Origin of the sequence: Mycobacterium sp. TKK-01-0059, assembly GCF_000709305.1 — a bacterium.
Classification (GTDB): Bacteria; Actinomycetota; Actinomycetes; order Mycobacteriales; family Mycobacteriaceae; genus Mycobacterium; species Mycobacterium intracellulare.
Genome location: NZ_KL446995.1, coordinates 403,699 through 461,369, shown reverse-complemented (window position 1 = coordinate 461,369; position 57,671 = coordinate 403,699). Strand labels below are relative to the sequence as shown.

General features: G+C 66.4%; 54 protein-coding genes and 2 pseudogenes (1 of these 56 running past the window's edge). 30 read left to right on the top strand and 26 right to left on the bottom strand.

The window, feature by feature from the left end; all coding sequences use genetic code 11:
- The first annotated feature begins 9 nt into the window (after nt 1-9).
- The gene (locus tag K883_RS23980) at nt 10-471 is read left to right on the top strand and encodes a hypothetical protein (protein ID WP_036456043.1); all 462 of its coding nucleotides are present in this window, start codon (nt 10-12) and stop codon (nt 469-471) included.
- Between the two features lie 14 nt (nt 472-485).
- Here the strand turns inward: K883_RS23980 and K883_RS23975 are convergent, their stop codons facing one another.
- From K883_RS23975 to K883_RS23890, 19 genes are all read right to left on the bottom strand, one after another.
- Nucleotides 486-1,436: an NAD(P)/FAD-dependent oxidoreductase gene (locus K883_RS23975; RefSeq protein WP_020822935.1), complete on the bottom strand. Its 951-nt coding sequence runs from the start codon at nt 1,434-1,436 to the stop codon at nt 486-488.
- A gap of 62 nt (nt 1,437-1,498) precedes the next feature.
- Nucleotides 1,499-3,205: an aa3-type cytochrome oxidase subunit I gene (gene ctaD / locus K883_RS23970; protein WP_008258078.1), complete on the bottom strand. Its 1,707-nt coding sequence runs from the start codon at nt 3,203-3,205 to the stop codon at nt 1,499-1,501.
- Between the two features lie 70 nt (nt 3,206-3,275).
- Complete coding sequence (gene msrA / locus K883_RS23965) at nt 3,276-3,824, bottom strand: peptide-methionine (S)-S-oxide reductase MsrA (RefSeq protein WP_036429001.1); 549 nt, start codon at nt 3,822-3,824, stop codon at nt 3,276-3,278.
- Nucleotides 3,821-4,315, bottom strand: a complete 495-nt coding sequence (msrB, locus tag K883_RS23960) for a peptide-methionine (R)-S-oxide reductase MsrB (RefSeq protein ID WP_008258068.1) — start codon at nt 4,313-4,315, stop codon at nt 3,821-3,823. Before msrB ends, msrA begins: the two co-directional genes overlap by 4 nt.
- Nucleotides 4,316-4,349: 34 nt before the next feature.
- The gene (locus tag K883_RS23955; protein WP_008258067.1) at nt 4,350-5,120 is read right to left on the bottom strand and encodes an SDR family NAD(P)-dependent oxidoreductase; all 771 of its coding nucleotides are present in this window, start codon (nt 5,118-5,120) and stop codon (nt 4,350-4,352) included.
- A gap of 172 nt (nt 5,121-5,292) precedes the next feature.
- Complete coding sequence (locus K883_RS23950) at nt 5,293-5,808, bottom strand: YkgB family protein (RefSeq protein ID WP_008258066.1); 516 nt, start codon at nt 5,806-5,808, stop codon at nt 5,293-5,295.
- A 133-nt stretch (nt 5,809-5,941) separates the two neighbouring features.
- Nucleotides 5,942-6,532: a GNAT family N-acetyltransferase gene (locus K883_RS23945; protein ID WP_008258065.1), complete on the bottom strand. Its 591-nt coding sequence runs from the start codon at nt 6,530-6,532 to the stop codon at nt 5,942-5,944.
- 58 nt (nt 6,533-6,590) lie between these two features.
- Nucleotides 6,591-7,211 carry an RraA family protein gene (locus K883_RS23940; protein WP_020822933.1) on the bottom strand — a complete coding sequence of 207 codons (621 nt, stop codon included), beginning with the start codon at nt 7,209-7,211 and terminating at the stop codon, nt 6,591-6,593.
- Nucleotides 7,212-7,240: 29 nt separating this feature from the next.
- Nucleotides 7,241-7,516 (bottom strand): DUF6510 family protein, encoded by a 276-nt coding sequence (locus K883_RS23935; RefSeq protein ID WP_020822932.1) that lies wholly within the window; start codon nt 7,514-7,516, stop codon nt 7,241-7,243.
- A 14-nt stretch (nt 7,517-7,530) separates the two neighbouring features.
- Nucleotides 7,531-8,271, bottom strand: a complete 741-nt coding sequence (locus tag K883_RS23930; RefSeq protein ID WP_008258060.1) for a ferredoxin reductase — start codon at nt 8,269-8,271, stop codon at nt 7,531-7,533.
- Nucleotides 8,272-8,279: 8 nt separating this feature from the next.
- Nucleotides 8,280-8,879 carry a sulfite oxidase-like oxidoreductase gene (locus K883_RS23925; RefSeq protein WP_008258058.1) on the bottom strand — a complete coding sequence of 200 codons (600 nt, stop codon included), beginning with the start codon at nt 8,877-8,879 and terminating at the stop codon, nt 8,280-8,282.
- Nucleotides 8,876-10,003, bottom strand: coding sequence for a transaldolase (tal, locus tag K883_RS23920; RefSeq protein ID WP_020822931.1), 1,128 nt, complete (start codon nt 10,001-10,003; stop codon nt 8,876-8,878). Before tal ends, K883_RS23925 begins: the two co-directional genes overlap by 4 nt.
- A 797-nt stretch (nt 10,004-10,800) precedes the next feature.
- Entirely contained in the window at nt 10,801-12,213 is a 1,413-nt protein-coding gene (locus K883_RS23915; RefSeq protein ID WP_036456041.1) for an NAD(P)H-quinone dehydrogenase, read from the bottom strand.
- Between the two features lie 36 nt (nt 12,214-12,249).
- The gene (locus K883_RS23910) at nt 12,250-12,717 is read right to left on the bottom strand and encodes a DUF5709 domain-containing protein (RefSeq protein WP_020822928.1); all 468 of its coding nucleotides are present in this window, start codon (nt 12,715-12,717) and stop codon (nt 12,250-12,252) included.
- Nucleotides 12,718-12,775: 58 nt separating this feature from the next.
- The gene (locus K883_RS27275; protein WP_197095524.1) at nt 12,776-13,165 is read right to left on the bottom strand and encodes a four-helix bundle copper-binding protein; all 390 of its coding nucleotides are present in this window, start codon (nt 13,163-13,165) and stop codon (nt 12,776-12,778) included.
- A gap of 237 nt (nt 13,166-13,402) precedes the next feature.
- Nucleotides 13,403-13,717 carry a hypothetical protein gene (locus K883_RS23905; RefSeq protein ID WP_020822927.1) on the bottom strand — a complete coding sequence of 105 codons (315 nt, stop codon included), beginning with the start codon at nt 13,715-13,717 and terminating at the stop codon, nt 13,403-13,405.
- Between the two features lie 186 nt (nt 13,718-13,903).
- Nucleotides 13,904-16,174, bottom strand: coding sequence for a LuxR C-terminal-related transcriptional regulator (locus K883_RS23900; protein WP_020822926.1), 2,271 nt, complete (start codon nt 16,172-16,174; stop codon nt 13,904-13,906).
- A gap of 691 nt (nt 16,175-16,865) precedes the next feature.
- Complete coding sequence (locus K883_RS23895) at nt 16,866-19,679, bottom strand: ATP-binding protein (protein WP_036456039.1); 2,814 nt, start codon at nt 19,677-19,679, stop codon at nt 16,866-16,868.
- A 91-nt stretch (nt 19,680-19,770) separates the two neighbouring features.
- Nucleotides 19,771-22,563 carry a helix-turn-helix transcriptional regulator gene (locus K883_RS23890; protein WP_020822923.1) on the bottom strand — a complete coding sequence of 931 codons (2,793 nt, stop codon included), beginning with the start codon at nt 22,561-22,563 and terminating at the stop codon, nt 19,771-19,773.
- Between the two features lie 565 nt (nt 22,564-23,128).
- Here K883_RS23890 and K883_RS23885 point away from each other — a divergent pair.
- The 16 genes from K883_RS23885 to K883_RS23810 all read left to right on the top strand — a co-directional run bounded on the left by K883_RS23885 (nt 23,129) and on the right by K883_RS23810 (nt 40,423).
- Complete coding sequence (locus K883_RS23885; RefSeq protein WP_020822922.1) at nt 23,129-24,913, top strand: sigma-54-dependent Fis family transcriptional regulator; 1,785 nt, start codon at nt 23,129-23,131, stop codon at nt 24,911-24,913.
- 500 nt (nt 24,914-25,413) lie between these two features.
- Complete coding sequence (locus tag K883_RS23880; RefSeq protein ID WP_020822921.1) at nt 25,414-25,902, top strand: hypothetical protein; 489 nt, start codon at nt 25,414-25,416, stop codon at nt 25,900-25,902.
- 448 nt (nt 25,903-26,350) lie between these two features.
- Nucleotides 26,351-27,403, top strand: a complete 1,053-nt coding sequence (locus K883_RS23875) for an alpha/beta hydrolase fold domain-containing protein (protein WP_036456037.1) — start codon at nt 26,351-26,353, stop codon at nt 27,401-27,403.
- Nucleotides 27,404-27,428: 25 nt separating this feature from the next.
- Nucleotides 27,429-28,664 carry a PPE family protein gene (locus K883_RS23870; protein ID WP_020822919.1) on the top strand — a complete coding sequence of 412 codons (1,236 nt, stop codon included), beginning with the start codon at nt 27,429-27,431 and terminating at the stop codon, nt 28,662-28,664.
- Nucleotides 28,665-28,762: 98 nt separating this feature from the next.
- Nucleotides 28,763-29,008, top strand: coding sequence for a hypothetical protein (locus tag K883_RS23865; RefSeq protein WP_020822918.1), 246 nt, complete (start codon nt 28,763-28,765; stop codon nt 29,006-29,008).
- Nucleotides 29,008-29,928: an NADP-dependent oxidoreductase gene (locus K883_RS23860; RefSeq protein ID WP_014385215.1), complete on the top strand. Its 921-nt coding sequence runs from the start codon at nt 29,008-29,010 to the stop codon at nt 29,926-29,928. Before K883_RS23865 ends, K883_RS23860 begins: the two co-directional genes overlap by 1 nt.
- Nucleotides 29,929-29,946: 18 nt before the next feature.
- Nucleotides 29,947-30,387: a cupin domain-containing protein gene (locus tag K883_RS23855; protein WP_020822917.1), complete on the top strand. Its 441-nt coding sequence runs from the start codon at nt 29,947-29,949 to the stop codon at nt 30,385-30,387.
- A complete protein-coding gene (locus K883_RS23850) occupies nt 30,374-30,856 on the top strand; it encodes a hypothetical protein (RefSeq protein ID WP_051197744.1) in 483 nt (160 codons plus the stop codon). The genes K883_RS23855 and K883_RS23850 overlap by 14 nt, the downstream gene beginning before the upstream one ends.
- A 5-nt stretch (nt 30,857-30,861) precedes the next feature.
- Nucleotides 30,862-32,340 carry a dihydrolipoyl dehydrogenase family protein gene (locus K883_RS23845; RefSeq protein WP_036456183.1) on the top strand — a complete coding sequence of 493 codons (1,479 nt, stop codon included), beginning with the start codon at nt 30,862-30,864 and terminating at the stop codon, nt 32,338-32,340.
- 53 nt (nt 32,341-32,393) lie between these two features.
- Nucleotides 32,394-33,332, top strand: coding sequence for an NADP-dependent oxidoreductase (locus K883_RS23840; RefSeq protein WP_231504896.1), 939 nt, complete (start codon nt 32,394-32,396; stop codon nt 33,330-33,332).
- A gap of 31 nt (nt 33,333-33,363) precedes the next feature.
- A complete protein-coding gene (locus K883_RS23835) occupies nt 33,364-33,753 on the top strand; it encodes a Rid family hydrolase (RefSeq protein ID WP_008258020.1) in 390 nt (129 codons plus the stop codon).
- On the top strand, nt 33,750-34,403 hold the full coding sequence (locus K883_RS23830; RefSeq protein ID WP_020822913.1) for a nitroreductase family protein: 654 nt from the start codon (nt 33,750-33,752) through the stop codon (nt 34,401-34,403). The genes K883_RS23835 and K883_RS23830 overlap by 4 nt, the downstream gene beginning before the upstream one ends.
- Before the next feature lie 88 nt (nt 34,404-34,491).
- On the top strand, nt 34,492-35,916 hold the full coding sequence (locus K883_RS23825) for an MFS transporter (protein ID WP_051197742.1): 1,425 nt from the start codon (nt 34,492-34,494) through the stop codon (nt 35,914-35,916).
- Nucleotides 35,913-36,941, top strand: a complete 1,029-nt coding sequence (locus K883_RS23820) for a methyltransferase (protein ID WP_036456033.1) — start codon at nt 35,913-35,915, stop codon at nt 36,939-36,941. The genes K883_RS23825 and K883_RS23820 overlap by 4 nt, the downstream gene beginning before the upstream one ends.
- 117 nt (nt 36,942-37,058) lie before the next feature.
- Nucleotides 37,059-37,481 (top strand): MmpS family transport accessory protein, encoded by a 423-nt coding sequence (locus K883_RS23815; RefSeq protein ID WP_170320597.1) that lies wholly within the window; start codon nt 37,059-37,061, stop codon nt 37,479-37,481.
- Nucleotides 37,478-40,423: an MMPL/RND family transporter gene (locus tag K883_RS23810; RefSeq protein WP_020822910.1), complete on the top strand. Its 2,946-nt coding sequence runs from the start codon at nt 37,478-37,480 to the stop codon at nt 40,421-40,423. The genes K883_RS23815 and K883_RS23810 overlap by 4 nt, the downstream gene beginning before the upstream one ends.
- Before the next feature lie 20 nt (nt 40,424-40,443).
- On the opposite strand, the gene K883_RS23805 is transcribed toward K883_RS23810, so the two are convergent.
- A complete protein-coding gene (locus K883_RS23805) occupies nt 40,444-40,662 on the bottom strand; it encodes a hypothetical protein (RefSeq protein WP_008258009.1) in 219 nt (72 codons plus the stop codon).
- A gap of 305 nt (nt 40,663-40,967) precedes the next feature.
- Here K883_RS23805 and K883_RS23800 point away from each other — a divergent pair, with 305 nt between their 5' ends.
- The 3 genes from K883_RS23800 to K883_RS23795 all read left to right on the top strand — a co-directional run bounded on the left by K883_RS23800 (nt 40,968) and on the right by K883_RS23795 (nt 42,365).
- Nucleotides 40,968-41,738 (top strand): SDR family NAD(P)-dependent oxidoreductase, encoded by a 771-nt coding sequence (locus K883_RS23800; RefSeq protein WP_020822909.1) that lies wholly within the window; start codon nt 40,968-40,970, stop codon nt 41,736-41,738.
- Complete coding sequence (locus K883_RS28655) at nt 41,681-41,911, top strand: hypothetical protein (RefSeq protein ID WP_226057882.1); 231 nt, start codon at nt 41,681-41,683, stop codon at nt 41,909-41,911. The genes K883_RS23800 and K883_RS28655 overlap by 58 nt, the downstream gene beginning before the upstream one ends.
- A 67-nt stretch (nt 41,912-41,978) precedes the next feature.
- The gene (locus K883_RS23795; protein WP_036456031.1) at nt 41,979-42,365 is read left to right on the top strand and encodes a GNAT family N-acetyltransferase; all 387 of its coding nucleotides are present in this window, start codon (nt 41,979-41,981) and stop codon (nt 42,363-42,365) included.
- Here the strand turns inward: K883_RS23795 and K883_RS27705 are convergent.
- Nucleotides 42,350-42,520 (bottom strand): annotated as a pseudogene (locus K883_RS27705) (NAD(P)/FAD-dependent oxidoreductase); the annotation flags it as partial. The gene K883_RS23795 and the pseudogene K883_RS27705 overlap by 16 nt on opposite strands.
- 246 nt (nt 42,521-42,766) lie before the next feature.
- On the opposite strand from K883_RS27705, the gene K883_RS23790 reads away from it, so the two are divergent.
- From K883_RS23790 to K883_RS28440, 4 genes and pseudogenes are all read left to right on the top strand, one after another.
- Nucleotides 42,767-43,297, top strand: a complete 531-nt coding sequence (locus K883_RS23790; RefSeq protein WP_225336669.1) for a cupin domain-containing protein — start codon at nt 42,767-42,769, stop codon at nt 43,295-43,297.
- A 17-nt stretch (nt 43,298-43,314) separates the two neighbouring features.
- Complete coding sequence (locus K883_RS23785) at nt 43,315-43,743, top strand: Rid family hydrolase (protein WP_020822905.1); 429 nt, start codon at nt 43,315-43,317, stop codon at nt 43,741-43,743.
- Nucleotides 43,744-43,779: 36 nt separating this feature from the next.
- Nucleotides 43,780-44,532 carry an SDR family oxidoreductase gene (locus tag K883_RS23780; RefSeq protein WP_020822904.1) on the top strand — a complete coding sequence of 251 codons (753 nt, stop codon included), beginning with the start codon at nt 43,780-43,782 and terminating at the stop codon, nt 44,530-44,532.
- Nucleotides 44,533-44,552: 20 nt separating this feature from the next.
- Nucleotides 44,553-44,957: pseudogene (locus K883_RS28440) on the top strand (cupin domain-containing protein); the annotation flags it as partial.
- Nucleotides 44,958-44,973: 16 nt separating this feature from the next.
- On the opposite strand, the gene K883_RS23775 reads toward K883_RS28440, so the two are convergent.
- The 3 genes from K883_RS23775 to K883_RS23760 all read right to left on the bottom strand — a co-directional run bounded on the left by K883_RS23775 (nt 44,974) and on the right by K883_RS23760 (nt 48,522).
- Complete coding sequence (locus tag K883_RS23775) at nt 44,974-45,705, bottom strand: DUF5666 domain-containing protein (RefSeq protein WP_036456180.1); 732 nt, start codon at nt 45,703-45,705, stop codon at nt 44,974-44,976.
- A gap of 125 nt (nt 45,706-45,830) precedes the next feature.
- A complete protein-coding gene (locus K883_RS23770; RefSeq protein WP_179945127.1) occupies nt 45,831-46,619 on the bottom strand; it encodes a DUF5666 domain-containing protein in 789 nt (262 codons plus the stop codon).
- Between the two features lie 73 nt (nt 46,620-46,692).
- Nucleotides 46,693-48,522 carry an acyl-CoA dehydrogenase gene (locus tag K883_RS23760; RefSeq protein ID WP_020822901.1) on the bottom strand — a complete coding sequence of 610 codons (1,830 nt, stop codon included), beginning with the start codon at nt 48,520-48,522 and terminating at the stop codon, nt 46,693-46,695.
- A gap of 139 nt (nt 48,523-48,661) precedes the next feature.
- Here K883_RS23760 and trxA point away from each other — a divergent pair, with 139 nt between their 5' ends.
- The 4 genes from trxA to K883_RS23740 all read left to right on the top strand — a co-directional run bounded on the left by trxA (nt 48,662) and on the right by K883_RS23740 (nt 51,848).
- Complete coding sequence (gene trxA, locus K883_RS23755; RefSeq protein ID WP_014382817.1) at nt 48,662-49,015, top strand: thioredoxin; 354 nt, start codon at nt 48,662-48,664, stop codon at nt 49,013-49,015.
- A 43-nt stretch (nt 49,016-49,058) separates the two neighbouring features.
- Complete coding sequence (locus tag K883_RS23750; RefSeq protein WP_008257990.1) at nt 49,059-49,868, top strand: enoyl-CoA hydratase; 810 nt, start codon at nt 49,059-49,061, stop codon at nt 49,866-49,868.
- A 27-nt stretch (nt 49,869-49,895) separates the two neighbouring features.
- Complete coding sequence (locus K883_RS23745; protein WP_020822899.1) at nt 49,896-51,533, top strand: ABC-F family ATP-binding cassette domain-containing protein; 1,638 nt, start codon at nt 49,896-49,898, stop codon at nt 51,531-51,533.
- 105 nt (nt 51,534-51,638) lie between these two features.
- The gene (locus tag K883_RS23740) at nt 51,639-51,848 is read left to right on the top strand and encodes a helix-turn-helix domain-containing protein (protein WP_014711979.1); all 210 of its coding nucleotides are present in this window, start codon (nt 51,639-51,641) and stop codon (nt 51,846-51,848) included.
- On the opposite strand, the gene K883_RS23735 is transcribed toward K883_RS23740, so the two are convergent.
- Both K883_RS23735 and K883_RS23730 read right to left on the bottom strand, forming a co-directional pair.
- The gene (locus tag K883_RS23735) at nt 51,845-52,429 is read right to left on the bottom strand and encodes a TetR/AcrR family transcriptional regulator (RefSeq protein WP_014711978.1); all 585 of its coding nucleotides are present in this window, start codon (nt 52,427-52,429) and stop codon (nt 51,845-51,847) included. The two genes, K883_RS23740 and K883_RS23735, sit on opposite strands and share 4 nt — an antisense overlap.
- Before the next feature lie 22 nt (nt 52,430-52,451).
- Nucleotides 52,452-55,292, bottom strand: a complete 2,841-nt coding sequence (locus K883_RS23730) for an aconitate hydratase (RefSeq protein WP_036456027.1) — start codon at nt 55,290-55,292, stop codon at nt 52,452-52,454.
- Between the two features lie 241 nt (nt 55,293-55,533).
- Here K883_RS23730 and K883_RS23725 point away from each other — a divergent pair, with 241 nt between their 5' ends.
- Together K883_RS23725 and ripA are read left to right on the top strand one after the other, a co-directional pair.
- Nucleotides 55,534-56,106: an Rv1476 family membrane protein gene (locus tag K883_RS23725; RefSeq protein ID WP_020822897.1), complete on the top strand. Its 573-nt coding sequence runs from the start codon at nt 55,534-55,536 to the stop codon at nt 56,104-56,106.
- Nucleotides 56,107-56,308: 202 nt separating this feature from the next.
- Nucleotides 56,309-57,671, top strand: the 5' portion of a protein-coding gene (ripA, locus tag K883_RS23720; RefSeq protein WP_051197740.1) for an NlpC/P60 family peptidoglycan endopeptidase RipA. 74 nt of this gene lie beyond the right edge of the window; 1,363 of the gene's 1,437 nt are visible here — the first part of the coding sequence; it begins with the start codon at nt 56,309-56,311; its stop codon lies off the right edge, out of view.

The following is a 57,671-nucleotide window of genomic DNA, read 5'->3' as shown; positions in this document are numbered from 1 at the left end:
GCGGGGGTGATGACGGTTAACCCCGCCGCGCGTCACGCTCACTGTATGAGCAGACCTGCGGAGGCCCAGGATGTCGCGCCGAGATCCACCGCCGCGATCACAAACTCCCCGGTTCGGACGCACAGCCCGATCGCCGCTCCCTGCGGCATCGAACATCTCGATTTCTCGCCACAGTGTCAGCTGGCGTTCCTCGACAACGGTTTTCGGTGTGCGCGCCCGGCGGCGGCGTATGTGGAGTTTCACATGGTCGGTTACTGCAAACGCGACGATTGTGACGAGGATGGCAATGCCTGCGGTTTCGTGTGCGCGGACCATCTCGATGCGTTGGAGTACACGGCCGAGTGCACCGCACGGGAGCTACCCCCCGCGAGTCCCGCGCGGCGGCTGTCCCGGCGCGTCGTTCGATGCCCGTCCTGCGATAGACCGATCCGATCTGCCGCCGACATTCTGCAGGTCGTGGTGATGCTCTAGCCCGGCCCCCGGTGTCACCGGCACTGTGTCAGAGCAGATTTCGTTAACCAGCGTTCGGCGTCGAGGGAGGATGCGCAACCGCTGGCGGCCGCGGTGATGGCCTGCCGGTAGCGGCGGTCAACCAGGTCGCCGGCGGCGAATACGCCGTCGACCGAGGTGCGGCTGGTCCCTTCTCGAGTGAGGACATACCCGTGGGGATCGAGATCGACGATGCCCACGAGCAGCTCCGAACGAGGGCCGTGCCCGATGGCCACGATCACCACGGAAACCGGCAGATCGCGCTCGGCGCCGTCCACGTGCTGTCGCAGCCGCAGGCCGGTCACCCACCGCCGCCCCTGGACGGCGAGGACCGAGGTGTTGGTCAGGACGGTGACCTTGTCGTGCGCGCGCACCCGAGCGGTCGTGAGCGGCGATGCGCGAAAGGTATCGCGGTGATGAATGATGGTGATGCTGTGCGCGATCCCCGTCAGGAAGAGCGCCTCCTCCATGGCGGCGTCCCCTCCGCCGACGACGGCGACATCCTTGCCGCGCAACATCAACCCGGCATCCTTGGCGGTGGTACTGACGCCTCGGCCCCATAGCCTCTTCTCGCCGGGGATGCCCAGGGCCCGCGGGGCCGAACCCATGGCGAGGATGACGGCGCGGGAACGCCAGACCTTTCCGGCCGCCGCCACGGTCTTGACGCCACCGTCTAGCCGGAAATCATCGACATCGTCGGGGCGCAGCTGGGCGCCGAACCGTTTGGCCTGGGCACACATGTCCTGTACGAGAAGTGGCCCGCTGGTGCCCTCGCGGAAGCCTGGATAGTTCTCGACGACCGTGGTGGTCATCAGCGCCCCGCCACGCGAAGTCCCTTCGATCAGCACCGTGTCGAGCTGCGCTCGCGCCGCATAGATGCCTGCGGTGTACCCCGCCGGGCCCGATCCGACGATGACGACGTCATGGATGCGGGCCGGTGCCGGCACTGCGGGAGCGGACGGGAGAAACGTGCTAAAAGGTCTAAGCGACAACGACTCCGGCGTCGCGCTCACCGCGCACCCATATTCCCGTACCGCACGTGGGATTCAGCGCGCAACCGGTCGACCATGTGCGGGTAGTGCAGTTCGAAGGCGGGCCGCTCGGAGCGGATCCGGGGGAGTTCGGTGAAGTTGTGTCGTGGCGGCGGGCTCGAGGTGGCCCATTCCAGCGAGTTGCCGTGTCCCCATGGATCGTCGACGGTGACCGGTTCGCCGTACCGCCAGCTCTTGAACACATTCCACACGAACGGCAGCATCGAGAAGCCGAGGATGAACGCCCCGATCGTCGAGACGATGTTGAGCGGCTGGAAGCCGTCGGTGGGCAGGTAGTCGGAGTACCGGCGCGGCATGCCCATGCTGCCCAGCCAGTGCTGCACCAGGAACGTCGTGTGAAAGCCGATCAGCGTCAGCCAGAAATGAAGCTTGCCGAACCGCTCGTCGAGCAGCCGTCCGGTCATCTTCGGGAACCAGAAGTACACCCCGGCATAGGTGGCGAACACGATCGTGCCGAACAACACGTAGTGGAAGTGGGCGACCACGAAATAGGTGTCGGTGACGTGGAAGTCGATCGGAGGGCTGGCCAGCAGCACCCCGGACAACCCGCCCAGCAGGAACGTGACCAGGAAGCCCATCGCGAACAGCATCGGGGTCTCGAAGGTCAGCTGGCCCCTCCACATGGTGCCGATCCAGTTGACGAACTTGATCCCGGTGGGGACCGCGATCAAGAACGTCGTGAACGAGAAGAACGGCAGCAGCACCGCACCGGTGGCGTAGAGATGATGCGCCCACACCGCGATCGACAGCGCCCCGATGCTGATGGTGGCGTACACCATCGTGGAGTAGCCGAACAGGGGCTTGCGGGAAAACACCGGCACGACCTCGGTGATGATGCCGAAGAACGGCAGCGCGATGATGTAGACCTCGGGGTGGCCGAAGAACCAGAACAGGTGCTGCCATAGCAGGACTCCGCCGTTGGACGCGTCGAAGATGTGCGCGCCGAGGTGGCGGTCGGCGGCGGCGCCGAACAGCGCGGCCGTCAGCAACGGGAAAGCGACTATCACCATGATGCTCGTGACAAGGATGTTCCAGGTGAATACCGGCAAGCGGAACATCGTCATACCCGGTGCGCGCAGGCAGACCACCGTGGTGATCATGTTCACCCCGCCCAGGATGGTGCCCAGGCCGCCGACAATCAGCCCCAGGATCCACAGGTCGCCTCCGGCGCCCGGGGAATGGACCTCGTTGGAAAGCGGCGTGTAAGCCGTCCAGCCGAAATCCGCGGCGCCGCCCGGGGTGATGAATCCCGCCAGCGCGATGAGAGCACCAAACATGAAGAGCCAGAACGACAATGCGTTGAGCCGTGGGAAGGCGACATCGGGGGCGCCGATCTGCAAGGGCAGCACGAGGTTGGCGAACCCGAACACGATCGGGGTGGCATAAAACAGCAGCATCACCGTGCCGTGCATGGTGAACAGCTGGTTGTACTGCTCGTTCGACAAGAACTGCAGCCCAGGTGCGGCCAGCTCGGTACGGATGAACAGCGCCATCAGCCCGCCGACGAAGAAGAAGGCGAAGCAGGCGACGATGTACATGATCCCGATCAGCTTGTGATCGGTCGTGGTGATCAAACGGTAGATCAGGTTGCCCTTGGGCCCGACGCGCGCGGGAAACGCCCGTTGGGCGCGCAGCTCGCCCACCGGGGGTGCGTAGGCGGACATCAGATTGGTCTCCTAATGCTGGATCTGTCTCCCGCCTGCGGTCAACTGCGTCGGCGCCGGACGACCACGATCACCCATCGCGGGTCGCGTGCGCCGACGGCGACGTGACGTCGCGAAAGCCGCTGTGGTGGGGCAGCTTCCATCCTGGCCGGACGTAGTGGCACGTATAGCCCGACGGATACCGCTCGAGGTAGTCCTGGTGCTCGGGCTCCGCCTCCCAGAACTCGCCGGCCGGAGCCACTTCGGTGACCACCGTGCCGGGCCACAGTCCCGACTCGTCGACGTCGGCGATGGTGTCGAGCGCGATCCGCTTCTGCTCGTCGTCCAGATAGAAGATCGCTGAGCGGTAGCTGGTCCCGACGTCGTTGCCCTGGCGGTTCTTGGTGGTCGGGTCGTGGATCTGGAAGAAGAACTCCAGCAGCGTCCGATAATCGGTCTGGTCGGGGTCGTAAGTGACCTCGATGGCCTCGGCGTGGCCGGGATGGTTGCGATAGGTGGGGTGCGCGTTCTGGCCACCGGTGTAGCCGACCCGGGTGGACACCACACCGGGCTGCTTGCGGATCAGCTCCTGCATGCCCCAAAAGCATCCACCCGCCAGGACGGCAACCTTGTGTGTCATGACCGATGCTCGCTCACGGGTGCGCCGCCGCGTCGCTCCGCAGCCGTGTCGGAGAACAGGCTCAGGTATTGCCCGTAACCTTCGGCCTCGAGGTTGTCGCGGTGAATGAAACGCAGCGACGCCGAGTTGATGCAGTAGCGCAGGCCGCCTTTATCCCGGGGGCCGTCGCTGAAGACGTGCCCGAGGTGGCTGTCGCCGTGCGCCGAACGAACCTCGGTGCGTTCCATGAAGTGGCTGCGGTCGCTCTTCTCAACGACGTTGTCCGCGTCGATCGGCTGGGTGAAGCTGGGCCAGCCGGTGCCGCTCTCGAATTTGTCGACCGATGCGAACAGCGGCTCACCGGAGACGATGTCGACGTAGATGCCGGGTTCCTTGTTGGCCCAGTATTCGCCGGAGAATGGACGCTCGGTCCCGCTCTCCTGGGTAACGTGGTACTGCTCGGGACTCAGCGCGTCGACCGCCGCCGGGTCCTTGGTGTATTCGTGTGACACGGATGCTCCTTGGTGAGTGTGCTCGGTTGTCCGATTAGTTGCGGCCGGCCATGATGCCGCCGTCGACATTGAGGATCGCGCCCGTGACCCAGCTGGCCTGTTCGGAAAGCAGATAGGTGACGGCGTTGGCGACGTCGACGGGGGTGCCGACTCGTCCCAGCGGGTGAAGCGGCGCGAAAGTGTCTAGCGTGGCGTCGATTTCGTCCTTCGGGATAAAGCCTTCATACAGCGGGGTCTTGACAACCGCCGGCGCCACCGCATTGACGCGAATCTTGTGCTCCGCAAGCTCGATGGCCAGATTGTGGGTAAGGGCGTGCAGGCCGGCCTTTTGCATCGAATACGCAGACGATGGTGTCAAACCGATGGCCTGATGTGCCCACATGCTGCCGATGTTGACGATGGCCCCGCCCTCGCCCTTGGCGATCATGCCCGCAACGACGGTCTGTGTCAGGAAGAACAGCGCGTAGTTGAGCTCCATGTAGGAGTCATAGAACTGCTGGTCGTACTCGAGAAACGGCCTGGGGATGAAGAATCCCGCCGCGTTTACCAGCAAGGTCGCGTCGTCGTGCTGCTCGGACAGCGCACGCTGTACATCCGCGACGGCAGCGCGATCAGTCAGTTCGGCGGCGATGCCAAAAGCGTGGCGACGCCGGTTCGTCAGCTCAGCGACGGTGTCATCGACACGGTCCTTCGAACGTCCGATGATCACCGCGCTGCCGCCATGGTCGACGACATCGAGAGCGACCTGCCGGCCCATGCCCGCACTGCCGCCGACAACGATGACCTTCTTGCCGTCAAAGTGCATGTTCGGGTCCCTTCGTGGTTGTGTTTGACGGCTCCCCGCTGGGCCGCCGCGTCTAACGAGACTGCAACGTCGCGGGCTGAGCCGGCATCACCCCAGCTCCTTGTTCACCCGGGTGATTGGTGCGGAGTTGGGCGCGAGTCCTCGTCGGCGGCAACTTCGTCGGCGGGGAGTGTCAATGTGATTCGGCGACGACCGGCTGTTCGCGGGTCGCGTCAATGGCGTCCACCAACAGCCAGAGCGCTAAGCCGATGAGCGCGATGTCCTTCATCAAGAATTCGCCGTCGGCGGACAAGACGGGAAACCCACCCGCAGACGCCTCGCCGACCCCGGGCGTCGTGATCATGAAACTCAGCGTGGTGACGAAGAACAGAGAGGCGACTATCCCACCCACCACGGCGGCCTTCGGAGACCAGGGCTTGAGGGCCAAGAGCGCCGCCGTGACCAATTCTACCGTTCCGTTCAATCGGCCAAAGGCGTCGATGGACATGATTTCGTAGACCCAACTCAAGAAGGGGCTGTTGGCCACCCAATGCGAAATGCCGTGGGACTCATAGTAAGTGAATTTCATGGCGCCGAACCAGGCCAGGACTATAGCCAAACCGTAACGTGCGACGAGGGGCGCGATGACGTTTATTCGAGACTTTCCTGGCCCAGCAGTCATCATGGCGGTGGCCTCACTCTGCGACATGCGGTCTCCGTTCTGTGTGTCGGTCGCGGCTCAGATCAGCGACCACTATCTGCGCGCATGGGGTGAGTTGTCCTCATCCCTGGGTGCAATTCACCCGGGTGAGACGACGGTAAGCCGTTGCGGGGCATGCCGTTCAGTGCGCACAAGCCGGCTCCGGCAGGTCCAGATCGGCCTTCGTCAAACGGTAGACCTGTAGCGTGAGGTTGTAGTACTTGTCGGTCTCGCCGACCCACTCCATCCCCACTCGCCGGGCGGTAGCCACACCACGGCGGTTCTCCGGTCGCACGACTGCGAAGACCTCACTGATACCGGGGTTTTCGAATGCCTGATGGGCAACCGCGTGACCGGCTTCGGCGCCGTAACCGTAGCCCCAAGCGTTCGGGGACAGCTGCCACCCGATTTCCAGATCCGTGCCGCCCGGCGGCAGTGGAAGCAGGGCAACGCCCCCGATCACGTCTCCCGAGGTGTTGTCGGTGATCGCCCACCGGCCCAACGGCAGCCCGGTTGGATCGCTTTCGGCGATCCATGCCGCCAGGACGTGTCGCATTTCCATCGCGTCGACGATGGGGGGCAAGGCCGGGCACAGCCAACGCGCCACTTCGGGCGCACCGTAGATCGCATATGCGGCGAGATCGTCATCGAGTTCCCACGGCCGCAACACCAGCCGGGGTGTCTCGATGCGCCGCGTGCCCGCGTCCCAGTCGACGTGATAATGCTCAACCATTCCGGCCCCTAGCGTTGTCGTGTGTAGTGCCCAAACGTTGTGGGCGCGGTCCGATCCGTCAGTTCTCATTGACTCCCAGTGTGTTTGGCGTCTCGGCGCTGATGGCCGCGATGGCCTCCGCATCCTCCAGCACGACCTTTTTGGCGGCGAGCAGCACCGCGCGCACGTCGCCGGCGGGTATGACCGCGGCGCCGGAGGCGTCGGCGAAGACATAGTCGCCGGGACGGACCGCCACCCCCGCGATCACCACCGGGCGGTTCGCCTCGTACGGGGTGACGATGTCGCCGCCCGACCGCGTTGTCTCGCCGCGGCAATAGACGGCGAGGTCGTAGTGCGCCAGCTCGGCGAAGTCGCGCAGCTTCCCGTCCGCGAGAATGCCGGCGAGCCGATGGTTATGGACACGCGACAGCTTTGTCCCGCCGCCCAGCGACGCGTCGCTGCAGCCATTGCTGGCCAGGACGAGCACGCGCCCATCGGCGCCGCTTTCGATGGCGTCGTAGAACAACCTCTTGAAGTTGTAGCGCTCGGGCGGGAGGGCGGCCCGGCACGTCGGGAAGTAAGAGATGGTCACGGCGGGACCGAAGAGACGGCGGCCGGGTGTCGGGCTCACCAGGTCGAGGAGGTGACAACGATGCCGGTGCCGGCGCCCCATCGCGTCCACGATGTCGGCGGTGCGCACGCGACCGGCGAGTGCGTCGAGGGATGGCATCAGCGGTCCGGGATCGCGATACGCCAGGACTGGGCGCCACGGAAGTCGAGCCAGGTGTCCGTGCTCGTTTGCACGAGTCGGGCCAGGACGTCGTCGCAGCCCGGGCAGCGCACCACGATGCCGGGGCCTCGGTGGTAGACGTGGCTCTCGGCGAAGGCGGTGTTACGACAACATTTCCCGCAGGTCAGCGTTGCGGTGGTGACGTCGAATCCCAGCACTCCCGCGAAGGCGCCCGCGGCCGCGTTACCGTCGACGTGTGTCGGTTCGGTCATCATTCCTCGCTTCTGGATTAGTTGCTCGGCCCAAACCGCTCGGTCCGAATGGCTGACGGCTGATGCCCCCGCTCGATCAGCATTGCGGTCACCGATTCCACGAATCCCGTTGGGCCGCACACATAGATGCGCAACTCGTTGCGAGGTGCCCAGCGGGTCGGCGCGAAGTCAGCGGCACGCACCCGGCCGGACGGCCGCGTGGTGTGTGGCGCGGCCGAGCGGGTGTAGACCCGTGTGACCTCAAGCCAATCACATTCACGCTCGAGCCGCGCCAACTCTTTGGCGTAGTACACATCGGTAGGACTGCGCACCGAATAGATCAGCCGAAAGTGGGAGCTGCCCACCACTAGCCGCTGTCGCAGCATCGCCATCAACGGCACGATTCCCGATCCACCGCCGACGAGTAGAACCTCACCCCCCTCGTCGGGGCGCCAGACGAACCAGCCACCGATGGGGCCGCGCAATTCGATCTCGTCGCCGGCAGCGAGTCCGAGGAGATACGGCGAGACCTCGCCGTCGGAGATCCGCTGCACGGTGAGTTCGATGTGCTCACCGTCGGCCGGTCTGCTCAGCGAGTAGCTGCGTTGCGCGCTGTACCCGTCCTCGGCGGTCAATTTGAGATCGATGTGCTGGCCGGCCAGGTGGCCGCCCCAGCCGGGCACGGTCAGCCGGATCGTGCGCGCCGAATCGGTCTCGGGGTGAGAATTCACGACACTCGCGACCCGCCACCGTAGCGCCGGTTTCACGTCGACATCCACAGTCGCCGTCAATCCCCGGCGTAGCGTTGTTCTCGCCACGGGTCCCCGTAGTTGTGGTAGCCCAACCCTTCCCAGAAGCCCGGTATGTCGCTGTCGCGCAACTCAATGGATCTCACCCACTTCGCGGACTTCCAGAAATACAGGTGCGGCACCAGCAGCCGTGCCGGGCCGCCGTGCACCGGGCTGAGCGGGGCGCCGTCGTAGGCGTAGACGATCCACGCCCTGCCGCCGAGAAGGTCGCGCAGCGGGAGGTTGGTGGTATAGCCGCCGTAGCAACCGACCAGTGCGAATTCGGCGGCCGTGTCGATCCCTTCGAAAAGAGTGTCCACAGCTACGCCCTCCCACATGGTGTTCAGCTTGGACCACGTGGTGACGCAGTGGATGTCGACGGTGGGCCGCTCGCTGGGCAATTGCCTCAACTGGGCCCAGGTCCACACGCGTTCGGTGCCATGCTCGTCGCGGATTGTGAACCGCCAGCGATCGAGGTCGATGCGCGGAGTCGGTCCCGCCTGCAGCACGGGGAAGTCCGCGGTCAGATGCTGACCGGGCGGCAACTCGACGACCGACTCGGCGCGACGCCCGCGAAAGCCCTTGTTGACGACAGTCATTGGTGTCCTCCTGGCAGCAGATTTGGGGGAGCGGGATAGGACCCGAGCAATTGCCGCCAGGATGCTACGAATTTGGCGACGCCGTCATCTTCGAGCGTCCTCACAACGTCCTTGAGTTCCACGCCGGCTGCGCCGATGTTGTCGAGCACGGCTCGGGCGTCGGCGGCCGTCCCGGTGATGGAGTCGCCGCTGATCACGCCATGATCGGCAAGTGCCTCCAAGGTTTTTTCCGGGATGGTGCTGACAGTGTGTGGTGCGACCAGCTCGGTGATGTACATGGTGTCGGGATAGGCGGGGTTTTTCACCCCGGTGGAGGCCCACAGCGGGCGCTGCACATGGGCGCCGTCGTAGCCGAGCGCGGCGTAGCGGTGTCCGGCTTGGAACACCTCCTGGTGTGCGGCATAAGCGAGCCGGGCGGTGGCGATTCCGGCACGTCCGCGCAGTTCCATGGCTGCCTCGGTGCCGATCGTCTCCAGCCGCTGGTCGATCTCGGTGTCGATGCGGGAGACGAACAGGGATGCCACGGAATGGATTTGGGTGAGGTCTTTGCCGGCGCGCTGCGCCGCCTCCAGCCCGGCCAGGTAGGCGTTCATCACCGCACGATGGCGCTCGACCGAGAAGATGAGGGTCACGTTGACTGAAATGCCCTCGGCCACAGTGGCGGTGATCGCGGACATACCGGCCGACGTCGCGGGGATCTTGATGAACAGATTCGGCCGATCGACGATCTTCCACAGCTCGACGGCTTGACTGACCGTCTTGTCGGCGTCGTGGGCTGCCCTCGGGTCCACCTCGATGGACACCCGTCCGTCGACGCCAGCGGAGGCTTCCCATTGGGGGCGCAGGACGTCGCACGCTTGCCGGACGTCGTCGGTGATGACGGTGCGGATCGCCGATTCGGCGTCGGCGCCGCGTTCGGCCAGTGCGGTGATCTGCCGATCGTAGGCATGGCCATGTGAGATCGCCCGCTGGAAGATCGAGGGATTGGTGGTGACGCCGACTACGCTTCTGGTGTCGATCAGCCGCTGCAGGTTGCCGGACACCAGACGGTCGCGGGACAGGTCGTCCAACCAAACCGACACCCCCGCCGCCGAAAGCGCGGCCAGGGTTGGGTCTTGCATCATTTGACTGCGGCCTCCTGCCGATGTCGGCGGCTACGCGCTGTTCGTGCGGTGACGAGCGAGGCGGCGAACGCGACGACCGGCCAGTACGCGCCGGCCAGCATCCGCCGGTCCCGCGTCGTCAAGCTAAAGCGGCGCGCTGTTTGCGTCACAGATCCTCCGTTACCAGGCCTTCGTAGAGCGTTGTTTGCACCACCGCGCGTGCAAGCCCGTTGCTGCGGAACTCATTTCCCCCCGGTCGTTGGCCAGGTTGTGTATCGGCACGAGCCGGGTGGTGTTCTGAGCGTGGCCCGGACCCGGCCCAGCTGTCATCACCCTCCAGCACCATTCACCCGGGTGATAATGCTCAAGCTGGACGAACTGTTAGACCCCTCAAGGGTGTGTCCAGTGATTGCGGCACGAATCGCAGCTCCGCTGCGCCAAAGGACGGGTATGGCGTAGTTGGCGCTGCCCCGGTTGGCGCGCAGGGGACCGAGATCGGTGCGATGGCTGAGACCGAACCTTCGAATCGCCCACGGCCGTTGGCTACTCGTGCGTCACCCAACGTGGCATGGAGATTCTCCAGCCGCAGAATCCGTGACCCGTCGGGCAATGTCGCCAGCCGCGCAGCACCGCTGGTTCGGTGGATGTGGCTGCTGAATTGGCCTAACTGGGTCCTTCGCGCTCCAGGCGGCAGCATCTCATCGATTGTGGTCTTGGTGAACAACTTCCACGGCGCCAGCCACCATGAGGCGACAGGCATTGCGGCGACGACAAGCGCCGTGCGAGCCACGAGCGGCGGCGCGAAGCGTCGCCCGGCGTCAATCCAGATCATCGTGAGCTATCAGCCGCCGGGCCGCCTCGGTGATCGAGCCGGACAGCGACGGGTAGATGGCGAGCGTCTGCGCTAGCTCGTTGACCGTGATGCGATTCTGCACGGCCACAGCGATCGGCAGGATCAGCTCCGAGGCGATCGGGGAGACCACCACACCGCCGATCACGACGCCGGTGGCCTGTTGGCAGAAGAGTTTGACGAAGCCATGACGCAGCTCCGACATCTTGGCGCGCGCATTGGTTTCGAGTGGCAGCATGATGGTCCGGGCCGGCACCGAGCCATCATCGATCGCCGTCTGTGGCACGCCGACCGCGGCGATCTCGGGACGCGTGAATACCGTCGCCGCGACGGTGCGCAGCCGGATCGGGCTGACCGCCTCGCCCAGCGCGTGATACATCGCGATCCGGCCCTGCATCGCGGCGACCGAGGCCAACGGCAACAGGCCGGTGCAATCCCCGGCGGCATAGATCCCGGGAACCGACGTCCGTGACACCCGGTCCACGGTCAGGTAGCCGCCGCGGCCCAGCTCGATGCCCACCCGCTCCAGGCCCAGGCCGTCGGTGTTGGGGGTCGATCCGATCGTCATCAGGGCGTGGCTGCCCACAACGGTGCGGCCGTCGGTCATCGTCACCACGACTCCGCCCTCGGTGCGGACAACCGATCGCGCGCGTGCGTTTTTGACGAGTTTGACGCCGCGCTCGGCAAACGATTCCTCCAGTACCCATGCGGCGTCGGCATCCTCGTAGGGCAGCACCCGGTCCCGGCTGGCCACGACGGTCACCGCGGCACCGAGTTCGGCGTACGCGTTGGCGAACTCGGCGCCGGTGACGCCCGAGCCGACGACGATGAGGTGGTCGGGGAGCGCGGTCAGGTCGTAAAGCTGGCGCCAGGTCAGGATGCGCTCGTCGTCGGGCTGCGCCGAGGGCAGGATTCGCGGGCTGGCGCCGGTCGCGACCAGTACGACGTCGGCATCTCGCACCATCGCGGTGCCGTCGGGCTTGGTCACCTTGACGCAGTGGCGCGCCAGCCCGGGAGTCGCGTCGATCAGCTCACCGTGACCGGCGATCAGCTCGACGCCCATGCTGAGCAGGTCCGCGGTGATGTCGGCGGACTGGGCGGCCGCCAATGTCTTGACCCGCTGATGGATTTCGTGCAACGAGATCTCAGCGTCGGCGATCCCGACGTCCAAGCTCAGAGGCGCCCGGCGCAGTTCGGTGCGCAGCCCGGTGGAGGCGATGAACGTCTTTGACGGCACGCAGTCGCACAGCACGGCCGCACCGCCGATACCGTCGGCGTCCACGAGGCTCACCTTGGCCACCTCAGGCCCTCGGGCGGCGGCGACCAGTGCCGCCTCGTAACCGGCCGGGCCGCCGCCGAGGATCACAATGCGGGTCGGCACAGCTCGAACCTCACCATCCGGCCGGACGACAGGTCATCAAAAGCGCCATCCACCACCGGCGTTCGTGTCCTCATCGCCGATGATATGGATGGCGGCTTCCTCAGCCGACGCGGCGCCACCGTCAATGCCGACGTCGTAGGCAAGGTAATCGGTAGCCGGATCCGTAGGGTCTACATCGAAGGCGACGAGCCGGCCCGCGCGCATGCCGCCGACCTGATCGTCGATCGGCTCGCCATCGCTATCAGCGCTATCGCCGATTCCGTCGCCGTCCCACTGGTCGGTCACGTCCGGCAGCTCACGGGCCAGGCGGCGCGCCAGACTTTCGTGGGTGCGCGCTTCCCTCGCGGTGAGACCCCACGCCCGCAATTCCCGCGGGCTTTCCGGGGGTGAGTAGCCCTCGTCCAGGTCGATGCCCGTCTGTTCAGAGTCCATGCTTTCTTCCGGCTCGAGCAGGTGGGCCCCGACGTCGTCGAATTCAGAAATCCCCATCAGCGCCGTCTCCATTCCTTATCTGCAAGGTCGCACTCGCGCAACGAAGCCGTGCGCCCGCCCGGTGGTTGCCTCAACCGAGCGCCTCGGCAAGATCGAGGCAGGCTCGTTCACAGCGACGGCATACCTCGGCGCACACGCGGCAATGCTCGTGTTTCGCCGCGTGCTTGTCGCACTCGTCCCCGCTTGTCTTACAGGCGACGGCGCACGTTTGGAGCACCGTCCTGGTCAAGTTGACGTCGTAGCCCGTGTGCCTGGACAGCACGCGCCCGGTTGTCGCGCAGACATCCGCGCAGTCAAGGCAGGTACGGATGCATTTGGTTAAGTGATTGACGTCGTCTTCACTGAGGCAGGCATCTGCACACGCTGTGCACGCCTGGTCGCATTCAAAACACGCGTCGATACATGCGACGAGCTTGTCTCGATCGATCCGGCCTAGATCTCGGGGATAGGTCTCCAGCATTCTCCTGGCGGCGTTCACTACGTCCTCCTTGTTAGGGTCCCCCTTGTTGGAGGCTGTCTCACACAACAGAACACGGCTGCGTAGCTGTAGACATCAAAAGCATGGCGCGCAAACGGGTGAACTGTCCTCGCCCAGCTGAGTCCCTCACCCGGGTGATAAACGACGTGACGAATCCGCCGAACCACTACCCAAGATCACCACTGATGGAGCACGACCGGTCCGGCGGGTCATGCGCTCCTAAACCGCCTGGAACTGCCGCAGGCGAATGATGGCCAGCATCCTGCGCAGCTGCGGCTCCTCTGGGCTGCCGGCGTAGCCATTCAGCCATCCGGTCAGCTTTGAGAGTATCGCCACCGGCAACGCCGTACGGGTTGCCAGGAGGGAGGTGAGGATGCGTTTGATCACGAGATACCCTTCGCCGCAGCCTAATTCGACGAAGACAACCGTGCGCTCATAGCCGGTCAGACACGAATTCACCGCGTCGACCAGTAACCACGCCATGTCCTCGTCGGAGATGCTCGACGGCTCAACCGTGGGGCGCGGTTGCGCCACCGAACCACGACTCGGGAACCTCGGTGTCTTCGACGACACCAATCGGGCCTGGGGCCTGATAGCGGCAGTAAGCATGTCCTGGTCCCTTTCCGGTTTCATGGCGGCGGCTGGGCGTGGTTCATTAAAGGCTTTGTCAGACAAGGTGATTCGTGACCGGGCACATCTGGTGCGGTGCCGGCGGATGGGCTAAAACAGTCCGAGTTCTCGCGCCCGGCTGACCGCCGCGCCGCGGTGCTCAACGCCGAGCTTGCGGTAAATGGCGCGCTGGTGGGTCTTCACGGTATTGAGCGAGACGTAGAGCCGCTCGCCGATCTCGCGTCGCGATAGCCGGGTGGCGAGCAGGCGAAGAACCTCAAGCTCCTTGGGGGTCAGTTCCTCGGCGACCACGCACCGTTCGTTGCGCGGACTCACCGCGACTGCCGCATCGCGCTCGGCCGGGGCGAGCAGCGTCGGAGCGATGCCAGCATCGGCACAGCCACGCACCAGGGTGGCGGCCTCTTCGAGGCTTGCCTTGGCGGTCTGGTGGTCGCCGAGACGCTCGGAGATCTCCGCTCTGACCAACTGCGCCTTGGCCACCTCGAGGATCGCCCCACTTTGGCGGGCCGACATGACGGCCATGTCGGCGGCGGCCACCGCCGCAGGGGCGTCACCGCTTTTGGCGAGGAGTTCGGCCGTGGCCAGCGACACCATCACGTCCACCAGATGTTCCGCATCCGCCAGGTCTCGGGCGCTACCCGAAGCCTCGCGGATCTGACGCTCGGCGTCCGCGAGTTGACCACGTTCGGCCGAGATCAGCGCCAGATAGCCCAACGCGTAAATACGGGCGCGACGATCGCCCACCTTCTCGGCAAGCTGCACGGCCCGCCGGAAGGCGGCTTGCGCCTCGGGGATATCGCCCGAAAAGTACAGCGCGGCACCATAAATGCAATAGGCGCTCGATCTGCCCAGCGGTGCTTCGCCGAAATCGAGGGTGGTCGCCCGGCGAGCCCCCTCGAGCGCGGCAGCAACGTCAGCCGTCTTGAATGAGTGAACCGCGCGCAACACGACGGCTTGTGCGCTGATGGCGCGACCATCCGCGGTGTCGGCCGCGGATCGGGCCTCGACTGCCTCGATCCACTCGGCGGCGTCATCGAGTTGACCGACGCTGAGGGCGATCCACGCCCGGGCGACGCTCAGGCGCGGATCCTCTAAGACGGTTTCCTCGGGAAGCAGATCCAGGTAGCCGGAGATGGTCGACAGGCCGCCACCGTTGAATTCGTCGGCCCAGTCCGCGGCGATCAGGTCAGCGCTGCGCGCGGTGTCGCCGGCGGCGAGCAGGTGGCGCACCGCCTCATCGATGAGTCCCTCCGCCTCGAACCACGTCGCGGCTCGCCGGTGCAGATCGGCGACGAGATCGGGCTCGGTGCGGCGCAGCTCGGTGCGCAGCAGCTCACCGAACAGCTGGTGATAGCGATACCAGTGACGTGACGTGTCCAGTGGCACCACGAACAGATTCTCGCGCTCGATCTTTTGCAGGACCGCGGCCGAGCCAGACGTTTGCAGCACCGCGTCGCACAGCGCACCGCTGAGTCGTCCCAGGACCGACGTGCGGAGCAAAAAGCTACGCAGGTTCGGTGGCTGCCCGTCGAGCACCTCGGCCATCAAGTAGTCGACGATATGACGGTTGTCGCCTGCGAACGTCTTGATGAACGTTGGGGTATCGGCACGCCCGGCAAGCGAGAGGGCGGCAAGGTAGAGGCCGGCAGCCCATCCTTCGGTGCGGCGGTGCAATAGTTGAATATCCGTCGGGGCTAAGCCCAGCCCGAGGACATCGTTCAGCAGATGGTCCGCCTCGGTCGGCCCGAAACGTAAGTCGTCCGTTCGCACCTCGGCGAGCTCGCCGCTGGCCCTCAGCCGAGCCAGCGGCAACGCCGGATCGGCTCGGGTGGCTAACACCAGGTGAAGATTCGCCGGCATCCGGCTGATGAAGAAGGCAAGCTGCTCATGCATCGCTCGGCCTACCACCAGATGGTAGTCATCGAGAATGAGGACGACCGGGCTAGCGATCGTGTCCAGATCGTTCAGCAGGGTAGGCAGCACGACTTGCACTGGGTCGGCACCCATCGCCAGGAGTTCGACCGCGCGAATCCCCACCCCGGGACTGACTTTCTGCAGCGCGGCGATCACGTACATCCAAAACCAAACCGGGTCGTTGTCGGAGCAGTCGAGCGACAGCCAGGCGAACCGCCCATCCCCACCCATCGCCCACTGCGCCAGCAATGTCGTCTTGCCCCAACCCGCCGGGGCACTCAACAGGGTCAGCTTGCGGGTCCGCCCCGCCGACAATGCGTCCAGCAGGGCCGCCCGGTGAACGAGCTGCGCCCCCATGGCCGGGACGTGCAGCTTGGTGGCGAGCAGGACTGCGCGCGCACCGGCTTGTCCGACGCCGTTGTCGCTGCGCCCTGCTGAGCCGCTCATGTCCGCACTCCGCGAATCCGTCGAATCCCGCAGCCGGGCGGGGAAACTCGGCGTTGACGCGTCCTGGGTGGCCGCCCTGTCGGCATCCCAGCTTGTCCTTGCGGGGCCGCCCGGGCTCGTTCTGCTCGGTAACCGCGGCGACTCTATTGAATCAGATGCGCCGTCCGGAAATGCCGCAGGCGCATGCCGGCGGTGCCCGTTTGGGCTGGCGGACCCCCGTCCCGCCCAGGGCTCAATGGTTGTCTCATGAGCCGCGCTCATGCTGTGCCCGCTCACCGCACTTCTCCTGTTTTCACCGAAGCCTCGACTCCTGCAACCCACTGCACCGCCGCGCCCGGATGCCGACACCTCTCAAAGGAGGTGGCTGAGCGTCTCAACGCGGGACTTCGTGGGAGCGCGGGCTGGCGGCCCGCCATCGTCTGCGCCGTGCTCATGGCCGTCGGGACACCAACACGTAGCCACCCACGCCGAAGACCACCGGCATCATCATCAACATTCCCAACAGTGTGCTCATCATCGTCTTCTCAACCCTCTGCGCGTTTGCCTCCGGCGCCGGGCCCTGGTTGGGTCGCGGCGATCCAAAGCGCAATCACTACGTTGGCACCGCGGGTACCGCGCCACCATCGCCCGGCGGGTGATGTTTAGGGCCGGGTCGGTGTATGCCTAATGGCCTTGATCTTTGACGGATTGATCAATCCGGGCGGCGCATGAGTTGCGTCAGTTGAGCGCGGGACGTGATCCCGAGTTTGGCGAAGGCGTTGTGAAGATGCGTTTTCACCGTGTGAGGGGAGAGGTGCAGTTGCTGCGCGACGGCGCGGTTGGTCGCGCCTTCGGCGATCAGATGGACGACGGTGAGTTCGGAGTCGGTGAGGCTGTCCAGGCCCGTTTTCGCCCGCGGGTGTGTGACGATGCGCCGTTCCACGCCCAAACCGCGCAGCGCGCGACCGACCCGGCGGGCATCGGCGGTCGCCCCGCACTCGATGTAGGTGTCGAACGCGGCGTGCAGCTGTTCGAGCGCCTCGGCGTTGCGCTGTGCGCGAGCCAGTTCGCCGCCGGCATCCTCGGCGGCGCTGGCGTACAGAAGCGGCCGTGACGACGCACGAAGCACGTCCGCGGCACTCACCAATGCCGCGGCGTCACGCTCGAATATCCCGCGGGCATATCCGGCCACACCTGCCAGCAGCGGCACCGCGGGGTGCTCGCACTCGAGTAGCTCGGCGGCCTGCAGGACCCGCGCGCGCAGGCCGGCATCACCGGCGGCGGAGGCCACCCGCGCACTCAAGATCAGCCGGTCCAAGGCGTAGGACTGCATTGGTGTGCCGAGAAGGGCGATGTCGCCGCCGAGCCACCGCACCGCTTCGTGAAAGTCGTCGCGCTGCCACGCCGCCAGCGCGAGCACATACGCGGCTCCTCGACGGATGGCAGGTGAACCGGTGGAGTAGGCGTCGTGTGCATCATTTGCCATCTGTTGCAACACATTTCGGTCATCGGTGTGGACCGCCACCTTGGCCAGGATTACGGTGCGGAGTATGTCCGGTTCGCTGGCGCCCGTCGGCTGGGGGGACGGCAGCGGCTCAGCCGCGTCGCGGGCGGCCGACAACCTGCCCGCGGCGAGGTGAACGATCCCGCCGATGACGGTCCACATATTGAGGGCCATCGCGTTGCCTTCCCGGCTGGCCTGCCCGATGCCGTCGGCGATCTGGCGCGCCGCGTCGTCCAACCGGCCGACCACCGCCAGCAGGATCGCGTAGTGCATCGCGGCATAGCCATGAGCTGACCCCGCATCATCCGTGGAGCCGAGCGAACAAAGCTGTTCGAGGCGGCCTAGGGCGCGGACCCGTTGCCCCTCACCAACGTCGAGCAATGCCATCGTGACCTCAGCGATGATCCTGGCCTCGAGATCACCGGTGGCCGCCGCGGCGGCGGCAGCCTCGTCGGCCGCTGTGAGCCGTTGCCCGCTTTTGTCCTGCAACACCAGGTTGTAAGCCAGCCACGCCAGATGCCGCGCCCGGGTGACCTCGCTGATGTCGCTCAACTCGAGCGCTCGGCGATTCTCCTCGGCCCGTTGCTGGGTGCTGTGCTTGGTGTGCGCGGGGAGCCGGAGGCGAATCTCGGCCTCGACTTCGGGCGAGACCGCCTGCGAGAGCGCCCTGACGGCCAATTCCTCGGCCTCGCCGTGGCGGCCGGCCCGGTTGAGCCACTCCACCGTTTCGGCGACCAGGGATCCATGCTGGGCGTCGTCGGCGGGCAACAGCTCCAGCGCGCGCTTGCTCAAGTCCGCGGCCCCACCCGCATCGCCGCGCCCAACCGATTGAGCGGCCTGCCGTAGCGCCTCGATCGCCTCGCGGTCGCCCGGCTCGGCGCTGCGTGCCAGCTGGGTGGCCACCTCGGTCGGCGCCGCGCCGATACTCAGCATGACCGACGCCGATTGGCGCTCCATCGCCCGCCGCAGCGACTGCGGCAAGCATTGGCGGGTGGCCTCCCGCAGCAGGTCGTGCCGAAATCTCAACTGCTCGCCATCGTCGACGAAAAGATCAGCGCGCACCGCCTCCTGAAGCGCCGACATCAACGAGACCGGCTGGCGGTCCAGCATCGCGGCCAGCAGCCCGGCCGAGAACCGGTCCGGCAGCACCGCCGCGACCCGCACCACCTCCGACGCACTATCGGAGAGCACGTCCAGCCGCTGCTGCATACCGACGCCCAACCGCCGCGGCAGCGCATCTCCGGTGGCCGCCACGCGCCCGGCGGTGAGGGTGAGCCGGTCCTCCTCACCCAGGCCGGCGACGAGCTCGCTGACCAGAAACGGGTTCCCATGCGCCTTGGCGGCCAGACCGAGCAGCGACGCATCCGCTCTCGCCCGCACCGCGTCTTGGACCATGTCGGCCACCGCGTCCGGCGTCATGGCCGCCAATCGCAAGAATGTGGCATTCGCGCGTTGCAAGACTGCCAAGGTCTCCTGCATCGCCGACCCGCCGGCCCCGGTGCGGGCGGTCAACACCCACAGCACCGGCGCATCCGGTCGCGCGGTGGCCAGCGAACGCAGCGCCAGCAGGGTGCCGTTATCGGCCCAGTGAATGTCCTCCAACACAATCACCAGCGGGGTCTGCGCGGCCGCGGCGTGAATCGCGTCGGCCAAATCGTGCACCACCCAGTAGCGCAAGTCGGCCGATCCGCCCAGCCGGCGCAAGGCCTCGGCGTCGCCCACCGGGGGATCGGCGTTGAGCGTGGCCATGAACAACGAGAAAAACGGCACCGTCTGCTGGTACTCGAACGCCTCACCGAACAAGGTGCGCACCCCGCTGTTGTCGGCCAGCGCCAACACTTCGGTGAGCAACCGACTCTTCCCGATGCCGGGTGGGCCCTCGATGACCAGCACGCCCCCGCGTCCCCGCGCCAGCGCGGTAACCAGTGCGCCGATCATTTTCAGCTCGTCTGCCCGCCCTCGAAGCGGCGGAGTGACCAGCCCCGGGCCGCCGACATCGAATAGGCCGGTGGAAGGCCCCATCGGGTGTGTGTCCTATCTACCGTTTACCGGACTGCCATTGGAGTGCACGTTATTGTAGGCCGCGCACGCCATCTATCCGATTAGCTGCCGATCAATCAGTGCCGCGCATGAGCTGCGCCAATTGGGCGCGGGAACTGACGCCGAGCTTGGCAAATGCGTTGTGGACGTGGGTCTTCACCGTGTGGGGGGAGAGGTGCAGCTCGGTAGCGACATCGCGGTTGGTCGCGCCCTGTGCGATGAGGTTGACGACCGTGAGTTCGGAGTCGGTGAGGCTGCCCCAACCCGTTTTCGCCCGCGGGCTGACGATCCGCCGCTCCACGCCCAATCGGCGTAGCGCGCGGCCGACCCGGCGCGCATCGGCAATCGCTTCACACGCGATGTAGGCGTCGAATGCCCCGTTCAGCTCGTCGAGCGCCTCGGCGTTGCGCTGCGCGCGGCTCAGCTCGCCGCCGGCGTCCTCGGCGGCGCTTGCGTACAGAAGCGGCCGCGACGACGAGTGCAGCGCACTCGCCACCGCCACCAACGCATCGGCATCACGCTCGAGGACCCCGCGGGTGTGCTGCGCGACTGTGGAAAACAACCCAACGCCGGGCCGCTCGCGTTCGAGCACGTCAACTGCGTCCAGGAGACGCGCTCGCAGACCGGCGTCACCGGCGGCCGACGCTACCCGCGCGGTCAAGGTCAGCTGATCCAAGACGGTCGGCAAGAACGGAGTCACGAAGAGCGAGATGTCGGCGCCGAGCCAGCGCAACGCCTCATGGACGTCGTCGCGCTGCCACGCTGCCATTCCCAGCACGCCCGCCGCATCGCGACGCACGGCAGGTGAACCGTTGGAGTAACCGTCGCGCGCCTGACTCGCCGTCTCTATCAACAACGTTCGGTCATCGGTGCGCGCCGCCACCTCTGCCAGGATGGCCATGCGCCTCGCGTCTACGTAGGTCGACCCGGGTCGCTCCGGCGTGGGCAGCCGCTCGAGGATGGTGCGGGCAGCCGACAACCGGCCCGCGGCCAGCTCAACCCCCCCGGCCGTTAGTGCCCAGATGTGCAGCCCCATAGCGTCGCGTTCCTGTCGGGATTTCTCCGCGCGGTCAGCGACCAGCGCCGCGGCGTCGTCCAACCGTCCCACCACGGCAAGCAGGTTTGCCAGGTGGATTGCCGCGAGGTGGCGGGCGGTCACGTCGCCCGTAGGAGGCAGGGCTTGAAGTTCCTCGACGCGGTGCAGTGCGCGGCCCGCGTAGCCGTTCGTGCAGTCGAGGCAGGCAAGTGCGATTCCGGACAGCATCCTCGATTCGAGATCGCCGGTGGATGCTGCGGCGGCGGCCGCCTCGTCGGCCGCCGCGCTGTCCTGTCCGTGTAGGCCGTACATCGCCAGGTTGTACGCCAGCCACGCCTGGTGTCGTGCTCGGGTGAGGTCGGTGAGGTGGGGCAATTGGAGTGCGCGGCGGTTCTCTTCGATGTGCCGCGTCGTGGTATCCGTCGTTACCGTCGCGAGCCGGAGGCGGATCTTCGCCTCTTCTTCAGCCGGCAACGCGCCAGACAGGGTGGTGCCGGCCAACCGTTGCGCTTCCTCGTAGCGGGTGGCCCGATTGAGCAGCACGATCGTTTCCGTTACGAGTGGCCCTCGTCCTGGGTCCTGGGGCGCCTGGAGTTCCAAAGCGCGCATGCTCAGATCCGACGCGGCGCCCGGATCGCTATTGGCCACCGACTGAGCGGCGTCACGGAGTGCGGCGATCGCGGCCTGATCGCCCACCTCCGCGCTGCGGGCGAGCTGAGTCGCGACCTCCTGCGGCGCGGCGCCCATGTCCAGCATGACGCTCGCCGATTGCCGCTCCATCGCTCGGCGCAGCGACCGGGGCAACGATTGCCGCGTCGCTTCGCGCAGCAGATCATGACGGAACCTCATCTGATCGCCGTCTTCGATGAGCAGGTCGGAGCGGACCGCTTCTTCGACCGCCGATACCAGGGCGGCCGGACGGCGTTCCAGCATGGCGGCGAGCAGCCGGGCCGAGAATCGGTCAGGCAGTACTGCGGCGACCCGCACGACTTGGCTGGCGGCGGGGGAGAGTTGATCGAGTCGTTGCTGCATGGTGTGGCTGAGCCGTCGCGGCAACGAATCTCCGGTGGCGACCGCGCGGCCGTCGCTGACGTCGAGCCGGCCCTCCTCGTCCAGTCCGCGCAGCAGCTCCGTCAGCAGGAAGGGGTTACCGTGCGCCTTGTCGGCCAGATTCAGCAGCGACGCATCGGCGCTGGCTCGCACAGCGTCTTGCACGATGTCTGCGACCGCGCTCGGTGTTATGGCCGTCAACCGCAGAAAGGTGGCATCCTCGCGTTCCAGCGCGGTCAGCGTCTCGCGAACGGCCGGCCCGCCGGCGCCGGTTCTTGCGGTAAGGACCCACAGCACCGGGGCGTCGGGTCGCGTCGCGGCCAGCGAGCGCAGCGCCAGCAGGGTGGCGTTGTCGGCCCAATGGATGTCCTCGATGAGGATCGCCAGGGGCGTTCGGGACGCGGTGGCATGGATGGCCGCTTGTAGATCGCGTACCACCCAGTAGCTGAGATCGGCCGATGCACCCAGGCGGCGCAGAGCCTCCGCATCCCCGACGGGGGGATCCGCGCGCAGGGTCGCCATGAACAGCGGGAAAAACGGCACCGTCTGCTGGTACTCGAAGGCCTCGCCGAAGAGTGCGCGGAAGGCTGCCTTCTCGGCGCGCGCCAAGACCTCGGTCAACAAGCGGCTCTTGCCGATGCCCGGTGGCCCCTCGATGACCAGTACGCCCCCGCGCCCCTGAGCGAGCGCCGCGATCAGCGCGTCGATCGCCCTCAGCTCGCCCGCCCGCCCACGGATCGGCGGCGTGCGCAGCTGCCCCGACGCATTCGCGGCGCTCACGCGAACCCGCCGACGTGTTGTGGGCGGGCGGGAGACGTCCAAGTTGTGTAATCCACTGTTCTCGCCACCGTTAGCGCTGGCAGTCAGTGTAGGCATGTTCTTCGGCCCCACCTGCTGTGTTTCGCGTTCGATTGAATCAACGCGCTCAGCATTCACACCCGGTGCACGCCCCCTTTTGCCGGTGGGCGCTAGCCCCAAGGACCTCATGATTTTCTCGTGATCCGCGCTCATGCTGTGCCCGCTCACCGTATTTCTCCTCTCGGGATCGATGTATCGGCTCCTGCCAACTCATGACATCGCTGCGCGCGGATGGCGAGCGTCTCAACCTGAGGTGAATCGGTGTCTCAAAGTGAGACGACGGCGGACGGTCCGTCATGGTCTTTCTGCTTGGCTTCGGACGGGCGTGTCGGTTCGTCCGAGCAACGCGCCCGTCGCGCGCGTAGGGTAATCGCCGAAGTCGATAAAGTTTGCTGTCTGCAGCGAAGGGACACCCAGTCTCCGGTCGCGGTCGGCGGGTGCCAGCCCGCCGGTCCGCGACGGTGACCCGGCGTCGAGGTAGTTGGGGATGGGTTCACAGGCGCGCCGCACGGCCGAACTCGAGCAGGCCAAGGAAACGTTCCTGCCCGTGGAGTCCCTTGACGTGATTCGCTCAGTCGATGAGGACATTCTGCGCCCCGGTGTCCTCGATTCGTGGCGTCGGTCCCGGGCCCTGCAAGTCCACCCCGACCAGGTCGAGCTGCCCTTTGTGCGCGAACCCAATAGGGGTTCGCGCCTGGTGCGTGCGGCTGCGCCGGTACTGGAGCGGGTCACCTTTGACCTGGCCGCGCAGGATGTCAGCGTCGTCCTGACATCGGCTGACGGTGTGGTCGTCGATCGGACCGCTGCGGCAGTGCCCATCCTCGACGCATTGGACACGGTGAGCCTCGCACCGGGCTATAGCTTGGCTGAAGAGGTGGCGGGCACCAACGGGATCGGCACGGCCCTGGAAACCGGACAGCCCACATTCATCGGTGGCAGCGAGCACTACGTGGCTATGTTCACCGGTTTTGCGTGCGCGGGGTCACCGATCCGTGATCCGATAACGGGCAGACTCATCGGGGCCGTCAATCTGAGCTGTCTCGCCGACCGATCCGATCCACTGCTGCTCGCCCTGGCTACCAGCGCCAGTCGCCACATCGAGGATCGCTTGCGCGTGGTGGCCAATGAGAGCGAGACGGCGCTTCTGGAAGCCTATCTGCGGCAGGCACGGCGATGTTCGGCCGGCGTGTTGGCGATCGGTGGCGATGTGGTGTTGATGAACCCCTACCTGCGTCGGACGCTCGACGGGAACGAGCAGACCGCGCTGCTTGAACACGCCTCGGATCTGCTCACCTCCACCCTGTCGGGCGCGGCGCTGGTTGTGCTGCCGAGGGGACACATCGCCAAAATCACCGCCGCCGACCGGTCGACGACACGCGCCGGCCGCCTCAACGTCGTTTTCCGCGTTGACCTTTCCGGCGAGACCGGCTCGCAATCGCGTCGAACGGACCGCTTGGCGCCCACGTACATCCCCGGCTTGGCCGGTCGCAATAGCGCCTGGCTGCATTGCTGCCAGCAGGTCCGGCAGTGCTGCCGCGACCGAGAATGGGTGATGATCGAGGGGGAGAAGGGATCCGGCCGGGCAAAGCTGGCGCAGGCGGTGGGGCAGCATGTGAAGCCGGACCGAACGATTCGCGTGATGCGCACCGAAACCTTCGGGAGCGCGGCATCTTTCGTCGCGGAGCTGGCGACGCTGGCCGCCGATGACGACTTCGCGGTGGTGATCGCCGACGTGGATGACATCGACGAGGACATACTCGAAGCGATCGGGCCGATGCTGGCCGCGCGCGCAGGTCGCGGGTGGATCGCGGCGACCACAAGTTCCGCGGTTGCTGCTGCACCGATCAAACAGTTACTGCCGCTGTTCACCCATACCGTCACCGTGCCCGCGTTGCGACACAGGATTGACGACCTCGAGGAACTCGTGCCGCTGCTGCTGCGCGAGATCACCCGGGGCGCCGATGTGACGCTGGCGCCCGAGGCGATGCGGCAGCTGAGCAGGTTGCCGTGGCCGGGCAACGTCTCGCAGCTGCGCCGGGTCCTGACCGACACCGTTGCCCGCCAACGATCCGGCATTATCGGCGTCGACAAGTTGCCGCCGGAGTGCCGGTCGGTCACACGACGCAAGCTGACTCGGATGGAGGCTCTGGAGCGCGATGCGATTGTCCGCAGCCTTCAGGACAGCGGCGGCAACAAACAAGAGGCCGCACGCGCCCTGGGAATGTCACGTGCGACCATCTACCGCAAGATCAACGATTACGGCATCGCGTAGCAGCCTTGCGCTTGTCGGCCGAAAAGCATTGGCCCGCAGTCATCATCAGGAAGCGCCGCGTCGCTCGGCCGCTGCTCGCCAAGTTCCGGGTCGCCAAAGCCGGGGGTGCGCCGCGGGCGCCCCACCCCGCTGCGGCAACGCGATGAGCCGCTGACCGCCTCTTCGATCGCACCGCGCATCCTCTGGGCAAATGGGTGGCTCACCCACGTGCGGGGGATGACGTCGCGAATACGCAACCTTAGCGACGTTCACTGACAGCTCGTGACACTCGCAATACCAGGCAAATCACCCGGGTGAATCAGTTCGCCGGGCGATGACCACTCATCCCACGTCGATTAATGCTGACTTAACAACTGGCGAGCGGACGGTACGTGGAGCCCACCACGGTGCGGGGATCGGCGTTCGGGCCGCATGAGCGAGCAACGGGTCGCGGTGAAGGTGGACAACCTCGCTGCGTCGATCGCCGTGGAACTGCCACCGCCACGAAGTGGAGAAAACACATGAAGCCTCGCCAATTTCAACGATCGCCTGCCGAATACGGCTCCGGCGCCACGCGAACACCATGGCTGCTGCATCGATTGCGGGACGCCGCCGCATCCGCCCGGCATTGGGCGCGCCGGAACGCAGACGCCGGGACGGCCGCCATCCCGGCGATCGAGGACCAGCTTCACGCGCTGCAGCCCATCTGCAGTGCCCAGGGGCTGGCGACCGGCACCACATGCGGTGCGCCGGCGGTGGCGGTCGCCGAGATACACGCCATCGACGGATGCGACCAAATGGGGCTCAGCCCGGACGGTGACCTCGTCGAAACGCTCTGTCAACACTGCCTGGTCACGGTGCGATGGGCGATGGCGACCTATGTGGGCGACAAACGCGAGATGGCGTCGCGCTGCGGCACCCGCCCGGTGTGTGCGACCTGCGGGCGTTCCACCGGATACCTGCGCAGCGTCTTCGCTGTGCGCCCGATCGGGTCCGAGGGATTGTCATGATGACCCGGGTACGCGTTGCCTCCGTGTTGGTGGCTGTGGTGGCCGGTGATTACGCGCTTCTCACGTTGGTCAATGGTCGACTCACCGATTTCGGCGTCACCGCCGGCATCTGGGCGGGGTCCTCGGCCGCGGCGGGGCTGATCACCTACGGCAGCAGGCGACGGCACCAAGCGATTGTCCGGGGACGTGCGGCTGTTTGGCAGCGCCGTGATCGGCAGGCGGCTACCGCCGGCGGGCAACAGTGCCCGTCCTGCGGAGACGCGCGCCAACTCCCAAGCGACTCACCCAGATTCGCTGACCGGCAGCGTACGCGCTTGTGCCGGGCATGCGCGCCTGGTCCTCACCCCAGAGCCGACACGACGAGTCCCACGCCGCTCGCGGCGCAATCGCCACGTGGAATCGGTTGGGGGCGTGCGGCAACCGATTACCCGAGCGCGGAAGCGTTGACATGACCGCACCGGCCGCCGTACCCGGCTCACCGCGCCCCGGTCTAGGAGCACCCAGGGGACGTAAACCCCGACGGTCCCCGTTCCGCGCGGATGCCGTCGTCGACGTGATCCAGGACGGTCCGAGCGTGGCTGGGCGCATTGCCTCGCTTAGTGCCCGACTGACGATCCGGCCCGCACTGAGCGTGGGCAGCCGCCTCCCCTCGGCGCCCTGGCCATGGGGCGCCGTTGAGATCGCCGCTCGCGCCATCACCCCACCACCGGGCACGGTGCGCACGGACGTCGGGCTGGCGCACTGCACCGCGCAGCTAGTCCGCGCCGCCGGAGTGCTACCGGCCGACGGCTCCCACCGGGCCGTCCTGTACCTGCACGGCGGAGCCTTCCTCACCTGCGGCGCCCACTCGCACGGTCGGCTGGTCAGCATGCTGTCCGGCTTCGCCGACAGCGCCGTACTGGTGCCCAACTACCGCAAGATTCCCAAACATGCCATCGGCGAGGCGATCGACGACTGCTACGACGGGTATCGCTGGTTGCGACGACAGGGTTACCAGCCCGACCAGATCGTGTTGGCCGGCGATTCGGCCGGCGGCTATCTGGCACTAGCGCTGGCCCAACGCCTGCTCGACTGCGGTGAGCAGCCGGCAGCGATGGCGGCCATGTCACCGCTGCTGCAACTGGCCACGCAACCCAAAACGGCTCATCCCAACGTCGGCTCGGACGCGATGTTTCCGCCCAGGGCGTTCGACGCCTTCCACGCCTTGATCACTCGCGCCGCAGGGCGCACCGCCGCCAGCGGGCATTCCGACGCGCTCTACGAGCCGCTCGACCACATCCGACCCGGCCTGCCGCCCATGCTGATCCATGTGTCCGGTTGCGAGGTGTTGCTCCACGACGCGCAGCTAGCGGCTCAACGACTGGCCACCGCCGGGGTGCCGGTCGACGTGCAGGTATGGCCGGGCCAAATCCACGTGTTCCAGCTCGCCGCGCCGATGATCCCCGAAGCCATCCGCTCGTTGCGTCAGATCGGCCGCTACATCCGCGAGGCGACCGGATAGCCAGAGGAACCTGGGGTTTTCGAAGATGGATTTCGGGGCGCTGCCACCGGAGATCAATTCCGGCCGAATGTATTCCGGTCCCGGCTGCGGGTCGATGCTGGCTGCCTCGGCGGCCTGGGACGGGCTGGCCGCCGACTTGTATTCCGCAGCCGGTTCCTATGGGTCGGTGATCTCGGACCTGTCCAGCGCAGCATGGCTGGGCGCCGCGTCGGTGGCGATGGCGGCCGCCGCCGCACCCTACGTCTCCTGGCTGACGACGACGGCGGTCCTGTGCGAGCAGGTCGCTGCCGAGGCCAGGGTCGCCGCGGCCGCCTACGAGGCCGCTTTCGCGATGACGGTGCCTCCACCGGTGGTCGCGGCCAACCGTGCGCAGCTGATGTCGCTGATTGCGACGAACATCTTGGGTCAAAACACCCCGGCGATCGCGGCCACCGAAGCCGAGTACGGCGAAATGTGGGGTCAAGACGCCGGGGCGATGTACGGGTATGCGGGCGCATCCGCTGCGGCTTCGGCGTTACCGCCGTTCACCTCGCCCCCTCCCACCACCGATCCGGCAGGGGTGGCGGAACAGGGCGCCGCGGCTGCCCACGCCGGCACCACGACAGCCGGCACGGCCACCCAGGCCATCCTGTCGGCGGGCTCGCAGGTGCTCTCCGCGGTACCCGATGCGCTTCAGGGACTTGCGCTTCCTTTACCGGCCGCGGCAGGACTTCCCTCGTTCTTGGAATTGCTGAGCTTACTGAGCCCGGTGAACCTGGCCGTCTCATCGGCGGCGACAGCCATCACGTCCACGGGGACGGCCGGGTCGTATGCGGGCTTGGGCTACGCGGCGCACTACGACCCGGACGGTGCCAGCAAGATGGACGCCGTATTGGAACGTTTGGGGGCGCTTTCGGGAGGTCCGGGAGCGAGCGCAGTAGCGTCATTGGGTTCGGCGGATAGGGCGGGCAGCGGTGCGGCGCCCGTGCTGTCGGCGGGGGTGGGCCGAGCCTCCTCAATCGGCGCGCTGTCGGTGCCGCCGGGCTGGGCCGCAGCCACGCCGACGATCAGGGCCGTGGCCGTGACATGGCCGAACTCCCTCACCGGCACCATCCCCCCGACCGTCCTGGCGACGAATCCGGAGAACATGCTCAACGAAATGGCTTTGGCGAGTATGGCGATGCGCGGCATCCGCGGCGCTCCGCCCCAAAGCCGGTCCACGATCACCATCACCGTGACGCCGCGCCCGCCGGATGACGGCGGGGCACGCATCACGATGTGAACCCGTTCGCGCTCACCCGGGTGAATTGGCTCGCCGGGTGATGACGACTCACCCCGCTCCGGTGAATGCTGACTCGACAGCCGGCGAGCGGAGGGCAAGTGCAGTCGACGATGTACCAGATCTGCATTCGAGGCCGCGTGACCGAGCGGCTCGGGTCCGCATTAGAAGGGATGCGCCTCGAGGCCGGTGCGACCGAAACCGTGTTCACCGGTGAAATCCACGACCAGTCACAGCTTTACGGACTTCTCGACCGGGTCCGTGATCTCGGCCTCGAGCTCGTCAGCGTACAACCGCAGCCCGCGACCGACCCGACGACAACCATCCATACCAGGAAGGACCTGTAATGCGAGCCATCACTGTTTCAGATCGTGACGCCGGTGTCGCCGGCCTGTCGCTGACGGACCTGCCCTACCCCCAGGCGGCCGACAACGACGTCGTCGTGAGGGTACACGCCGCCGGTTTCACACCCGGCGAGCTTGACTGGCCGCACACGTGGATCGACCGCTCGGGTCACGACCGGACACCGAGCGTGCCCGGCCACGAACTGTCGGGCGTCGTGGTTGAGTTGGGTTACGGCACCACACTTTTGACCGTCGGCCAGCGGGTGTTCGGACTCGCCGACTGGGCCCGCAACGGCTCGCTGGCGGAGTACGCCGCGGTGGAAGCCCGGAATCTCGCACCGCTGCCGATGGACATCGACCACACCGTGGCCGCGGCGCTGCCGATCTCTGGATTGGCCGCCTGGCAGGGCCTATTCGACCACGGCCGCCTCGCCGCGGGGCAAACGGTTCTGATCCATGGCGCCGCGGGTGGGGTCGGGTCGATCGCGGTGCAGCTCGCCCGCGAGGTCGGTGCGCGCGTCATCGGCACCGGCCGAACCGCAGACCGCGACCGGGCGGAGGAGCTCGGCGTGCACGCCTTCCTCGACTTGGAGACCGAAAAGCTCGAGGACGCAGGCGAAGTCGATGTGGTGTTTGACGTGATCGGCGGGGAGGTCCTCGCCCGATCGGCCGCGCTGGTGCGGGCAGGCGGGACCCTCGTCACCATCGCCGAGCCGCCGAAGACCCAGCCGCACGACGGACGGGCAGTTTTCTTCCTTGTCGAAGCCGACCGCGCCCAGCTCGCCGACCTCGCCGCGCGAGTGCGGGACGGACGCCTCAAGCCGGTCGTGGGCGCGGTCCTGCCGCTCGCCGACGCCGCCACCGCGTTCGCTCCCGGCAAGCGCATCCCCGGCAAGACGATCCTGCGGGTCGTCGAGGACTGAAAAGGGAAGGCGGCCAAAATGGCCCTAAAATCGCTCGCCGCACTGACCGTTGCGGTGATGCTCGCGCCTGCCGCGCACGCCGAGCCGGCGCCAGAGAATTCGGAGCAAGAACCGGTGGTCCGCCCGGTTTTCAATCAACCCACCAATGTGCCGGGCAAATCGCTTGAGGCAGTGAGCGTCAGCTATCCCCCTGGAGCCAAGAGCCGTGCCCACCACCACGCGAAATCGGCGTTCATCATGGCGTACGTGATCTCGGGGGCGATCCGCAGTCAGGTCGAAGGTGAGCCGGCACGCGTCTATCACGTCGGCGAGACATGGAGTGAAGCGCCCGGCGCGCACCACACCGTCAGTGAAAATGCCAGCGCCACCGAACCCGCCGAATTGCTGGCGGTGTTCCTGCTGGACACCGGAGACGGACCGCTCACCACGGACGACAACGCGAGCCATGCGCACGCCTGATCCGATCCGAGTTGTCCGGATGGCACTGCGCGTTTCACTCGCGGCGGCCTTTCTGTCCGCCGTCGCGGACCGATTCGGGTGGTGGGAACCGTTTGGGCAGGGTAGCTGGGGGAGTATGGATCGCTTCGCCGACTATGCCCACCAGCTTGTGCCGTTTGCTTCTGGATGGTCGTTGACCGTCATCGTGTGGGCCGCCACCGCCACCGAAGGGAGCCTGGCGGTCCTGCTCCTGGCCGGCTGGTGGCCGAAACTCGTCGGGGCGGCGACCTGCCTGGTGCTCACCATATTTGGGACCGCGATGGCCGTATCCCTCGGTATCGAGTCACCGCTTAGCTACAGCGTCTTCTCCGCGGCAAGCGCCGCCGCGGCCTACGCCATACTCGGCGCGGCATCGCCGCTGCCCGCCGCTGGCGCCTCATGCAGTCCGGAACCTTCCAACCGTCGCAACCCGGCTCGTTGTAACGGGTGAGCCTGATGAAAGCGAGCAAGGACTTCGACGTGATCGTCATAGGCGGCGGGGTGGCCGGTGTAGCCGCCGTGCGCAAGCTCGCATCCGTGGGCCTGTCGGTAGCGCTCGTCGACGATCGTCTGGTCGGCGGGGAGTGCCATTATTGGGGCTGCAACCCCAGCAAAACACTGCTGCGCCCGATCGAGGTGTTCAATCTCGCGAGGTCGGTTCCAGGTGTGCGAGAAGCTATTTCGGACCAAAAGCTCGACGTTGCCGCCGTCTTCGCGAAACGCGACGCGATCATCGAGCACCTCTCGGACGACGACCGAAGAGCATCGCTACGGCAAGCCGGGGTCGCGGTGTTTCACGGCTTCGGCCGGCTGAGCGGACAACGAACAGTGCGCGTGGCCTACGCCCCGGACGACACCACCGAAGTCGTCCTGACGGCACGCCACGCGGTCGTCGTGGCCACCGGCACTCGTCCCAATGTGCCGGAGGTACCCGGGTTGACGCAAGCACGCCCGTGGACCAATCGGGACCTGACGACCATGACACAGGTGCCACCGCGTGCGCTGGTGGTGGGCGGCGGTCCGGTGGGTGTCGAGTTCGCGACCATCCTCACCGGATTGGGCTCCGCGGTAACACTTCTGGTGCGTGGTGACACCCTGCTTCCCAACTGCGAACCCGAAGCCCGCGAGTTGGTCGCGCAATCACTGCGCAGCCAAGGCGTCACGATTCACTTCGAGACAGAGTTGTCGTCGGTCGCTCGCCCCGTGGCGGGCGGGCCCGTCGCCGCAACGTTCCACCGCCAGACCGTCGAGGTGGACGAGATCGTCCTGGCCGCCGGACGGCGCACCAACACCGACAACATCGGACTGGAAACCCTTGGCCTGCCGCGCGGCGAGATCGTTTCTGTGAACGACCATCTGCAAGCGGTCGGCGTCACCGGCGACTGGCTCTACGCCCTGGGAGATACCACCGGGCGTGCCCGGCTGTCTCATATCTCCACCTACCACGGCCGCGTCGTGGCCGACATCATCGCGGCCCGGGCCGCGGGACGGGAACTGTCCGAGAACGAGTTGACCGCCCACGATGCCGGCAACCTGGCGCAGGTTATCCACACTGACCCTCAAGTGGCGTGGGCGGGGCGAACCGAAAGTCAGGCCCGAGCAGAAGGATTCGCGGTGCGGACGCGGACCGCCCGTTACCCCGGCGCAGTGTCATTCCTCGCCCTATACCGGGATGACTTCCAAGGATGGGCGAAACTGGTCATCAACGACGAGACCGACACATTGCTCGGGGCGACCTTCGTCGGCCCGCAGTTCTCGGAATTGGTTCAAGCGGCCACCCTGGCCATCGTCGCGAAGCTCCCGGTCAGCCTCCTACGCCATGCGGTCGCGCCGCATCCGACGGTCAACCAGGTCTGGGATCCGCTACTGGCCGAAGAGTCCGAACTCGCCCGGCTACTGAAAAACGAGACGCAGAAAGCACAGAAGAGCGCTTGAGCGTTGGAAGGAACCACGATGACCTACGACCGGCCGCCCGTCTCGCCGTGACCATGCTTGTGGCGGGGATCCGCACGCTCGGCGGAAACGTGGAGACGTTCGACGTGGACGCCCCGCGACCCTTGGCGGCCGACGAGGTCCTCATCGACGTTCGCGGCGCCGGGGTCGGCAACTGGGACAACATCGTTCGCTACGGGGGTTGGGACGTTGGCACGGGGCCGCCGCTGGCGCTCGGCGTCGAGGCCGCCGGGGTCATCAAAGCCGTCGGCAACAGCCCGGGCGGATTCGGTGTCGGCGATGAGGTGCTGTGTCACCCTCTGCCGCTGCGCGACCAAGGCGCGTGGGCGCCGCTTCTGATCGCACCCGTCGGATCGCTCGCGCGCAAACCACCCGAGATCCCTTGGGAGACCGCGGCGATCTTTCCGGTGCCGGCGTTGACCGCCGAGCAGGTGGTCGGCGAGGCGTTGGCCCTTCGCGGGGGAGAGACGTTGCTCGTTCATGGCGCGGGTGGGATCACCGGAGGGCTCATTGTCCAGCTGGCCGCCCTGCGCGGAGTCGACGTCCTCGCCACGGCCGGCCCGCGCAGCGCCGTCCGGGTCCGCGGGCATGGGGCCCGCGAAGTCATCGACTACCGCGATCCGCTGTGGCCGCAACACGCAAGGGCGTTGGCGAGGGGCTCTATCGACGCCGTCGCCAACGCGGCCCCCGGGGGTGCCGCCGCGGCGATGACCGCGCTTGCCGACGGCGGCCGACTGGCCACCATCACCCCCGACCCGCCCGCGCCCACCTGCGGGATCGACGTGACGTCGGTTTACGTCCGTTCCGACGCGGCTCAACTCGGCCGCCTCGCCGCGCTACTCGCCTCCCGTCGATTGAGCATGCCGACCCCGCGTTCCTGCGGCCTGGATCAGGCCGCCGCCGCCCTCGCGCACGTGGTCGCGGGCCACGAGGCCGGCGGAGTAGTGATCACGAAAGAAACCTCAGGAAGTTAGCGAAAAGCCCCACCACCGAAGGAGCCTGCAGATGACCACCATTACCCCGATACGCACCGGAGTGGCCGATCACATCGGGCACTACGCCGACGCCGTCGCCGTATCCGGCGGCGGCACACAGATCTTCGTCTCCGGAACACCCGGCGTGCGCGAAGACGGCACGCTGCCCGAGGATTTCACCGAGGAGGCGCGCCAGTGCTGGACCAATGTCGAAAACGCGCTCGGCAAGGCCGGCGCCACGCTCACCGACATTGTCTACATGCGCCAGTGGATCACCAATCGCGACAACGCGGCCGCCTACCTGGCCGTGAGTAAAGAGTTCATCCGCCACCGACCCGGCGGCATGTTCAGCATCATCGACGGACTGGTATGGCCGGACATCCGCGTGGAAGTCGAAGTCATCGCGATCCTGCCGGCATGAGCGATTACTTGTCCACCGACGAACTGCTGACCACGACCCGATCGGTGCGCAGACGACTCGATCTGACCAGACCCGTTCCCCTCGGCCTGATCCGGGAATGCCTCGAGATTGCGGTGCAGGCACCGACATCGGCCAACGTGCAGAACTGGAGCTTCATCGTGGTCACCGACGCCGAACAGCGCCGTGCGATCGCCGATGTATACCGCCGCACCTGGAACCTGATCGCGGCGTCGCCGTTCGCGGTCGCCGATCGGTTCAAGGAGGACCCCGCACGCAATCGCGAGCAACGCAAAGTGTCCGACAGCGCGGCGTACCTCGCCGAGCATTTCGGCGAAGTCCCCGTCTTGATGATCCCGTGCGTCGAGGTGATCGACGGTGACGGCACGCTGACGGCCGAAAACGCCAACCAGTATTGGAGTTCGATCATGCCCGCCACCTGGAGCTACATGCTCGCGGCGCGCTCTCGGGGCCTGGGAACCACGTGGACCGGAGTGACCATCATGGCCGACGACGAGATGCGGGCCATCCTCGGCCTGCCCGACAACGTGTACCACGCCACGACCATCCCCACCGCCTACTACACCGGCACTACCTTCCGCCGTGCCCGACGGGTTCCACTGGATGACGTGCTGCATTTCGACCGATGGTGAGCCGCAACGGGTTTGGCGTCCGGTCGCGATCACGTGCCGAACGGACTCCGCAGTGACGTTGCGCGATGCGGCACCGACAAGTCGCGCGATGGTGGTCGCGGTGATGGTGTCGATGGTCGCGTTCCTCGACTCCACCGTGATCAACCTGGCCTTGCCGGCCACCGAACACGACCTCGGGGGTGGCCTGGTGCTGCAGCAATGGATCGTCGACGGCTACCTGTTGGCGATGGTGGCAGCGATGTTGCCCGGCGGCTCCGTCTCGGACCTGTTCGGGCGCGTTCCGGTGATGCGCTTCGGGCTGCTGGCTTTCGGCGCGGGCTCGGTCCTGGCGGCGGCCGCCACCTCGCCGGCGATGCTGATCGCCGCGCGCCTCGTCCAAGGCCTGGGCGCCGCGTTCCTGGTGCCGGGCTCGCTGGCGCTGATCAACACGGTCTTCGACAAGGCGCAGCGGTCCGCGGCGATCGGCGTCTGGACCGGGTGGACGGGAACCGCCTTCGCTGCGGGCCCCCTGCTGGGCGGACTGTGCGTCGACTTTCTCGGCTGGCGTTGGATTTTCGTATTGTCCGCGATCCCCATGGCGGTCGGCTATGCGCTGACGTTCTGGCTGTGCCCAGTGTCGGGGCGGGTCAAAGGCGCCCGTGTCGATACCGCGGGGGTTGGCCTGTCGGCGGTGGGGCTTGGCGCGACCGTATATGCGTTGATCGAATCCCAACGCGATGGCTGGACCGACCCGGCGGTCCTCGCACCATTGGTGGTCGGGGTCGCCGCCCTGGCCGGCTTCGTGAGCTGGCAACGCCGCAGCAGGTGCCCGATGCTTCCGTTGCCGCTGTTCACCTTTCGCAACTTCGCGGCCGCCAACCTCGTCACCGCCTTCGTCTACGGCGCATTGACGCTGGGATCGCTGGCCGTCGCCCTCTACACCCAGGAAGTCGGCCGGTACTCCGCCACCGCGGCCGGACTGGCCACCCTGCCGATTCCGGCGCTGTCGTTCGTGTTCGCCCGCCATGTCGGTCGCATCGCCGCGCGGGTGGGGCCACGCGCGTTCCTGATCGGGGGGCCCGCCTTGGCTGGGATCGGGCTGCTGCTGATCCGCCCGAAACCTGCTGGATTCCATGCGGTTACCGACCTCGTCCCGGGGATGACTGTCCTAGCCTTAGGACTGGTCGCGACGGTCACACCGCTGACGTCGGTGACACTGGCCTCGGTGCCCACCCAACACAGCGGCCTGGCGTCGGCGATCAACAACGCCGTCTCGCGGCTGGCCGCGCTGATGTCGATCGGGTCCATGGGCCTGATCACCGTCGGCACGGCGAGCGCGGACGGATTCGCCCACGTGTTGGAGGTAAGCGCCGCACTGTTCGGTCTGGGCGCGTTGTGCGCCGCCCTGTTGATATCCAATTCGCCTGCCGGGTGCCGACCAGTCCCATGCGACATCGCGGCGTTGTGCCGGGATCGGCCCGGTGTACAACCCGCCGTGGCCTCGAGTCCGTCTGCCGCGATGGAGGAGACATGACAGCACTACCCGTACCGTCAGGGGCCGACGACCACGAGCGCATGATGACCCTGCTGACCGGTTTCTGGGTCACCCAGATCATCTGTGCGGCAGCGACTTTCAACGTGGCGGATCATCTCGCCGCGGGTACCGACACGGCTGAAGCGATCGCGGCGGAGGAATGCATCGATCCGGACGCCACTCGGAGGCTGATCCGTGCCTGCGCGTCGCTGGGTCTTGTCACGTCGACCGATGGTGTGCGGCTCAGTGGGACGTCCTTGCTCAGCACGCTGCTGCGAGACGACCCGAACTCGTTGCGTGGCATGGTCCTTGCCCAAGCGGCCCCTGGTCATTGGCTGACCTGGGGCCGTTTCCCGGATGCTGTTCGCAGCGGCACCGGCCAGATGGAGGCTGCACACGGCACACCCGGCACGATCTTCGACTATTTGGCCGCGCATCCCGACGAGGCGAGTCATTTCACCGAAGCGATGTCGAATCTCAGTGCGGCCGCTGCGATCGAGATCGCAAAGGTGGTCGATACCCGAGGCGTCAAATACGCGCTCGACGTCGGGGGAGCAAACGGCGAGGTGCTTCGGGCGATGATGCGGGCCAACCCCCACCTGCGCGGTGGCGTCTTCGACTTGCCGCACATCGTGCCCGACGCCGCGACCGCGGCTCGCAAAGAGGGTCTGCAGGAACGACTTACCGCGGTGGGAGGCGACTTTTTCGAGTCTGTACCGCCCTCGGATCTTTATGTGCTCAAATACATCCTGCACGACTGGGACGACCGGAACTGCATACGGATCTTGAGAAACTGCCGTGCCGCCCTCCAAGAGGGTGGGCGGCTCGTCGTTATCGACTATCTCGTCGGAAAATTCGGGCTTCCTGGGCTGCCGGCAATGATGGACATGAACATGTTGGTCATGAATGGTGGTAGGGAACGTGAGATCGCCGAGTTCGACGCGCTCTTCGCCTCCACCGGACTTCGCCGCACGACCGTCGGCCAGGCCGGGCAGTTCGCCGTCATAGAAGCCGTAGCGATCTGAACACGGCAGCGACCCCGGGAATCAACTCGACCGCGATGGCGTTCGGCTAGCCGTGGCGCACGCGAAGAGATGTCTTAATATCAGCCCGTCGAGCATTCCTGATCGGGGGGCACGGTGTTGACGCTTCTCAAGCGGGCATGGGTTCCGCTGGTCGTGGCCGTGGCGCTGGTCATCGGCGGCGTCGCGGTGATCCGACTCAACGGCGTTTTCCCAGGACCCGGGCTGCCCAAGCCCGATCCCCGGGATGCGACCCCGCCGTATGCGGCCAAGACCGCCATCTACGAAATCCTGGGACCGCCCGGGACGACCGGCGTCGTCAACTGGATGGATGCGGAGTCACTGCCGCAGAAGGCCAACTTCACCACCTTGCCGTGGTCGAAGACGATCGTCGCCGAGATGCCCGGCATCTTCGCCTACGTCGTCGCCCAAGGTGACAGTCCCTTCATTGGCTGCCGCATCACCGTCGACGGCAAGTTGGTCGATCAACAACAGGCCACCAACCGCAACGCGCAGGTTTCCTGCTTGGACAAGTCCGCGTGAGCAGCGATAGCAGCGACGCTGACGACACGGCCGAAATCCCCGTCGTGCAGCGCACCGAGGTTGAGCGGAAACCGCGGATCGCCCGCACCCTCCGCGTCCTGGCGCTGCCGATCATCGTGGTCTGGCTGCTGATCGCGATCGGCGTCAACGTCTTCGTCCCACAGCTGGAAAAGGTTGCCGAGGAAGTCTCGGTGCCGCTCTCGCCATCGGACGCGCCTTCGGTGACCGGGATGAAGCATATCGGGGAGAAATTCAAGGAGTACGACTCCGACAACCTCGTCCTGGTAACCCTGGTCGGTGACAAACCCCTCGGCGAGGATGCTCACCGGTTTTACGACGATCTGGTCAAGAAGCTGCAGCAGGACCACGAACACGTCGAGCATGCGCTGAATTTCTGGGGACAGCGATTCACGTCTTCCGGTGTCGAGAGCTACGACCACAAGGCCGCCTATGTTCAGGTCAACCTGCGGGGTGACCAAGGCGGGGCCGTCGGCGACAAATCGGTTGCCGCGGTTCGCAAAATCGTCGCGGACTCGAAACCGCCGGCCGGGGTGAAGGCGTACGTCGCCGGTCAGGGAGCCCTGACCGCCGACACGATCGTCGTCGGCGACGCGAGCCTGGCCAAGATGACGATCATCACCATCATCATCATCGCGATCATGCTGATGTTCGTCTATCGATCCATCGGCACGGTGTTGCTGACGATGGTCATCCTGTTCGTCGGACTGGCCACCGGTCGCGGCGTCGTTGCGCTGCTGGGCGAAACCGGCATCATGGGGCTGTCGACCTTCGCTGTCAACTTGTTGACGGCATTGGCCATCGCCGCCGGCACCGACTACGCCATATTCATGGTCGGCCGCTACCAGGAGGGCCGCGAACGGGGGCTGGATCGCGAAGCCGCCTATTACGACACGTTCGCCGGTGTCACCAAGGTGGTGCTGGGCTCGGGTTTGACGATTGTCGGGGCGCTGGCCTGTCTGAAATTCACCCGGCTGCCGTACTTCAGTTCGCTGGCGTTTCCCTGTGCGGTCGGTCTGCTGGTGGTGGTGGCCGCCGGGGTGACGCTGACGCCCGCGCTGATCGCCTTCGCAAGCGGTTTCGGCCTATTCGACCCGAAGCGCGAGTTCAACTACACGCGGTGGCGCCGTTTGGCGACGGCCATCGTGCGGTGGCCGGCGCCCATCCTCGCTACCTCCGTCATCCTGGCGATCGTCGGCGCAATTGGCTTGATGGGCTTCACTCCTCGCTACAACGACCTGTACTACCTGCCGCCGAGCGCTTCGTCGGTGCAGGCGTACACCGCGGCCGATCAACACTTCACCCAGGCCCGGTTGAACCCGGACCTTCTGATGATCGAATCCGACCACGATCTGCGCAATCCCAGGGACATGCTGGTCCTGGACAAGATCGCCGGCGCCATCTTCCGGGTGCCGGGCATCGAACGGGTGCAGAGCATCACCAGGCCGCTCGGCCCGCCGATTCAAGACGGATCCATTCCGTTCCAGCTCAGTGTGCAAAGCGCGCCGATCCGCAGCAACCTGAACTACCTGAAGGATCGCGTCGCCGACATCAAGAAGATCACCGGTTTCCTCGACACCCAGATCGCGCTGTTGGAGCGTCAGTACGCGGTCACCCAGAAGCTCGCGAACGCCGCGGACGACAGCTCGAAAACCACGGGTGAGACGGCGGCCATCACGGACGAAATCCGGGACCACATCGCGGATTTCGACGACTTCTGGAGACCGATTCGCAGCTACTTCTACTGGGAGAAGCACTGTTACGACATTCCGATCTGCTGGTCGCTACGGTCGCTCTTCGACGCGCTGGACGGGTTCGATCAGCTGGCCGAAAAGTTCCACGCCCTCACCAGCGACCTCACCAACACGGCCAAGGCCACGCGCGAACTGCTGGCGATCATCCCCGAGAACATCGCCGTCTCGAAGTCGATCCGGGATACGACGCTGACGATCTACAGCTCGTTCGACAGCCTGATCGATCAGTTCGACCGGCTGACCGACACGAACGCCGTGATGGGCAAGTCCTTCAACGACGCCCAGGTGGAGAGCCTGTTCTACCTGCCGCCCGAAATCTTCCAGAACTCGGACTTCCAGTTGGGGTTGAGCCTGATGGTGTCGCCGGACGGCAAGGCCGCGCGCTTCATCATCACCCACACCGTGGACCCGGCGACGTCGAAGGGAATCGCGTCCGTCGATCAGGAGCGCCAGGCGGCCAAAGAGGCGCTGAAACTCACTTCGCTGGAGAACGCCGACATCTACCTCGGCGGCACGGCCGCAACGTTTTACGACATCGCGAACGGCGCCAAGTACGACCTGATGATCGCCGGGGTGGCCTCGATCGTGCTCATCTTCATCATCATGGTGATCGTGACCCGCGCGTTGGTCGCGGCGGGCGTCATCGTCGGCACCATCGTGATGTCGCTAGGGGCCGCCTTCGGGTTCTCGACACTGATCTGGCAGCACCTCGGCAATTTCCAGTTGCACTGGGTGGCAACTGAATTCGCGTTGATCGTGCTCTTGGCGGTGGGCTCTGACTACAACCTGATGCTGGTATCCCGAATCGAGGAGGAGATCGGGGCCGGCCTGAAAACGGGACTCATCCGCGGCATGGGCGTGACCGGGCCGGTGGTGACGGCCGCCGGCGTGGTGTTCGCCGTCACCATGGGCACGATGATCACCAGCGATCTCCGGGCGATCGGCCAATTCGGCACGACGATCGGCATCGGCCTGTTGTTCGACACCTTCGTCGTCCGATCGCTCATCACGCCGTCGATCATGACGGTGATGGGACGCTGGTTCTGGTGGCCGAAGCGGGTACGGGTCCGCCCGGCCAGCCAGATGCTTCGGTCGGTCGGACCCCGCCCGCTGGTTCGTGCACTGCTGTACCACCCGCAGCGCGGAGTGCCGTCCGATTCACGGACGTAGCAGCGGGAGGGGCAATCGGTCTACGTTTCGCGATGCGCCGCCATGGCGGCTTCGCGCTGAGCCTTCTCTTTTACGTGGGTCGAACAGCAATGCACGATCTCGCAATGGTAGCGGTCACTGCATTCGTGCGAACAATAGACCGATGCGGCCGGGAGCCAGTCCGGATCGGATAGGTCACGCCGCCGGGCATCCGGGTCGAACGTGTGGCCGCAATGCACGCAGGTCTTGGTCTTGACCATACTGGTCAGGATACGCGCGGCGGCCCTGAATCGGTGCAGGTTTCTTATCGCGAGCGGACAATTTCCGTTCCGCAAAACAGGTGGCGGCCATTTCAAAATAATTTCGTTGCGCTTGCAAATTAACTATCTCCTGAAAACCCAGCCGTCGTCGTCGATTCTCACCGCAAAGTCAATTCACTCACCCGGGTGAATACGGAGCCGGGGCGATGACAGCTCACCCCGCCTGGCCGCAGTCTCACTACAGATCGGACGGGATTGCTACCCCGGTTGGGGGCTCGTCAGGAGAACCGGGAAGGGACCCGAACATGCATTTTGACGGCAAGAAGGTCATCGTTGTCGGGGGCAGTGCGGGCATGGGCCGGCAGGTCGCTCTCGATGTCGTCGACCATGGCGGCAGCGCGGTGATCATCGGACGTTCGAAAGACCGTGTCGATGACACCGTCGCTGAGCTGACGAACCGGCGTGGCCACGCCTGGGGCATCGCCGCCGAACTGACCGACCGCGCCGCGATTGCCGATGTGCAGCGCGCGCTTGCCGAACAGCACAGCGATGCGACCCTGCTGGTCAACGCGGCCGGATTCTTCATCCCCAGGCCGTTTCTCGAGTACGACGCGCAGTTCTACGACTCCTACATGGAGCTCAACTACGCCCTGTTCTTCCTGACCCAGACCGTCGTTGCGGGCATGGTCGCCAAGGGCGAGGGCGGGGCCATCGTCAACATCGGCAGCATGTGGGCGCATCAGGCCGTCGGCCGGACCCCATCGGCGGGGCATTCCATGCAAAAGGCCGGGCTGCATGCGCTCACCCACAACTTGGCCATCGAGCTTGCCGGGCACAAGATCCGCGTCAACGCGGTGGCACCGGCCGCGGTGAAGACCCCTGCCCTCGAGCGATGGGTCCCGAAGGACGAGATCGATGCCACGCTAGAGACGTTCGCGCCGTTTCATCCCTTGGGACGGGTCGGCACCGCCGCCGACGTCGCCAACGCCGTGACGTATCTGCTGTCGGATGAGGCCAGTTGGGTCACCGGCGCAATCCTCAACGTCGACGGCGGCGTCATGGCCGGCCGCAACTGATCGAACGTGCACTGCCGAAAAGCCCATCCGGTGTTAGTCAGTCGCTTCGGGCCGCAGACCGAACTTTGTCCATTGAGCTACGGCAACGTGGCGCACGCTATGGCGTGATCGGGGTGTGCATCGGCTCAGGCCAGGGGGTGGCGGTAGTGGTGGAAAACCCTGATGCGGTGTAGCTTTCGGCGCCCTGGCGCAGGGCTGCGCGGGGTGCCAGTTGTGATGACATGGAAGGGATAGCTGATCGTGAGCGAATCTGCAACGTCGATGGGCAGTATCGAACGCAGTGCCCACGATGGACTACAGACAATCGTCACCGACAACGCCCAAGACAATCGGTTCGAGGCCGCTGTCGACGGCCAGGTGATCGGTCGGCAGCCCTACCGCCGCTACCGCGCGCACATCGTGTTGATGGCCACCGAAGTCGATGCGCCATGGCGTGATCGGGGTGTCTCCTCGGCAATGATCAGTGGTGTGCTCACTCTGATCCGAGGGGCCGGACACACGGTCATTCCGCGGTGCAAGATCACGGCCGACTACATCCTGCGCCATCCCGAATATCGGGACCTGGTTGCCGACCAATATCAGGGATTGCTCCGCCCGGTGTCGCGGCCCGCTCCGGACAGGCCCTGATCGGGCTGCACCGTGATCCGGCCCTTCTCGGTCGGCGGCCGCAGATCTTGGATCAGCGGGGCGCCGGTCACCCCGGTCACTTAGGCGATCGTGCGGGTGTCGATGCGCGAATCATCGCTGAGCACAACGTGATCGGCGTGTGGTCCGGCCACGGTTCGCGAGCGATGCAGATGGAGTCGATGACGCTTCGGCCACAAATGATTCCGCCGGAGCGCAGGCTCATCCATCCACGCTCGGGTCCACTGCGGCGCGCCACTCACCCGGGTGAAGTGGTGGTGGGGGTGATGACAGCTCACCCCGCCTGGTTGCAGTTTCACTGGGAGAAGGACCGGGCAGATTCCGTCTTGAGGGCGGCCGAGCCGGACCTCGATGCGTGGATTGTGAGGGGAAGGAGAAGTGCCGTGGCAACTGACATCTTGAGACCGGGTGGGCCGCCCGCTAGGTCTGTCGGGCGCACCGAAGGCAAGTCGTTGTTCCAAGGCACGATCGGTGTCCGGCACATCCTCGACACGCTGGATGCGGAAGGGCGCTTCTCCGTTCTCGAGCATCCGATGTCACCGCGAGCGCTCGGCGCACCGCTTCATCGCCACCACAACGAAGATGAGTACAGCTGGATCATCGAGGGGCGTGTAGGAGCCTTGCTCGGCGATGAAGTGCTCTATGGCGGGCCCGCCGACTTCATCTTCAAGCCGCGAGGCCAATGGCATACGTTCTGGAATGCGGGTGACGAGCCCGCCCGCATCCTCGAGATCATTTCCCCCGCAGGATTTGAGCAGTTCTTCGACGAGCTCACCGACCTTGGCGGTGTGGACAAGATATCGCCGGAGAGCCTAGACGAACTCTGTGCACGCTACGAGCTGGAGATGGATGTCGACAGTGTCCCCGAACTCTGCAAACGTTTCGGCGTGAAATTCCCCGGTGAGCCCATTTGATGAGAGGGAACCCCCGCATGTCCAAGCCCGAATTCTTCGATACGCCCGGGTACGGCGAGATTGCCCGCACCCGCAACCACTACCGCCAAGCTCTGCGCATCGGCGATCGCATCGAAATCTCCGGGCAGGGCGGCTGGGACGCGAATTTCGCCTTGTCGGTCACCTCCCTGGAGGACGAGATCGACACGGCGTGCGACAACATCGAAAAAACCCTCGCTGAGGCAGGCGCCACCTGGGGCGACGTGGTGAACGTACACTCCTACCATGTCCCCACCGCCGACGATTCCATTGGGAGTCAACACATGTCGTTGATGGTGGATCAGTTCCGCAAGCGGCTCGGTGAACGGCAGCCGCTGTGGACCGCACTGGGCGTCGAGGCCCTCGCACTGCCCGGCCAGCGCGTCGAAATCGAGGTCGTCGCCATCGCCGGATTTGGCAGCAAGTAGACCGGTTCGGTCAAGACCAACCCTGAAAGGTCCAGCATGAAGATCGTGGTCATCGGCGGTCGTGGGCTTATCGGCTCGAAGGTGGTGAGCCAACTCAGCGCGCAAGGACACGACGTGCTCGTCGCCTCCCGCCGATCGGGTGTCGATTCACTCACCGGTGAAGGCCTGGCCGACGCCGTCACAGGTGCGGACGTCCTGGTCGACGTCGCCGATTCGCCGGTGTTCGACGATGAACCCGTGATGCACTTCTTCACCACCGCGACCGCGAATCTTCTCGCCGCCGAACGGGAAGCGGGGGTCAAACACCATGTCGCGTTGTCCGTGGTGGGTGCGCAGAGCATGCCGGATAGCGGCTACAACACCGCGAAAGCGGCTCAGGAGAACCTGATCAAGGATTCGGGCGTGCCTTATTCGATCGTGCGAGCAACTCCGTTCTACGAATTCGCGGCCGGCTTGGCCGATTCCGCCACGGACGGAGAAATTGTCAGGTTGCCACCCGCGCTGTTCCGTCCCATCGCCGCCGACGACGTCGCCACCGCCGTGGCCCGCGCGGCGGTCGAGCCCCCGAGCAACGGCGTGACGGAGATCGCCGGACCCGAAGCGATGAAAATGGACGACTTTGTCCGCGCGGGCCTTGCCGCCAAAGGGGATCGACGCCGGGTCGTGACCGACGCCGAGGCCCCGTACTTCGGTGCGGTGATCGACGATCAGACCCTCGCGCCCGACGACAACGCAACCATCTTCACCACTCGATACTCCGACTGGATCGATGCACGTCGCGCGTCGTAACCCCAAAGTTGAGGCAGCGAATGTTGTTGGATGCGAACGACTCCGAACCGAAATCAACGATCACCGTGCTGCAGGAAGTACGGTCGCCGTCGATTCCGGCCGACGCCCACGTGCTGACCGTCCTCATCAACCATCCACCCGGCGCCCCCGGAAACCCGCCACATCGGCTTCCCGGCGGACCGGGATTCGGGTACATGATCGACGGGGAGATGCTGTTCGAGATCGAAGGTGAAGCGCCCCGCGTCCTCCGCGCGGGGGACGCGTTCTGGGGGGCCGGCGGCGACGTGATCCACTACCGGGACGCGAACAACCGCGCTGACATTCCTTGTAGCTTCGTCCTCACGTTGCTGTGTGTGCCGGGGCGACCGTTGCGCGAATGGGTTACCCAAGAGGAGCTCGAGGCGCGAAAGGGACTGCGGGTCAACGATTCGCGCTCCACCGCTAAAGGTGGAACGGCAGGTGGGGCAGATGCAGGTGGTGGTGCGGGTGGCCCATGGGCGGGCACGTCTCCAAGCTGATCATCGCCGCGTGCAGCACACCGCCGTCTTGAGTTCCGTTCGCCCCCAGGCATTTACCGTTGGTGATCGCCTGGGCGTCCGACGGTGTCTGCCGTTGGTATGAGGTCGAGTCGGTGACGGTCACGGTGGCGGGCGCGCCCGGGCCGCCGGGGCCCAGCCCGGTGACGGTGATGGTGTTGCCCGACACCGAGGCAACCGTCCCGTAGAACCCGGCCGGCGGCGGGCACTTGCCGTCCGCGGACGCGGTGACCGTCACCGATTGCGCGGTGACCGTCCCGGGGGTCGGCGCGCTCTGCGGGGTGGCGCGGACGTTGACGCAGCTGCCGGGGGTCACGTCAGCCAGCTTGGCCGGGGTGACCTGGACGACCCTCGTCTCGGGCGTGTAATCCACACTCGCGGAGCCGGTTCGCGTCCGCAGCGCGATCGTGCCACCCGACACCGACTGGACCATGCCCTCGACGTAATCCTTGCCGACCGGCGGCGGTGGCGGCGCCGGCGGCGGCGCCGCGCTCGGTGCGGCGCTGGGCGGGACGGCCGTGACGGTGGGGGGCGCGCTGCTGCCCGACGTGTCGCGCGGGGAGTCGCACATGGCCACGCACAAAGCGATGAAGGCGATCACCGCGCCGATCGCGATCTGCGTCGGCCGGGGTTTCAGTGAAGCGGCACGCACTGACTCTTCTCCATCGCATGTTGCGCCGTCGGGGCCAATCACCCCCGGCGAGCGCGGTTTTCACCACGCCCGCCGGGGGTGACGGCAACCTCAGCTGGCTCGAGCCGGGGTCAGCCACCCTGGCCGGGCTGCTTGGGCTTACCGCATTTGCCGTCGACGGCTTGTCGTAGCTTGATGCTCGTCGCCTGCAGCGCGCCGCCGTTGTCCGTGGTTCCGCGCGCGGACAGGCACTTGCCCGGCGCGATCGCGTCGGTGTTCGCGCTGGTCTGCTTGGTGTATTTGGTCTTGTCGTCGACCGTGACCGTCGTCTGCGTGGTGTTTCCGCTGGCATCCGTGCCGGTCAGGTTGATGGTGTTGCCCGACACCGACGCCACCGAACCCCGCACCCAGGCCGGCTTGGCGGGGGCCGGCGACGGCGAGCCGGAGGGCGGTGTGCTGCTGGCCCCGCCGGGGGTGGACTCGTGCGGTTTGGGGCAGGTGCCGTTGACGGACTCGCTGATCTTGACCTTCGCGGCCGTCACCGGCTGCCCGGGCGCCGATCCCTCGGTGGGCTTCACGCTGAGGCAGCTGCCTTGGGTCACGTCGGGCAGGCCGGCCGGAACGGCCTCGGTGATCTTGGTGGTCGAGGTGAAGTTCACCGCGGCGGTCGCGTTGTCTTCCTTGGTGACCTGGATGGAGTTACCGGCCACCGACGCGATCAGGCCGCTGACCTTAGCTTCGGCGTTCGGGGTGGACGAGGGGGCCGCCGAGGTCACGGTGGACGTCGACGTCGAGGTCGAGGTGGAGGTGGAGCTGGACTTGTTCGACGAGCCGCAGGCGGACAGGGACAGGGCGGTGGCCCCCGCGACCGCGAATACCGCGAAGCGCGTGAGCCGGGGCACGGCACAGCTGGCAGACATCAACGTTTCTCCATTCGTCGGTGAGAGCGAACGTCATGGTTTACCCATTTGAGCTGTGCGTAACCTGTGACCGTCAGAAGGCCTCTTCGGGCACCCTCATGATCTCGTCGTCGATGGCCTCGATGACCGTGCGCAGGGAGGTCAGCTTCGGCAACATGTTCTTGGCGAAGAACGTCGCGGTCGCGACCTTGCCCTGATAGAACGGTTCGTCATCGCCCGCCGCGCCGTCGGTCAGCGCGCGGTGTGCGACGCCGGCCTGCACCAGCAATCGCCAGCCGATCAGCAGATCGCCGACGGCGAGCAGAAACCGCACCGAGGCCAGCCCCACCTTGTAGATGTCGGTGGGCTGTTGGGCGGCGGACATCAGATACCCGGTCAGTGCGCCCGTCATCGCCGTGACGTCGTCGTACGCGGTCTGCAGGAGTTGGGCGACCGGCTTGAGGGCCTCGTCGCAGTCGTCGATGGTCGCGGTGATCTGAGTCGTCAGGAACTGCAGGGCCTGGCCCCGATCGCGCACGATCTTGCGGAAGAAGAAGTCGAGCGCCTGGATGGCGGTGGTGCCCTCGTAGAGCGAGTCGATCTTGGAATCGCGGATGTACTGCTCGAGCGGGTAGTCGGCCAAAAAGCCCGAACCGCCCAGCGTCTGCAGCGATTCGGTCAGCACCTCATACGCCCGCTCCGAGCTCACCCCCTTGACGATGGGCAGCAGCAGATCGTCGATCCGGTGCGCCATGTCGTGATCGGCGCCCGAAACACGTTGGGCCACTGCGTCGTCCTGGTGTGCGGCGGCGTACATGTAGAGCGCCCGCAGGCCCTCGGCGTAGGCCTTCTGGGTCATCAGGCTGCGGCGCACGTCGGGGTGGTGAATGATCGTGACCCGCGGCGCGGTCTTGTCGGACATCTGCGTCAGGTCCGCACCCTGCACCCGCTCCTTGGCGAAAGCCAGCGCGTTCAGATAACCGGTGGACAGCGTGCCGGCGGCCTTGACGCCGATCGTCATGCGCGCGTGCTCGATCACGGTGAACATCTGCGCGATGCCCCGGTGCACGTCGCCGACCAAGTAGCCGACGGCGGGCACATCGGTTGCGCCAAAGGTCAATTCGCACGTGGGTGAGGACTTGATGCCCATCTTGTGTTCCAGGCCGGTGACGAAAACCCCGTTGCGCGAACCGAGTTCGAATGTGTCCGGGTCGAACAGATAGTTGGGCACATAGAACAGGCTCAGGCCTTTGGTGCCCGGACCCGCGCCCTCGGGGCGGGCCAGCACCAGGTGGAAGATGTTCTCGGCGGTGTCGCCCACGTCGCCGCCGGAGATGAAGCGCTTGACGCCCTCGATGTGCCAGGTGCCGTCGGGCTGTTCGAAGGCCTTGGCGCGTCCGGCGCCGACGTCAGAACCCGCGTCGGGTTCGGTGAGCACCATGGTGGCCGCCCAGCCGCGCTCGACGCCCTCGGCGGCCCAGCGCCGCTGCTGCTCGTTGCCCTCGATGTACAGGGCCTGGGCCATCAACGGGCCGAGGCAGAAGAAGTTCGCCGACGGGTTGGCGCAGATGATCATCTCGTTGACCCCCCACGCCAGCGGCGGGGGTGCGGCCATGCCGCCGATCTCCTCGGCCAGCATCAACCGCCACCAGCCGGCCTCCTTGATCGCCTGCACCGTCTTGGCCAGTTCGTCGGGCACGCTGATGGTGTGCTCGGCCGGGTCGAACTCCGGCGGGTTGCGGTCGGCGAAGGCGAAGGATTCGGCGACCGGGCCCTCGGCCAGGCGGGCGGCCTCGGCCAATATCGTGCGGACCGTCTCCTCGTCGAGTTCGCTGTAGCCCCCGGTGCCCAGGACGGCGCCGATGTCGAGGACCTCGAAGAGGTTGAACTCGAGATCACGGACGTTTGCGATGTAGTGGCCCAACGCGATTCCCTCACTGGTTCATTGGGGCGGCGGATGGTCAGGCCCAGTCTGTCGGACGCGGGAAAACGTACGCAACCGTAACCAGCGCCGGGCGCGGCGGGGCGGGAACACCGTGTCGGCGCCGGGCGTTATGGCAAATGTGACAACACTCGATCTCACCGCTGAGAAGTTCAACGAAACCATCGAGGGCAACGACATTGTGCTCGTCGACTTCTGGGCGTCCTGGTGTGGTCCATGCCGCCAGTTCGGCCCCACGTTCCAGGCCTCCTCGGAGAAACATCCCGACATCGTGCACGCCAAGGTCGACACCGAGGCCGAACAGCAGCTGGCCGCGGCCGCCCAGATCCGGTCCATCCCCACGCTGATGGCCTTCAAGAAGGGCAAACTGCTGTTCAACCAGCCGGGTGCGCTGCCTCCCGCCGCCCTGGAGGACCTGGTTCAGCAGGTCCGGGCCTTCGACATCGACGCCGCCGAAGCCGGCCCGGCCGAATAAGCGCGACGCCGCGCCGGCGTCGGCCACGCGCTAGGTTGCATGGGTGAGTTTGGTACTGGTAGACCACCCGCGGCCCGGCGTCGCGCTGATAACCCTCAACCGGCCCGAGCGGATGAACTCCATGGCGTTCGACGTCATGGTCCCGCTCAAGGAGGCCCTGGAAAAGGTCAGGTACGACAACGCGGTGCGCGTCGTCGTCCTCACCGGGGCCGGCCGGGGCTTTTCCTCGGGGGCTGATCACAAGTCCGCTGGTTCGGTGCCCCACGTCGAGGGGCTGACCCGCCCCACCTATGCGCTGCGCTCCATGGAGATTCTCGACGAGGTCATCCTGGGTTTGCGCCGGCTGCACCAGCCGGTGATCGCCGCGGTCAACGGCCCCGCCATCGGCGGCGGCCTGTGCCTGGCGCTGGCCGCCGACATCCGCGTGGCCTCCACCACCGCCTACTTCCGCGCCGCCGGCATCAACAACGGGCTGACGGCCAGCGAACTGGGATTGTCCTACCTGCTGCCGCGGGCCATCGGGTCGTCGCGGGCGTTCGAGATCATGCTGACCGGGCGCGACATCACCGCCGAGGAGGCCGAGCGCATCGGGCTGGTGTCCTGCCAGGTGCCCGACAAGCAGTTGCTGGACACCTGCTACGCCATCGCCGCGCGGATCGCGGCGTTCTCGCGGCCGGGCGTCGAGTTGACCAAGCGCACGCTGTGGAGTGGACTGGACGCCGGTAGCCTGGAAGGGCACATGCAAGCCGAAGGCTTGGGACAGCTTTTCGTCCGCCTGCTCACCGCCAACTTCGAAGAAGCGGTTGCCGCACGCGCAGAACGACGACCAGCGGTATTCACCGACGACAAATAGGCGTCTTTTCAACTCGGGAGAGCGATCGTGATCACGGCCACGGACCTGGAGGTCCGCGCTGGCGCGCGCATCCTGCTCTCGCCCGACGGCCCCGACCTGCGGGTCCAGCCCGGCGACCGCATCGGCCTGGTCGGCCGCAACGGCGCCGGCAAGACCACCACCCTGCGCATCCTGGCGGGGGAGACCGAGCCGTACGCCGGGTCGATCACCCGCATCGGCGAAATCGGTTATCTGCCACAGGATCCCAAAGAGGGCGACCTCGACGTGCTGGCCCGCGACCGGGTCCTGTCGGCCCGCGGGTTGGACGTGTTGCTCACCGACCTGGAAAAGCAGCAGGCGTTGATGGCCGAGGTCGCCGACGACGACGCCCGCGACCGCGCGATCCGCCGGTACGGGCAGCTCGAGGAGCGTTTCGTGGCCCTGGGCGGCTACGGCGCGGAGAGCGAAGCCAGCCGCATCTGCGCCAGTCTCGGCCTGCCGGAACGGGTGCTGACCCAGCAGCTGCGCACCCTGTCCGGGGGGCAGCGCCGCCGGGTGGAATTGGCGCGCATCCTGTTCGCCGCCTCCGAGGGCGGAGCGGGAACGTCGGGCTCGGAGACCACGCTGTTGCTCGACGAGCCCACCAACCACCTCGATGCGGATTCCATCGGCTGGTTGCGCGATTTCCTGCGGGCCCACACCGGCGGGCTGGTGATCATCAGCCACAACGTCGAATTGCTCGCCGACGTCGTCAACCGGGTGTGGTTTCTGGATGCCGTGCGCGGCGAGGCCGACGTCTACAACATGGGCTGGCAGAAATACCTCGACGCGCGCGCGACCGACGAGCAGCGCCGCCGCCGGGAGCGCGCCAACGCCGAACGCAAGGCCGCCGCGCTGCGCACCCAGGCCGCGAAGCTCGGCGCCAAGGCCACCAAAGCCGTTGCGGCCCAGAACATGTTGCGCCGCGCCGACCGGATGATGGCCGCGCTCGACGAGGAGCGCGACGCCGACAAGGTGGCCCGCATCAAGTTCCCGACGCCGGCCGCGTGCGGGCGCACACCGCTGGTCGCCAAGGGGCTGAGCAAGTCCTACGGGTCGCTGGAGGTGTTCACCGGCGTCGATCTGGCGATCGACCGCGGCTCGCGGGTGGTGGTGCTGGGGCTCAACGGCGCCGGCAAGACCACACTGCTGAGGCTGCTGGCCGGCACCGAGGCCCCCGACACCGGAGGGCTCGAGCCCGGGCACGGCCTGCGGATTGGCTACTTCGCGCAGGAGCACGACACCCTCGACAACGACGCGAGCGTGTGGGACAACATCCGCCACGCCGCACCGGATTCGGGCGAGCAGGACCTGCGCGGCCTGCTGGGCGCGTTCATGTTCAGCGGTCCGCAGCTCGACCAATTGGCGGGCACGCTGTCCGGCGGTGAGAAAACGCGGCTCGCGCTGGCCGGTTTGGTGGCGTCGACCGCCAACGTCTTGTTGCTCGACGAACCGACGAACAACCTCGATCCGGCGTCGCGCGAACAGGTGCTCGACGCGCTGCGCAGTTACCAGGGGGCGGTGGTGCTGGTGACGCACGACCCCGGCGCCGCCGAGGCCCTCGACCCGCAACGGGTGGTGCTGCTGCCGGACGGCACCGAGGACTACTGGTCCGACGAATACCGGGATCTCATCGAGCTCGCCTGATTTTGCGAGCCGCGGCCCCAAGGCGATTTGGCGAAATTCGCCCGCGGCCGACGACGGCTTCTTACTCTAGGTTTCTTGCGGTCGTGTCCCGGTCTCGGAGGAGCCATGAGAAGAGCAACGCACAGGTCGGCCAAGGCGCGCGACCAGTTGTTGGACGAGCTACGCCACGCCTACGAAGGCGGGGCCAGCATCCGCAGCCTGGTTGCCACGACCGGTAGGTCGTACGGGTCGATCCACAGCCTGCTGCGGGAGTCGGGTACCACGATGCGCAGCCGCGGCGGCCCCAACCGGACCGCGAAGGCGGCGCGGGCCTAACCTCGAGAACCTCCAAAATCACTGCGCCGCATCGAGTTCTCGACCAGGTCGAGCACCGAGGCCAGGCGTTGCGGGTCCTCGCCGGACGCCAACCGCGCCACCAGGCCGTCGAGCACCAACTCCAGATAGCACTGCAGTACGTCGCCGGGCACGTCGTCGCGCACCCGGTGCGCCTCCGTCTGCCGGCGCAACCGATCGGTGGTCGCCGCCGCCAGCTCGGCCGAACGCTCGGCCCAGCCGCGGCTGAACGCGGGATCGTTTCGCAGCTTGCGGGCGATCTCCAATCTGGTGGCCAGCCAGTCGAACTGGTCGGGCGCGGCCAGCATGTCCCGCATCACCTGGATCAGTCCCGCGCGGGAGGCCACGTCGGCCATCCGCTCGGCGTCCTCGTGGGCGAGTGCGAAAAACAGCGCGTCCTTGTCCCGGAAATGGTGGAAGATGGCGCCGCGCGACATCCCGATCGCCTTCTCCAGGCGGCGCACAGTCGCCTTGTCGTAGCCGAATTCGGCAAAGCAGCGGCGGGCGCCGTCGAGGATCTGGCGGCGGCGAGCCGCCAGATGGTCCTCGCTGACTTTGGGCACGAGTGGCTGGGCCGGTCTCGCGCTAGTCCGACTTCTGGCCCGACTTCAGCATGTTGCGCAGCACGTACTGCAGGATGCCGCCGTTGCGGTAGTAGTCGGCCTCGCCGGGGGTGTCGATGCGCACCACCGCGTCGAACTCCACTGCGTCCGAACCGTCCTTGCTTGCCTTGACCTTCACCGTCTTCGGCGTCTTGCCGTCGTTGAGCGCCTCGATACCGGTGATGTCGAACACCTCGGTGCCGTCCAGCCCCAGATCCTTGGCGGACTTGCCGTCGGGGAACTGCAACGGGATCACGCCCATACCGATCAGGTTGGACCGGTGGATCCGCTCGAAGGACTCGGCGATCACCGCGCGCACCCCGAGCAGCCGGGTTCCCTTGGCCGCCCAGTCACGCGACGAGCCCGACCCGTACTCCTTGCCGCCCAGCACCACCAGCGGAATGTCTTGCGCCGCATAGTTTTGCGCCGCGTCGTAGATGAACGCCTGCGGCGCGTCATCCTGGGTGAAGTCGCGGGTGTAACCGCCGGACACGTCGTCGAGCAGCAGGTTGCGCAGCCTGATGTTGGCGAACGTGCCACGGATCATCACCTCGTGGTTGCCGCGCCGCGAGCCGAAGGAGTTGAAGTCCTTGCGCTCCACGCCGTGGTCCTCGAGGTACTGCGCCGCCGGGGTGCCCGGCTTGATGCTGCTGGCGGGGGAGATGTGGTCGGTGGTCACCGAATCGCCCAGCAGCGCCAGCACCCGCGCTCCGGTGATGTCGGTGACCGGCTCGGGCTCGGCGGGCATGCCCTCAAAGTAGGGGGGCTTGCGCACGTACGTCGAATCCGGGTCCCACTCAAAGGTGTTGCCGCTCGGCGTGGGCAGGTTGCGCCAGCGCTCGTCGCCCTTGAACACGTCGGCGTAGTTCTTGGTGAACATCTCCTGGTTGATCGCCGAGGCGATGGTGTCTGAGACGTCCTGCTGGGACGGCCAAATGTCTTTCAGGAAGACGTCATTGCCTTCCTTGTCCTGGCCCAGCGGCTCCTCGTCGAAGTCGAAGTCCATGGTGCCGGCCAGTGCGTAGGCCACCACCAACGGCGGCGACGCCAGGTAGTTCATCTTGACGTCGGGGTTGATGCGGCCCTCGAAGTTGCGGTTGCCCGAGAGCACCGCGGTGACCGAAAGGTCGTTGTCGTTGATCGCCTTCGAGATCTCCTCGGGCAGCGGCCCGGAGTTACCGATGCAGGTGGTGCAGCCGTAGCCGACCAGATAGAAGCCCAGCTTCTCGAGATACGGCCACAGGCCGGCCTTGTCGTAGTAGTCGTTGACGACCTGGGAGCCGGGCGCCATGGTGGTCTTCACCCACGGCTTGGACGCCAGCCCCTTCTCGACGGCGTTGCGCGCCAGCAGTGCGGCGCCCAGCATCACCTCGGGGTTGGAGGTGTTGGTGCACGACGTGACCGCGGCGATCACCACCGCGCCGTGGTCGAGCACGAACTCGCCGAGCTCGTCGGACTTCACCGTCACCGGGTTGCTCGGGCGCCCATTGGCATGCGCCGCGGCCGACTTCGCCTCGGGCACGTCGTCGGCGTGGCCGTTGGTCGGGGACCCCGGGTCACTGGCCGGGAACGTCTCCTCGACCACCTCGTCCAGCTTCGAGTAGCCCTGCTGGCCGTCCTGGTCGCCGACGTAGTTGGGGATCTGGTCGCGGAACGTGGACTTGGCTTCCGACAACACGATTCGGTCCTGCGGGCGCTTGGGCCCGGCGATCGACGGCACCACATCGGAGAGGTCGAGTTCGATGTACTCGGAGTACTCGGGCTCGTGCTTCGGGTCGTGCCACATGCCCTGTTCCTTGGCATAGGCCTCGACCAGCGCCAGCTGCTCGTCGGAGCGGCCGGTGAAGCGCAGGTAGGAGATGGTCTCCTCGTCGACCGGGAAAATCGCTGCGGTGGAACCGAATTCGGGGCTCATGTTGCCCAGGGTGGCTCGGTTGGCCAGCGGCACCTCGGCCACGCCCTCGCCGTAGAACTCGACGAACTTGCCGACCACTCCGTGCTGGCGCAGCATTTCGGTCACGGTCAGCACGACGTCGGTCGCCGTCACGCCGGGCTGGATCTCGCCGGTCAGCTTGAAGCCGACCACGCGGGGGATCAGCATCGATACCGGCTGGCCGAGCATCGCGGCCTCGGCCTCGATGCCGCCCACGCCCCATCCGAGCACGCCGAGGCCGTTGACCATCGTGGTGTGCGAGTCGGTCCCCACGCAGGTGTCGGGGTAGGCAGTGATATTTCCCGCGTCGTCTGCGCGGGACATCACGACGCTGGCGAGGTATTCGATGTTGACCTGGTGCACGATGCCGGTGCCCGGGGGCACTACCTTGAAGTCCTGGAACGCGCCCTGGCCCCAGCGCAGGAACTGGTAGCGCTCCCCGTTGCGCTGGTACTCGATCTCGACGTTGCGCTCGAACGAGTCGGCGGTGCCGAACAGGTCGGCGATCACGGAGTGGTCGATCACCAGGTCGGCCGGCGCGAGCGGGTTGACCTTTTCCGGGTCGCCGCCGAGCTCGCCGATCGCCTCGCGCATGGTGGCCAAGTCGACGATGCACGGCACGCCGGTGAAGTCCTGCATCACGACGCGCGCCGGGGTGTACTGGATCTCAATGCTGGGCTCCGCCTTGGGATCCCAGTTCGCGATGGCCTCGATGTGGTCCTTGGTGATGTTGCTGCCGTCCTCGTTGCGCAGCAGGTTCTCGGCCAGCACTTTGAGGCTGTAGGGGAGCTTCTCGGTATTGGGGACGGCGTCGAGGCGATAGATCTGGTAACTCTTGTCGCCGACCTCGAGGGTGTTGCGGGCTCCGAATGAGTTCACAGAATCAGTCACTTCAACTCCCAAGGATTTAGTTCTCCCGCCGACGGGCTGGTGTCGGCGGATCGTCCAAAACGATCATGCAACTTTAACAGTACGCTTGTCCTGCATTACGACGGCAGTCCTGATTGCAGTCTTATCGCGGTGGCCACCGGTTTAAACCTCCGCGCCCGCCCCAATCTCGTCGAGATACCGCACGCGGTGCGGTGCCCGCGCGTCGCGTACGGTGCCTCTAGCACTACCGCAGGAGGCGCAGATGACCGGGCACGTTTCTTTCGGACCGCCGCCGCAAACGGTTCCGGTCCTTCCCGCCTACATTCCGGTGGACGTCGACATGACGATGATCAAGGCCCAGGTCGCCGCCACCGGGGTCAGCGCGCCGCCGGCGGCCATGCCCGGTTTGCTCGAGGTGGTCAACCAGGCGCACGCCGACGGCATCAACCTCAAGATCGTGCTGCTCGACCACAACCCCCCGAACGACACCCCGCTGCGCGACATCTCGACCGTGGTCGGCGCCGACTACCACGACGCCACCGTCCTGACGCTGAGCCCAAGTTACGTCGGCAGCTACAGCACGCAGTTCCCGCGCGTCACCCTCGAGGCCGGCGAGGACATCGCCAAGACGGGCAACCCGGTGGTCTCGGCCCAACATTTCCTGCACGAGCTCGACACGCCCGAGTTTCCCTGGACCGGCCTGACGATCTTCCTGTTGATCGCGGTCTTCGCCGCGGCGGTCGGCACCCGATTGCTGCAGGTGCGCGGCGAGCGCTCAGCAACCTCGGACGAGTCGGCGACCGCCGAGGACGCCGAGGCCAACACCCGGCCCTGACGACTCGCGGCTAATTGGGCAAACGGCCCAGGTCACCGTTCGGTCACATTAAACGCACGTAGAGAGTGCGATTTCGGTGGAGCGTTTGCACGCCCACCTGTGTGACGTACGGTGCAAATGATGCTGGTGTTGTCTTTGGCGCCTTACGAGAATGCTGTGGCCGGCGCCGCCCGTCGCGTCGAGCCGTAGGAGACCTAGTCGAATGAGACGCACACGCTGGGGGTCTTCCGCGCGACCGACCGCAAGATTGCTCCGGCCCGTCGTGCCATCGGTGTTGAGCGTGGCCCTCTTGGTGTGCACTCCGGGACTGGCGGAGGCTGACCCCGCCGCCGACAACCTCGCGGCCCTGATCGCCAACGTCGCCAAGGCCAACCAGCGCCTGCAGAACCTGAGCGCCGAAATTCAGACCGAGCAGGAAAGCGTCAACAAGGCCCTCGTCGATGTGGAGACCGCCCGGGACAACGTGGTCACCGCCCAACACGATCTGGAGACCAGCCAGCAGGCGGTCAAGGACGCCAACGCGGCGATCGCCGGGGCGCAGCAGCGCTTCAACACGTTCGCCGCGGCCGCCTATATGAACGGACCGTCGAGCAGCTACCTGACCGCCAGCAGCCCCGACGACATCATCGCCACCGAAGCCGCCGCCAAGAGCCTGACCGCCAGTTCGCAGACCGTGATGGCCAAGCTGCAGCAGGCCCGCACCGAGCAGCTGAACAAGGAATCGGCGGCGCGGCTGGCCAAGCAGAACGCCGACAAGGCCGCCGCCGACGCCAAGTCCAGCCAGGATGCCGCCGTGGCGGCGCTGACCAATTCCCGGCAGAAGTTCGACGAACAGCGCGAGGACATGATCCGGCTGGCCGCCGAGCGGAACCAGGCGCAGGCCAAGCTCGAGGCGGCCAAGCGGGAGGCAGCCGCCCGGCAAGGGTCGGGCGGCTCCCCGGCGTCGGGCGATCGCTGGGAGGCGGGAACGCCCGGCGGGGCGGCGCCGTCGTCCGGGGCCCGCCAGTGGGACGGCGCCTGGGACCCCACGCTGCCGATGGTCCCGAGCGCCAACATCCCCGGCGACCCGATCGCGGTGATCAACCAGGTGCTGGGCATCTCGGCAACCTCGACACAGGTCACCGCCGGTCTCGGCCGCAACTTCCTGCAGCAGCTGGGCATCCTCAAGCCCGACGACACCGGCATCACCAACGCGGCGCCGGGCGGGGTCGGCGGCCGGATCCCCCGGGTCTACGGGCGGCAGGCCACCGAGTACGTGATCCGGCGCGGCATGTCGCAGATCGGTGTGCCCTACTCCTGGGGCGGCGGCAACGCGGCCGGCCCGAGCAAGGGGATCGATTCCGGGGCCGGCATCACCGGTTTCGACTGTTCGGGCCTGGTCCTGTACTCGTTCGCCGGGGTGGGCATCAAGCTGCCCCACTACTCGGGCTCGCAGTACAACCTGGGCCGCAAGATCCCGTCCTCGCAGATGCGCCGCGGCGACGTCATCTTCTATGGCCCGGGCGGCAGCCAGCACGTGACGATCTACCTCGGTGACGGGCAGATGCTCGAGGCTCCCGACATCG

Bases quoted from the DNA above. Each gene is read 5' to 3' on its own strand.
- msrA (WP_036429001.1), bottom strand. From the start codon at position 3,824: ATGACACACAAGGTTGCCGTCCTGGCGGGTGGATGCTTTTGGGGCATG.
- K883_RS23800 (WP_020822909.1), top strand. From the start codon at position 40,968: ATGCATTTTGACGGCAAGAAGGTCATCGTTGTCGGGGGCAGTGCGGGC.
- K883_RS23740 (WP_014711979.1), top strand. From the start codon at position 51,639: ATGAGAAGAGCAACGCACAGGTCGGCCAAGGCGCGCGACCAGTTGTTG.
- K883_RS23725 (WP_020822897.1), top strand. From the start codon at position 55,534: ATGACCGGGCACGTTTCTTTCGGACCGCCGCCGCAAACGGTTCCGGTC.
- K883_RS23980 (WP_036456043.1), top strand. From the start codon at position 10: ATGACGGTTAACCCCGCCGCGCGTCACGCTCACTGTATGAGCAGACCT.
- tal (WP_020822931.1), bottom strand. From the start codon at position 10,003: ATGATGCAAGACCCAACCCTGGCCGCGCTTTCGGCGGCGGGGGTGTCG.
- K883_RS23835 (WP_008258020.1), top strand. From the start codon at position 33,364: ATGACCACCATTACCCCGATACGCACCGGAGTGGCCGATCACATCGGG.
- K883_RS23900 (WP_020822926.1), bottom strand. From the start codon at position 16,174: ATGAGCGGCTCAGCAGGGCGCAGCGACAACGGCGTCGGACAAGCCGGT.
- K883_RS27275 (WP_197095524.1), bottom strand. From the start codon at position 13,165: ATGCTGGAGACCTATCCCCGAGATCTAGGCCGGATCGATCGAGACAAG.
- K883_RS23845 (WP_036456183.1), top strand. From the start codon at position 30,862: ATGAAAGCGAGCAAGGACTTCGACGTGATCGTCATAGGCGGCGGGGTG.
- ctaD (WP_008258078.1), bottom strand. From the start codon at position 3,205: ATGTCCGCCTACGCACCCCCGGTGGGCGAGCTGCGCGCCCAACGGGCG.
- K883_RS23870 (WP_020822919.1), top strand. From the start codon at position 27,429: ATGGATTTCGGGGCGCTGCCACCGGAGATCAATTCCGGCCGAATGTAT.
- K883_RS23910 (WP_020822928.1), bottom strand. From the start codon at position 12,717: ATGGAGACGGCGCTGATGGGGATTTCTGAATTCGACGACGTCGGGGCC.
- K883_RS23825 (WP_051197742.1), top strand. From the start codon at position 34,492: ATGGTGGTCGCGGTGATGGTGTCGATGGTCGCGTTCCTCGACTCCACC.
- K883_RS23840 (WP_231504896.1), top strand. From the start codon at position 32,394: ATGCTTGTGGCGGGGATCCGCACGCTCGGCGGAAACGTGGAGACGTTC.
- K883_RS23780 (WP_020822904.1), top strand. From the start codon at position 43,780: ATGAAGATCGTGGTCATCGGCGGTCGTGGGCTTATCGGCTCGAAGGTG.
- K883_RS23880 (WP_020822921.1), top strand. From the start codon at position 25,414: ATGAAGCCTCGCCAATTTCAACGATCGCCTGCCGAATACGGCTCCGGC.
- K883_RS23935 (WP_020822932.1), bottom strand. From the start codon at position 7,516: ATGATGACCGAACCGACACACGTCGACGGTAACGCGGCCGCGGGCGCC.
- K883_RS23955 (WP_008258067.1), bottom strand. From the start codon at position 5,120: ATGCACTTTGACGGCAAGAAGGTCATCGTTGTCGGCGGCAGTGCGGGC.
- K883_RS23860 (WP_014385215.1), top strand. From the start codon at position 29,008: ATGCGAGCCATCACTGTTTCAGATCGTGACGCCGGTGTCGCCGGCCTG.
- K883_RS23950 (WP_008258066.1), bottom strand. From the start codon at position 5,808: ATGTCGCAGAGTGAGGCCACCGCCATGATGACTGCTGGGCCAGGAAAG.
- K883_RS23925 (WP_008258058.1), bottom strand. From the start codon at position 8,879: ATGACTGTCGTCAACAAGGGCTTTCGCGGGCGTCGCGCCGAGTCGGTC.
- K883_RS23805 (WP_008258009.1), bottom strand. From the start codon at position 40,662: ATGGTCAAGACCAAGACCTGCGTGCATTGCGGCCACACGTTCGACCCG.
- K883_RS23820 (WP_036456033.1), top strand. From the start codon at position 35,913: ATGACAGCACTACCCGTACCGTCAGGGGCCGACGACCACGAGCGCATG.
- K883_RS23830 (WP_020822913.1), top strand. From the start codon at position 33,750: ATGAGCGATTACTTGTCCACCGACGAACTGCTGACCACGACCCGATCG.
- K883_RS23850 (WP_051197744.1), top strand. From the start codon at position 30,374: ATGCGCACGCCTGATCCGATCCGAGTTGTCCGGATGGCACTGCGCGTT.
- K883_RS23770 (WP_179945127.1), bottom strand. From the start codon at position 46,619: ATGTCTGCCAGCTGTGCCGTGCCCCGGCTCACGCGCTTCGCGGTATTC.
- K883_RS23885 (WP_020822922.1), top strand. From the start codon at position 23,129: ATGGGTTCACAGGCGCGCCGCACGGCCGAACTCGAGCAGGCCAAGGAA.
- K883_RS23785 (WP_020822905.1), top strand. From the start codon at position 43,315: ATGTCCAAGCCCGAATTCTTCGATACGCCCGGGTACGGCGAGATTGCC.
- K883_RS23895 (WP_036456039.1), bottom strand. From the start codon at position 19,679: ATGGGGCCTTCCACCGGCCTATTCGATGTCGGCGGCCCGGGGCTGGTC.
- K883_RS23855 (WP_020822917.1), top strand. From the start codon at position 29,947: ATGGCCCTAAAATCGCTCGCCGCACTGACCGTTGCGGTGATGCTCGCG.
- K883_RS23875 (WP_036456037.1), top strand. From the start codon at position 26,351: ATGACCGCACCGGCCGCCGTACCCGGCTCACCGCGCCCCGGTCTAGGA.
- K883_RS23945 (WP_008258065.1), bottom strand. From the start codon at position 6,532: ATGGTTGAGCATTATCACGTCGACTGGGACGCGGGCACGCGGCGCATC.